This window comes from Leucobacter faecis, assembly GCF_054456635.2.
This window is the reverse complement of record NZ_JBTJEP020000014.1, coordinates 1-57,671: the sequence shown is the minus strand read 5'-3', so window position 1 is coordinate 57,671 and position 57,671 is coordinate 1. Positions and strand designations below refer to the sequence as shown.

Sequence of the window (57,671 nt, the reverse complement as noted above, 5' to 3'; positions counted from 1 at the left end):
CCCCGCAAGACGCACGCCTGCGCGGGCAGGCCGGGAACGAGCGACTCCATCGGCAATGGGTGAAGTTTGTTGCTCGGAAGAAGAAGAGCACCATCGCGAATGTCGCGATCGCGAGAGAACTCGCGGGCTGGTGCAGGTCACTCGCTATCAGAGGCCGTACACCTCCTGGGACCGTTTCATCTTGCCTATTGACAAACAAACGTACATATCAGTCGTGGGCGGCCCGCGCGGAGCCGGTGCCGCCCTCGTCAATATGTAGCGGATCTTTGGCGAGCAGCGCGTTTCCTAGCGGGGTGGCCTCGTACACCCGAGATGACCCGACTCGCTGAGGAACCCTCGGCGCACCCGGTTCAACGCTCTTTTGCGCATCAATATACCCAGCGCGGCGCAGCGTCGCGAGCGCCCAGCGCACGCGAATAGCCAGCCTGTTGTCGCCCGTGCGCGTACGCTGGGCGACGGCCCCGTCGCCCAGCGCGAGGTCGCGCGCGATCGCGGCAATAATATCCCCGCTCGTGCGCGGCCGCTCGGCAATCAGCTGCAGTGCCAGCACCCGGCACACGCTCATGGTGGGAATACCGCCGCTTGTTACGTCTCGGTGCGGACCACCCCAGCGTTTTTCGTCGTACGATACCGGTTCGCTGTAATCAGGCGGGTGCTCTCCCGCCTCGTCTAAGTAGAGCCCGCCCCCGGTCGCCTCGTGTTCTTTGTGCGGCCGGTGTTTCGTGTGGGTTCGGTGCTTCTTGTGTGACCTGTGCTCTTTGTGCCCCAGGTCACCCTCGTGGCCTTCTTCGTCCTCACGCATGTCAAGCCGCCCTTCTGGCCGTCCCACTGCATGGCGGCCTCATTTTGAGCATACGCCCGGCCCAGCAGAAGCGACAGGGCTCGACCGCCAGATCGAACAAGGATTCGATCTGGTGGCCGGTGGGGCTCTACTCTGCTGAGCGTTGCGCGATGAACTCCTCGATCTCAGCACGGTTCGCGTACGAAGACTGTGCGCCCACGCGCTGCACCGACACGGCAGAGACCGCTGTCGCAAACCGCACCGCGTCTTCGAGTGCCGCGCCGGCTGCCAGCTCACCGGCCACCGCTCCCACGAACGCGTCACCTGCGCCGGTCGTATCAACCGCCTGCACGCGGTACGCAGGTACCTGTGTCAGCCTGGCACGCTCCCCCTCGCCGCCGTGCTCGGCCACGATCGCGCCGTCGGCCCCCAGCGTCACCACGACAGACCTCGCACCCGCTGCAAGTAGGCGTTCGGCCAGCCGCGAGTAGTTCTGGGCGTCAGGGTCGCTGAGCGAAGCGCCCAATACTTCTAGCGCCTCGTGCTCGTTCACGATCAACGGGTCGCATGCTTCAAGCACCGACCCTGCAAGCTGCACCGACGGCGCAGCGTTCAACACGACGCGCGCGCCCGCCGCCCGCGCTTGGGCCGCGACGTGCAGCGCGGTTTCGAGGGGAATCTCGAGGCTCAACACTACGACCTGGGCGCCCTGCCACGAGCTTTCGGCCCGCTTGAGCGCGTCGAGGTCGAGAGCCTGATTCGCGCCGGGAGACACGACGATCGAGTTCTCACCGTCGGGCGTCAAGAAGATGATCGCTGTGCCGGTGGGGCGCGGGGCCCGCATCACACCGGTAACGTCGACGCCAGCATCCTCCAGCTTTTCAAGCAGAAATGAGCCGTTCGCGTCGACCCCCACGCAGGCGACAAACGACACGGGGGCGCCGCAGCGCGCCGCCGCCGCCGCCTGGTTTGCTCCCTTGCCTCCCGGCAGCAGCGCGAGGTCGCCGCCCAGCAGCGTCTCACCCCCGCCCGGCCGCCTGGGCACTTCGACCACTAGGTCTGCGTTCGCGCTGCCCACCACCGCGACACGCGCTTGCTTCGCCACGGCTACGCGCCCTGAAAGTCGGTGATCAGGTCAACCACGGTGTCTGCGATCTCATCAGAGATCTCAAGCAGCACCGTCGTGTGTGCGCCCTCTTGCTGCGGGTATCCACGATACTTACCCCGCAGGTCGACGAGGGTCTGCCCGTGACCGGGCCCTCCCGTCGTATCCACCTCGACGTTCACGACCGGCGCGAGCGACACATCGAGGTGCCCAGCCGCCGCCGCAACTGCGATCGAGTCGTGCATTGCACAGCTCCAGTCACCAAACACCACATCGCGGTAGAACTCGCCGTAGAAGTCAATAATGCGCCCCATGTACTGGCCCGCGGGCCCGCCCGCGAGCATCTGGTCGCGGTGTTCAGCTGTGATGAGCACCTTCATGGTGACGTCAAGCCCTGCCATGATGATCGGCCAGGGGGCCGCGAACACTGCCTGTGCGGCCTCAGCGTCATGCCAAATATTGGCCTCGGCCACAAACGACACGTTGCCAGGCGCCGCTGCTGATCCGCCCATCAAGGACACGCCCGCGACGAGCTTCGGCAGCTCGGGGTCAAGTACCAGCGCCGCCGCGATGTTGGTCAGCGGGCCCACCGGTACGAGCCACACCTCGCCGGGGTGCTGGCGAACGATGTCAATGATCTGTTGCGCGGCGGTCGTAGCTGCTGCGGCGCGCACGGGCTCGTCGTCGCCCGCATTGCCCTGACCGTCGTTACCGTGCACGTGGTACGCGTACTCGGTGGGGCCTCCCAGCAGCGGGCCCGCCGCTCCCTGCGCCACCGGCACATCACTGCGTCCCACGATGTCGAGCACGCGCAGCGTATTGCGCGTGCCGCGCTCGACCTCGACGTTGCCCCACACTGTGCCCACCGCGAGCAGGTCAATGTCGGGGTGCAGCGCCGCGTACATAATCGCCATGGTGTCATCGACGCCGGTGTCACAGTCGAGAATCATTTTTGTCGCCATGTCAGGCCTCCTTGAGCCGCTGATCGAGGGCGGCAAATCGTATGTTTAAGCGTATCGGGCGGTGCCGAGCTGGTGCACCGCTTCGACGACGATATCGGCGAAGCGGCTCCAGTCGAGTTCGGTCGCGACGAGGGTGCGCGTGTCGGTCATGCGGTCTGCGACTCCCGTGGCGTGGTGCATGCCCGGCTTGGTCGCGAAGTTGACCACGGTTTGCCCCTTCGTCCATTCCCCGTGGAGTTCGACGCTGACGTGGGCGAGCTCGGTTCGCAAGAGATCCGGAGCGATGAGAGCGGCGACGCAGCACGCGTCGTGCACCGGGGGCGCGTCGAAGTCGAAGACTTCGCGGTAGGTCGTGCCGAAGAACTCCCAGATGTCGAGCATGAACTGGGCGACCTCGCGCCCGCGGCCGCCCGTCGCTTCGCCGGCCTGGCGTACGCGCGCTTGCAGCTCGTCGGTGGCGAGCGCCTGGTGGGTGAGGTCGAGCCCCACCATCGTCACCTCCCACTCCCCTCGAAACACGGCCTCCGCGGCTTCGGGGTCGACGTAAATGTTGTACTCGGCGGCGGGCGTCACATTGCCGCGTGTGTACGAACCGCCCATGAGTATCACTCGGCGCACGCGGCCGACGATCTCGGGTGCTTTGCGCATGGCGAGCGCGATGTTCGTGAGCGGGCCGGTGGGCACCAGGGTGACGGTGCCCGGATCGTGGGTGAGTACGGTGTCAATAATCAGGTCGCCGGCGTGCCTCGGGTCGAGCGTGCCGGTGACCTCTGGCAGCACCGGGCCGTCCATGCCGGTGTCGCCGTGAATGTCTTCTGACACGATCTGCGGTGTGACGAGCGGGCGGTCTGCGCCCCGCGCGATGGGCACATCGATGCCAGCGATCTGGCACACGGCCTGCGCATTGCGCGTGACGTTGTCGAGCGAGTGGTTACCCGCGACGGTGGTGATGCCGAGCAGCTCGATCGCGGGGCTCGCCGCCGCGAGCAGAATCGCGATCGCATCGTCGTGGCCGGGGTCGCAATCGAGAATGATCTTCTCGCAGGTCTGCTGGGCCCCTCGTGCGTGCTGGGTACTCACGCCGTTACCTCTTGTTTCGTTCCGGATCCGGGCTGGCCCGTGTTTTTGTCTCTTGCGGCGAGCGCCTTGCGCGTGCGGGCTTTGAGGGCCGCGCGTACGCGTACGGAGGCGAAGACGAGCGCGATGATGGTGATGACGTAGGGCACGGTGAGCGAGAGTGATGAGTTGGCGCCCAGGAGTCCGAGTCTGTCGGCGAGGGCGTCTGCGGCGCCGAAGATGAGGCAGGCGACCATGGTGCGGTAGGGCCTGGCGAGGCCGAAGGTGAGGGCGGCGACGGCGATGAATCCGCGTGAGGCGGTCATGCCCGAGGTGAAGGATCCGACGGTGGCCATGGCGAGCTGTGCACCGGCGATGCCTGAGAGTGCGCCTGAGATGAGGATGGAGATGAATTTGACGCGAAACACGTTGATGCCTGCGGCGACGGCGGCGGGTTCGTCTTCACCGACGGCGCGCAGGTGCACGCCGTACCTGGTGCGGTAGAGCACGTATGCGTAGATGGGTACCGCGATGATGGCGACCCACACGAGCAGGGTTTGGTTGTTGAGTGCGTTGCCGATGACGGGGATGTCGCCGATGGGGCCGAGGTCGATGCGCGGCAGGATTGCTTTGACGTCGCCCGGGGTGGCGCCGGCGTTACCGTAGAGCACGGTGAGCATGAGCACGGTGAGGCCGACGGCCAGTAGGTTGATGCCAATACCTACGACGATGAAGTCGGCTTTGAACACGAGGGCGGCGACCGCGAAGATCACGGCCATGAGGAGCCCGGCTCCGAGGGCGGCGATGATGCCGATGTAGGGGTTCGTGACGGCGCCGACTGCGATGGCGGCGAATGCTCCCGTGAGCATCATGCCCTCGAGCCCGATGTTCAAGATATTGCCGGTCTGTGTGAACGCTCCGCCGATGGCGGCGAGCAAGATGGGGGTGACCTTGAGTAGGATCACGCCGAGCATGCCGAGCGTGAAGATGTTGCCGATGAGTTCCATCAGGCTGCGCTCCCCTCGAGTTTTTCAAACTTGGTGGTGTCGGTGAGGCCAGCGCCGCCCGCGCCGCGTTTGAGGTTTCTCCAGTTCCACGCGATCGTGGCGGTGATCGCGATGATGATGAGGCCCTGCAGCACGTTGACGATGGGAAATGGGACGCCGATGGCTTGGATGCCGGTGGATCCGGCCATCATGGTCGCGTAGAACAGGGCCGCGACGAGCGAGGCCCAGGGGTTGAGGCGCGCGAGCAGCGCGACCGTGATCGCGAGAAACCCGAAGCCGGGTGAGAACTGCTGCAGAAACCTGCCGCCGTTGGGTCCGATGACGTAGAGGGCGCCTGCGAAGCCTGCGACGGCGCCCGAGAGCACCATCACCTGGATCGACATGCGCTTCACTGATACGCCGGTGTACTGGGCGAAGCGGTTCATCTCACCGAGCTGTTTCACTTTGAGCCCCCACGCTGAGCGGTTCAGTACTAGGGCGATGATGATCGCCACGATGAGGGCGATGATGAGGTCTGGCCCGAAGCCGTGGGCAGCGTCGAACATGGTGAGTCTCGCTTCGGGGGCGATCTTCGCTGACCCGGCGATGCCTGCGGTCTTGTCTTGGAAGGGGCCGGTGACGAAGAAGTTGGTGATGAGCATCGCCACTTCGCTGAGCAGCAGGGTGGTGACGATGATGTCGACGCGCCAGAAGCCGTAGAGCCAGCCGGGCAGCAGTCCCCAGAGGGCGCCCGCGAGGGTGCCGAAGCCGAGTACGAGCACGGTGAGGGTGAGGGGTGGCAGGTCGGTGAAGGTAAACCCGGCGTAGGCGCCAAAGAACGCCCCGAAGTACATTTGCCCCTCGGCTCCGATGTTGAAGAAGCCTGCTCTGAACGAGACGATGGTCGCGGCAGACACGATGGCGAGCGGTACGAACATGGCGATCGTGTTCGCGATGCCAAACGGGGTGCGCCAGCCCGAGGTGAAGAGCTCGATGTACGCTTCGATGGGGTTCTTGCCGATCGCGAGGATCACGAATGCGCCAATAACCAGGGCGACGAGCACCGCCAGTACCGGCTGCGCGGCCCCCGTGAACGCGCGCGAGGCGAGCGTCGCGAAAAACCTTGGTGGTGCGTCTGGCGGGATCGTCACGGCGGTCGTGTCAAACTCTGGCGCCGCGACCTGCACACTGTCGGTGACGACCTGGCTGGTGGCGCTCTTCGCGCCACTGGTGGTGTCGATGCCTGCGTCGAGCCCTGCCCGAGCCGCGGCGTGGGCCGCTTCAGCTGCGGCGAGCGCCTCGGGTGTCGGCTTGGTGCCGGCCATTGCGAGCCCCACGGCCACTTCGCTCATGTTTTCTTGGGTGAACTCGGCCACGAACTCGCCCCGAAACATGACGAGCAGCCGGTCTGACAGGCTCATCACCTCGTTCAGGTCTGCCGACACGAGCAGCACGCCTGCGCCGCGGTCTCGTGCCGCCACGATCGAGTTGTGTACAAACTCCATGGCGCCGACGTCGACGCCGCGGGTGGGTTGTGAGATGACGAGCAGCTCGGGGTCGGCACTGAACTCGCGCGCGATGATCACCTTCTGCATGTTGCCGCCCGACAGGTCACCGATCACCGTCGCGGGAGCTGCGCCACGCACGTCGAACTTCGCGATCAGTTTTTTGGCGTAGTCGCGGGCGTGTGACAGCGACAGCCAGCCTGCGCGCGTGATCGGCGGGGTGACGCTCTTGGGCGCGAGGTTGATAGCCGCGATGTTCTCGGTGATGCTGAGCGCGGGCCCTGCTCCCTCGTCGTGCCGGTCTTCTGGCACGTAGGCGAGGCCTGCTTCGCGGCGTGCCCGCACGCTCGCCCGGGTCATGTTCTTTCCCGCGATCCGGATCGTGCCCCGCGGCACCTCGTGCATGCCTGAGACCATGCCGGCCAGTTCAGATTGGCCGTTGCCTTCGACTCCCGCGATGCCCACGATCTCGCCGCGGCGCACCGAGAGGGAGACGTTGTTGACCGCGATGATGCCGCGGGAGTCGACGGCCGACACGTTTTCGAGCGAGAGCACCTCGTCTGAGGGGTGGGCGTCGGTGTGTTTGATGCGCAGCAGCACTTCGCGCCCGACCATCATGGTGGCGATGTCTGACTGACTGAGGCCCGCAGCCTGTTGGGTGGCGATGTGTTTGCCGTCGCGAATCACGGTGATGTCGTCGGCGACGGCGAGCACCTCACCGAGCTTGTGTGAGATGAACACGACGGCGCACCCCTTGGCGGCGAGGTCGTGTACGACCACGAAGAGCTCATCGGCTTCTGCCGGGGTGAGCACGGCGGTGGGCTCGTCGAGAATCAGCAGCCTGGTGTCGTGTGACAGCGCCTTCAAGATTTCGACGCGCTGCCGTTCGCCCACCGAGAGGTCTTGCACGATCTCGGTGGGGTCAATGGCGAGCCCAAACTTCTCTGATAGTTCGGTGACCCGTGCGGCCATCGCCTGCTGGTCGAGTTTGCCGAGCGGCGTCGTGAGTTCTTTGCCGAGAAAAATGTTCGAGGCGACCGACAGTGAGGGCACCAGTTTGAAGTGCTGGTGCACCATGCCTATGCCGAGCGCGTCGGCCCGGTTGGGGTCTTCGACGGTGACCTGCGCCCCGTCGAACAGGATCTGCCCGGCGTTCGGTTGCAGGTTGCCCGAGATCATGTTCATGAGGGTCGTCTTGCCTGCCCCGTTTTCGCCGACGATCGCGTGTACGCGCCCCGGCCAAAACGAGACCGAGACGTTCTCGTTTGCGACCTTGTCGCCAAACGTTTTCGTGATGCCGCGCAGCTCTAGAATCGGCGCTGTGGCTTCCACCGCGGTGTTCATGTGAGGTCCATTCCCGTGTGGTCCCGTTGGTGTGACGTGGTGGCCCCCGGGGTTGGGAGCCACCACGGGTGAGGAGCGTGCGCGGCTATTCGCTCGCGGTGGGCACCTCGATCTCGCCCGAGATCACCTTCTGCTTGTACTCGTCGATCTGCGCGATCATGTCGTCGGGTACGAGCCCGCCGTTGTCGTCGAATGTGAGGCCGACGCCGTCGTTTGCGAGGCCGTACGCGGTGGTCTCACCGAACTTGAGCTTGCCGTCTTTCGCATCGTTCACGGCGAGCACGATCGAATTGCCGATGTTCTTGAGCATCGAGGCGAGAATGTGCCCCTCCTGCAGCGTGTTTTGGTTGCTGTCGACGCCGATGCCGTACTTGTTCGCGTCCTTTGCGGCCTGGAGTGCGCCCACGCCCGCGCCGCCCGCGACCTGAAACACGACGCCTGCACCGTCATCAAACATGCCCTTGCCGAGGTCGTACCCCTTCGCAGAGTCTGCGAAGTCACCCACGTAGCTCACGAGCACATCTATCTTGGGGTCGACGGACTCGACGCCCTTCTTGAAGCCGACCACAAAGTCGTTAATCACGGGAATGTCCATGCCACCCACGACACCCACCTTGGTTGACCCCTCAGCAAGCGGAAACTGGTCGGTGTTGGTGATGGCGAGCGCGGCGAGCACCCCTGCAAGGTATGAGCCCTCGTTCTGCTTGTACACGATCGATGCCACATTGGGCGCGTCAACGACCGAGTCGTAGTAGACGTACTGCTGGTCGGGGAACTTGGGGGCGGCCTCAGCCAAGATGTCGGTCATTTGGGTGGTGCCCGTCACCACCACGTCCCAGTCGCCCGTCGAGACAGACTCGAGGTTCGCCTTCCACTGTGCCGGGTTATTGACGTCGGCCTGCAGCGTCTTCGTCTCGTTGCCCTGGCTCTTCAGCTCTTCGATGCCGCGCTCGGCGTCATCGAAGAACCCTTGGTCGCCGAGGTTACCGTTGACGACGTTTGCGATCTTGTACGGGGCGTCGCCTGCTGACCCTGCGTCGCCGTCGCTACCGCCGCCGGCATCGCCGCCCGAGCCGCCGCTACAGCCCGAGAGAGCGAGCGCGGCGGTCGCCGCGAGCGCGAGTGTGCTGAGCACGAATTTCTTCTTCATGAGAACTCCCTTGTTCGTGTGGTGAAGTATTTGGATAGAAACGCGAGGGCGGCCCGCTCTAGGGCGGCCCGCAGCCGCAGGTGTCCCGGCGTGTCAGCTCGGTGGGCAGCGTCAGGTGCGCTGCGGTGTCAGCGTGCGTTGCGTCTGAGTCCGAGTCTGAATCTGCGTGTGAACCCGAGCGTCCCATGAGCGCAGACAGCATTCCCACGGCTTCCTCGGCGAGGCGCGCATAAGGCTGAGTCACGGTGGTGAGCCGGGGCGTCGTGTACTCACTCAGCTTGGTGCCGTCAAACCCCACTACGGCGATATCGGCTCCTGGCACCCTCTCGGCGTCTGCCAGTGCGCGCAGCACCCCCATCGCCTGTAGGTCGGAGGCGACGAAGATCGCGTCAACCCCCGGTGAAGCCGCAAGCAGCTGCGCCGCCATGACGTAGCCCGCATCTACGGTGAAGTCACCGTAGCGCAGCAGCGAGTGCCCCATTTCGTCTTGTGCGGGGAGCCCCGCGGCGGCGAGCGCCTCACGCCAGCCGGTGGCTCGATCCTGCGCCGATGAGAGCTCTGCGCCACCCGTGATGCAGGCGATGCGGGTGCGCCCGTGTGTAATGAGGTGCTCCGTGGCAGTGCGCGCCCCGCCGACGTTGTCGACGACGACGGATGGTACGTCGAGGCCGGGTGGTAGACGGTCGAGGGAGATCGCGGGCATGTGCCGCTTATTGATTTCGTGCCAGCCCGCTTCGACGCCCGCCCCAAACACGGCGATCACACCATCGACCTGGCGGTCTTGGAATGCACGCAGGTACCCGAGTTCGCGCGCCGCGTCGTCTGCACCGTTGCCCAGCAGCACCACAAAGCCTGCACGCAGCGCCGCGTCTTCGACGGCCGAGGCGAGCTCCGCGAAGTACGGGTTCGACGAGTCGGGCAACAGCAGCCCGATGGTGTGCGAGCGCGAGGTCGCGAGGCTGCGGGCGAGCGCGTTGGGGCGGTAGTCGAGTTCTTCGATCGCGGCTTCGACGCGCAGCCTGGTCTCGTCCGACACCGGGTGCGAGCCGTTGAGCACGTAAGACACGACGGCGGGGCTTACGCCCGCCAGGCGCGCTACGTCGACGCGTCCCACCATGTGCATCACATCCTCGTGCTGACTGGAACCTGCTGATCAAACCTGCTTACCAAACCCGACCGAAACCCGGGTTTCATGTGCCGTCAAGTATCGCCACGACACGCCCGAGAGTAAACCCCGCCGGTGCGCTTTGTGACCGACTTGTGACGTTAGCCAGTGGTGCTTCGCGCATGCTTGCCCGACCGGGGTTTTGCGGCGTAGGGTGGCCGCACGCGAGTTCGCAACGGGGCGAACGCGAAGAAGGGCACACTAATGTCTCAAGACTTGATCCAAGTTTCAGCCGAGGTGCGTGAAGCTGTCGCCGCGGGTGCACCCGTGCTGGCGCTCGAATCAACGATCTTTACCCACGGTCTCCCCCGCCCCCACAACGAAGAGCTGGCCCTCGCGACCGAGCAGCAGGTGCGAGAAGCGGGCGTCGTGCCCGCAACAATCGGGGTGGTCAACGGCAGGCCCACCGTGGGTCTTTCACCCGATGAGATCGTGCAGCTCTCACGCGATGACAGCGCGGTGAAGGCGAGCCTGCGCGACCTGCCCGTCGCTGTCGGCAAACAACTGAGCGCCGGCACGACCGTGGCCGCCACCGGGTATCTGGCCTCGCGCGCGGGCGTGCGCGTATTCTCAACGGGCGGCCTCGGCGGCGTGCACCGCGGCGCTGCGACGAGCTTCGACGAATCCGCCGATCTGGGCACGCTCGCGACACTGCCGCTCGTCGTGGTGAGCGCGGGCGTCAAGTCGATCCTCGACATCGGTCTCACCCTCGAGCGGCTCGAGACACTCAACCTCGCGGTGATCGGCTACCGTACAACCCAGTACCCCGGATTCTACGTGTCTGACTCGGGCTTTACGCTCGAGTACTCGGCCGACTCCCCCGACGAGATCGCACGCATGGCCGACGCCCGCGATGCGCTCGGCATTGACTCCACGATTCTGGTGGCCAACCCGGTGCCGGTGAGCGAGCAACTTGACCCCGCGCTGCACGACGCGATGCTGGCGCAGGCGTGGGCCGAGGCCGAAGAACTGGGCATCGCAGGCCACGACACCACCCCGTTCTTGCTCGACTACATCGCCAAGAACACGCAGGGTGAGAGCATGCGCGCCAACCTCGCCGCGTACCGCGGCAATGTCGCGCTCGGGGCGCAGATCGCAGCGGCGATGGGTCACGTCGGTTGAGAGCCACACCGCTCGTCGGGGTGGCCGGCGACCTTGTTGAAGACATCATCGTCTGGCTGAGCGGCGAGATCGCCTACGGCACCGATACACCGTCGCAGATCTTTCGTGTGCGCGGCGGGAGCGCCGCGAACGTGGCGCACGCCCTCGCGGTGCACGGCTGCGCTTCTCGCCTCATCACGCGCGTCGGGCGCGACGCCGCCGGTGACGGGCTCGTGCGAGATCTCACTGCCTCGGGGGTCGATGTGCGTGCGCAGCGCGGCGAACGCAGCGACACGATCGTCATATTGATCGATGCGAGCGGCGAGCGCACGATGATGCCGGATCGTTCCACGGCGCGCGCCGTCGAACCGTTCACCCCTGCGTGGCTCGACGGCCTCGACTGGTTGCACGTGCCCCTCTACGGCTTTGACTCACCCCGCGAGTCGGCCGTGTTCGAGCGGCTGTGCGCTGGCGCGAAGGCGCGCGGCATTCCACTCAGCGTTGACGCGTCGTCGGTGGGACTCATCGAGCAGATGGGGCTTAGCCGGGTGCAAGACCTGCTCGGGCGCATCGCCCCCCGGGTGCTGTTTGCGAACGAAGAAGAGGCCGCCCTGCTCGGGCTCCCTCACACCGCCCCACCGCGCGGCGCGCTCTGGGTGATCAAGCGCGGCGGCGGCCCGGTGCTGCTGCGCAGCGCCAGCGCGCACAGCACCAGCGCGCACAGCATCGAGGTGCCGGTGCCGCCCGTGCCCAAGATCGTCGACACGACGGGCGCGGGTGACCATTTTGCCGCGGGCTTTCTGGCCTCGTTCGCCCGTGATCCGGATCCTGTCGCTGCGGCACGAGCCGGGGCTCGTGCCGCAGCGCAAATTCTCGCGCAGCCGGGGGCGCACGCGGCTACTTATAGGTGACGCCGCGCACGATCTGGCTTACGACCTGCTGGCTTGTGCCGAACTCTGCGGCGAGTGCGGTCTGCGTCTCACCCGCGGTGTGTCGCTGCCTGATCTGTTCGGCCTGTGCGGCAGACAGGCTGCGCGCCTGTGAATCCTGCGCGCCGCGGGTGCGGCCGCGCCGTACGGAGTCAATCGTGTACACCGAAACCCCATAGGCGGCGGCGAGCGCGGCGCGGCCTTCGCCCGCGCGTGAGCGTGCAAGGATCTCTTCAACCTGGGCTGCATTCAGCGCCGGTGCTGCCATAGCGGTGCCTGGTCCGTTCTACTCGGTCCGGTGCAGCTAGCGCCAGTAGTTGTTCGCTGCCGCGACGGTCTGAAAGTTGATCGCGACGACCTGCGAGGCGGCGGTCAGGCTGTCGGCGTTCTCGGCGTACTCGGGGCGCAGCTTGTGCAACACCTCGACGTCGGGCTGGGTGGTCTTGACGCCCATGCGCGACATCTTGACGGCGAGCGCAAAGCCCTCTTCAGGGGTAGACGTGATGAGCGTGGAAAGCCAGCTGTCGGCCATGAGAACCTCCGTGGTTGTGTGGCGAACGGCGGCTCCGTCGCCCTCCTTCACCATACTCCCGTACGTGCGCAAGTGGCGCCCTGCTCACTCCTGGGACGGTCGTTCGGTGGCGAGGAGGCGGGTGAGCGCTGCTTCGTCGTGCAGTCGTGGCTCGGTGCGCAGCTGCGGCCGCGCACCCGACTTGTCGAGGTAAAAGGCTCTCACCTCGTTCATGTCGGCGACGACGTCACCCGTGAGTGACAGCGTCGGGCCGAGGCCAGCGGTCTTCGTGGTGCCGTCGACATACCCGAGGGTGACCGGTAGATTGGCCGCGAACGCGATGCGGTAGAAGCCGCTGCGCCAACCGGCCCCGCTGCGCGTGCCCTCGGGGGTGATGACGAGCAAAAACCCGGGGTCGCGCCCGGCGCGCGCGGTGATCTGCTCCACCAGGTGCTCGGGGTTCGCCCTGTCGACGGGAATTCCGCCGAGCGCCCGCATCACGGGGCCAGCCGGCCCGCGAAACAGTTCTTTCTTGCCGAGCCAGTGGATGCGCATGCGCGCCTCCCAGGCGATGCCGAGCATGAGCACGAAGTCGAAGTTTGAGGTGTGTGGGGCACCGAGCAAGATGCGCGGGCCCGCCGGGGGCTGCTTCTCGGGCTGCAGCTGCCAGCGCGACAGCCGCCAGAAGGCGCGCGCCAGGGCCCGCCGAATGGGGGCTTGCTTGGGCTCGTGCCGTTCGTTACGCATGTGCTCAGCCTATGGTGATCGCCGCTACTCGGGCGCATGCCACCTCATTATTGGCGTTGATTCCGGCCTGTTGCATTACGGTGCCAGAGCGCTAGGCTCATGAGCAACGTAATCTTTCGGCCCAGCTTCGGTCGAAGCGACGCAAGGGGGCATCATGGGCTTCATACAGGCATTTACCGGCTCACTCGGCGGCATGTTCGCTGACCAGTGGCTTGACTTTCTTCTTCCGCCCGAGAACCTCGCGCCGACGGCGGCGCTGTTTCCGGCGGTAGCGAAGGGTCAGAACGCAGGTCGCGGGTCGAACACGCGAGGTTCTGAGAACATCATCACGAACGGGTCGAAAATGATCGTGCCCGAGGGGTACGCCCTGTTGACGTTTCAAGATGGTCAGCTCACCGGGTTTATCGCCGACCCGGGCGGGTATGAGTACCGCCCCGATGACCCGCAGTCGAAGTCGATGTTTGCGGGCGACGGTTTTGTCGCGCCCGTGGTGAAGCAGTCGTGGGAACGGTTTAAGTTTGGCGGGCAGCCCGCCGCGCAGCAGCTGGGCTTCTACGTCAGCATGAAGGAGCTGCCGAACAACCGGTTCGGTACACAGTCTGAGATTTACTGGGATGACGCATTCCTGGGTACTCAGGTGGGCGCACTGACCCGCGGTAGTTACACCGCGCGCATCGTCGACCCGGTCCTGTTTGTGAAGCAGTTTGTGCCCTACACCTATTACAGCGGCGATGCGCGCATCTTTGACTTCACCGATCTCGATAACGATGCCGCCGCGCAGCTGTTCAACGAGGTCGTGTCTTCGCTCGCTCCCGCGTTCTCGACGTACACGAACGACCCTGCCAAGGGCAATCGTATGGCCCGCATTCAGAGCGACTCGCTCGGTTTCGCGCAGTCGCTGTCTGCTGCGGTAGAGGCGGGGTACCAGTGGCGCAGCGCACGCGGGCTCGAGATCGTCAGCGTCGCAATTCAAGCGGTCGAGTACGACGAAGATACCCGCAAGCTGCTGAGCGATGTAAAGAAGGCCGACGCTCTCTCTGGCAACCGCGGTGGCGCGTTTCTGCAGCAGTCGGTGGCGCGCGGCTTCGAGGCCGCGGGCGACGGCGGTGGCGGCAACATGGCGATGATGGGCATGGGACTGGGCATGACCGGCCAGGCGTTGAACTTTCAACAGCAGCAGGTGCCACAGCAGCAGATGCCCCCGCAGGCGCCGCCCGCAGCGGCGGCAGCACCTGCCGCCGCACCCGCGGCAGAAGATCCGGTCGCCAAGCTCGCCCAGTACAAGCAGATGCTTGACCAGGGCCTCATCACCGCCGAAGATTTTGAGGCGGCCAAGAAGAAGACGCTCGGCTTGTAGCGCGAGCGACTCTGCGCGACTACCTTCAGTACCGCGAGCAACGAGGTGAAGAGATGAACGACACCGCAGGTTGGCCAGGCCCGGCGCCCGAGGCGCCGGTGCCGACACCGCAAGCCGATGCGGCGCAGCCGCCCCAAGCCGCCGGGGCGCAGCCGCCCCAAGCCGCCGCGCCGCAGCAGCCGCCAGCCCCGTCTGCGGCCCCGCAACAGCCAGCCCAGCCACCCGCGGCGGCACCACCGGCTGGTCCCGCTGAGCCACCGGCAGGGCCCGCCTATGTCGACACCTCGACCGGCAAGCGCGACGGGCTCGACAAGTGCCCGCGCTGCGGCGCCACCGAGATCTCGCTGCGCGCCCAAACGGGCATGCTCACGTGCCACTTCTGCCGGCACCAGTGGCACGAAGCAAACATCGAGGAAGCGTTTGGGCTTGACTCCCCCATTGGCGAGCTGCGCGGTCGCGTCATCGGCACGGGCGCCCGCGCCATCACCGAAGACGCCGAAGACGTGCTCACGCTCAAGTGCGGTGCGTGCGGCGCCGAGGTGATCGTCAACACGGGTGAAGCGATGCAGTCCCGCTGCCACTGGTGCCGCAACACCCTCTCCGCCACCGAACAGCTCCCTAATGGTGCGGTGCCAGATGGCGTGCTGCCGTTTAGCGTCACCCGCGAGCAGGCGATCGAGAACATCTCAAAGTTCGTGAAGAGCCGCAAGTTCTTCGCTCACCCCGCGTTCGTACGCCAGTTCGAGCCATCGGAGGTCGTGGGCGTCTACCTGCCCTATCTGATCGTTGACGCGAACGCACACGCTGAGCTGAGCGGCCAGGCAGAAATCGAGACCGGTCGCCGCACCGTGTCACGCGGCAGCGACGACGATAGCGTCACAGTCTACGACGCCGACGTCTACAACATGAGCCGCAGCTTCGAGCTCCACGTCGACGACCTCGTGCTCGAGTCATCGGCCGAGCGTGCAGACATGACCATGTTTCGCAACACCAACAACGTGATCAACGCGATTCAGCCCTTTGATACCGCGGCCACCGTGGCGTACAACGCGAACTATCTGCGCGGCTTCACCTCAGAAAAGCGCAACCTCGATATCGACGCGATTGTGCCGCGCGCCGCAGATGCCGCCATGTCGATCGCCCGCGTGCGGGCCAGCGAAACCACAAAGAAGTATGACCGCGGCGTGCGCTGGGACAGCGAAACACTCACGGTGCACGGCACCCGCTGGGTGTCTGTGTACCTGCCGGTGTGGCTCTACAGCTACTATCAACCGCGCGGCGAGGCCGGGCAGGGTCTTGTGCACTACGTGGCGGTCAACGGTCGCACCGGCGAAACCATGGGTAGCGTGCCCATTCGCCAGGGTCGACTGATTGGCATTTCGGTCGCGATCGGCGTGGTCGGCACGATCCTCGGCGCCATCGCGGGCATCTTCGCGTGATCCATTTGAGAACAGGAGCAAAGCCATGATGATCGACTTTGGCGCCGCTGCGATAACCACGTCGCTGCTCTGGTCGTCCGAAAGTGACGGCGAGGGCCTGTGGCTTCTCGGGCCCGCCGCGGGCATCGGTTTCTACGTGTTCTACTATCTGTGCTACCGCAACACCAACAAGCGGCACGCGTTCGAGCGCGCCACCAAGTCTGAAGTGGTCGGTCTCACCGGCACAGACAAGCTCGTCGGCAATGTCAGAGGTGTCGAAAACTCACGCATAGCCGCCGAAAACCTCTCCGCACCGCGGCTGCGCCTCGGCGCCCACTCCCGCTACATCGAAGAGTGACGCGGCGCGCCCGGGAACCCGCCGCTGCGCGCGCCGATTTGCTCGAAACACCCCGCCCTGGTGTACAGTAAAGGAGTTGTCGCGGGAGCATTCCTTCGACTTCTACGGGTCTGTGGCGCAGTTGGTAGCGCACCTGCATGGCATGCAGGGGGTCAGGGGTTCGAATCCCCTCAGATCCACCATCAACTCCCGGTTGCTCAAGCTTTTGCCCGCAACCGGGAGTTTTTTGTTTCCGTTTCACCAGTGAGGAGCCCTGCGTGCGTGCCCAAGCCGCCTATCAGCGAGCCACCGCCGCATTCAAGAACCCCACCCTCGATCTGTTGCACGGCCGCTTTGCGCCGTTCGTGGTCGCCGCGCTGTCACTCGTGTTCACGGCCGATCGCACGGCCGTCGCCGTCGCCGACGCGCACGTCGAGGTCGGCGAGATCATCGACGAACTGCGCACCGCGGGTGTCGCAGAGCAGGGGCCCGGGCTTCCCACCGGCGGCGGCCGCGAGGTCTGCCGCTACTGGGTGCGCGTCGGCTGGATCGTGCCGCAGATCGAAGAGGGAACCGAGGTGTATCGGCTCTCGGCGCAGGCCGTCGGCGCGCTCGAGATCGCTGGCCGCGCCGGCGGCGGGCGGGTCTCGCGCTCGCGCGTGCGCACCCTGCTCGACTCGGTCGATCAGCTCGCACAGCACGCAGAGACCGATCCGGATCTACGCCTTGCGCACCTCGCCGCCCAGCGCGCTGAAATCGAGGCCGAAATGGAGCGCTTGCGCGCGGGCGAGGTCGAGGACGCCGACGACGAGCTGCTGCTCGAAGAAGCCGAGAACGTGCTGCACCTCGCCCGCGAACTGCCCGCCGATTTCTCGCGCGTCGCCGAGTCGATCGGCGCGATGCAGCGCGACGTCGTCGCCGATCTGCGCCGCGATGTGCGCCCCGCCGGCGAAGTTCTACGCGAGTACCTGCACCGCGGGCAGCACGTGATGCAGGCCACCCCTGAGGGGCGGGCGTTCTCTGGCGCGCTGCGGTTGATCGGTGACCCCGAACACATCGATGAGCTCACCGATCAGGTACACGACCTGCTGGCGAAGCCGTTTGCGCGGCTGCTTGACGCCGCCCAGCGTGAAGAACTCAGTGCCATCGCGAAGCGCGTCGAGCAGGGCGTGCAAGAGGTGCTGACCGCCCAGCGCCGCGCCTCACACGTGATCACCGCCCAGGTGCGCACGCACGACCCCGCCCGCGACCGCGAGGTCGACGACCTGCTGCGCGGTGTCATGTCGGGGCTGCAAACGTGGATGCGCGTGTCGAAACCCGGCGATCGCGTCACCCCCCTCGGCCACTTCCCCACCGCCCACATCGGCCACCTGCGGCAGACGCTCAGCGACCCGCGGCCGCCGCGCGCCCCCGAGCCGCTCATCGTCGCCGAGGAGGTCACCGACCAGGTGAGCGTGCACGCTGACGACGCGCGCGAATGGGGCGGCCCGGCCTACCCCGAGCTCGAAGCGCACGTCTCGGGCCTCGGCGGCTCATTCGACCTTGCGGGCGCCTTCGACTCGGCGGGCACACGCCGCCCGGTCGATCTGCTCGGGCTGCTCGAGATCGTGCACGAGGGCGGCATGGTCGAGCGCGACGAGATCTCGGTCGTCACCGCCGAACGCCCAGACGGCACCACCCGCAAGTTCGCGTTTGTGAGCGTGCAGGCGAGCGCCAGCCCGCAGCACGCCGACCCTCAGGAGGGCACCTTCGATGCTTGAGACCACCACGCCGACCGAAACGCCGACCGAAACGCCGTTTGTCGCGCCCGTGTCGATGGAGCATGATCCGGATCAGGTGTTTGCGGGCGACCGCGGCGCGCTCGAACCCGCGGTGCGGCGCGTGCTTGTGCGCCTCTTGCAGCGCCGGTTTCTGCTCGCAGATCGTCACAGCGAAGACTGGGCCGTGCTACTCGAGCACCAGCAGGTGATCGAGTCACGCATGCACGACCTGTTTGTGCGACTCGTCGTCGACCCTGCCCGCGGCGTGGCATACAAGCAGCAGGTGCGCTCAGAAGGGCTCGACGTGCCCATCTTGCTGCGCGACGAAGCATACACACGCGCAGAAACCCTCGTGCTCGTGTACCTGCGCACCGTATACCAGCGTGAGTCGGTAGCGGGCGAGGCGTCGGTGCGCGTCGACGTCGAAGAGATCGAGCAGACGGTGCTCACCTACTTCACCGCCGCCGACGGTGACATCGCTCGGCGACAGAAAGCCGTGCGCGCGGCGCTCGCGCGGTTGCGGCAGGAGGGCATCATCGCCGAGGAGTCAGAGGGCCGGTACCTGGTGAGCTCACTCGTTGAAATCGTGCTCAGCGCCGACCGCCTGCGCGAACTGAGCGACTGGCTACGCCAGCAAGCTGAGCAGTCCAGCCAAACACCGCCGCCCGCTGCCACTTCCGATGACCGAGGAGACCTCGCACTGTGACCATGCTCGATACGCTCTTCGGTTTGATCCCCGCCGCCTCTCGCGGCCAGCAGTGGGTTGCCCACGAGTTGCAGCTCGTCAACTGGGGCGGTTACGACGGCGTGCACCGCGTACGTTTCTCGCCCGGCGCGACGCTGTTGTGTGGCGGCTCCGGCTCGGGCAAGTCCACGCTGATGGACGCCTACATTGCGCTCATGATGCCACACACGACGCCGTTCAACGGCGCATCGAACGGCGGTGTCACGGGCCGGCCGCGCGGCGAAGACCAGCGCAATATTCTCTCGTACGGTCGCGGCAAGATTGACGAGTCGCGCACCGAACAGGGCACGCTGGTGCGCGTCTTGCGCGGCGACAACAGCGATACGTGGACGGCGATCGCGATGACGTGGAGCGATCACGACGGCTCGCAGTTCACCGCCGTGCGCGCCTGGTACATTCCCGCGGGCGCACGCGTCGTCGAAGACACCGTGCGCGTCCGCGCGAGCATCGACGGCGCGTTTAGCCTGCAAGACCTTGCGCCGGCCGCAGCCCAGCGGCTGACCGATGCCCGCGTGCGTGCGACCGGGCTTGAAACGTATGCGACCGATCGTGAGTTCACGGCGAAGTTGCACGCGGTGCTGGGCATCGGTGCGGCGGGCGCAGGAGCGAAAGCGATGAGCCTGCTCGCCCGCATTCAGGCCGGGCAGCAAATCACCACGGTCGACGAACTGTACAAACGCATGGTGCTCGAGGAGCCCGAGACGCTCGCGGCCGCCGACGCCGTAGTCGCCCACTTCGACGAACTCGAGGGCACTCGCGCGCGCATGGTGACCGCTCAGCGCCAGGTGAACGCGCTACGGCCGATCCGGGGTATGCGAGCCCGCATTGACGAGGCGATTGACCGGCTCAGGATCCTCGATGAGGTCGGCCAGCTGAGCGACCCTGAGTCGCTCGCGAGCCTGTGGCGCGCCGATCATCGCCTCGGGCTGCTGCGCAGCGCCGAGGCCGAGCTGCAGCAAGAGAAAGCCGCAGCCGATGCCGCGGTGCGTGAGCAGCAGGCGAGCGCCGCGGCAGCCGAGGCGGAACGCGACGGCCTCGCCGAGGTGCTGCGCGGCGCGGGCGGCGAACGCCTCGAGACCGCCGAGCGTGAGTTGCGCGAGGTTGAACGCAAACTCGCCGCGGTGCAGCAGGCGCGCGTGCGCTTTCAGGCGCTGTGCGACAGCGTGGGCGAGCAAGCGCTCACCCGCGCTTCGTTCGACAAGCTGGTGGGGCGCGCACGCACTGAGCTCGCGCACGGCGAAGAGAAAGCGAGCGCACGCGACTCGTACGCTGAGGCGCGCGCTCGGGCACGAGAGTCCGTGACCCGCGTTGAGCAGCTTGAAGCGGACCTCACCGCGGTGCAGGCCCGCAACGATAACATTCCACCCGCCCTGCACGAGGCTCGCGCCATGCTCGCCGAAGCCGCGGGTATCGCAAGCAGCGAGCTCCCGTTTGTGGGTGAGCTCATTGAGGTGCGCGCCGAGTACGAGCCGTGGCGCGACGCCTTCGGTCTCGCTCTGGGCGGATTCGCCACCACGATTCTGGTCGACGAGCAGCACGTGGCGGGTTTTCGCGCCGCCATCAACGACGTACGCACACGCGTGCGCGTGCGCTACGAGGGTGTTCCCGCAGGTGGGCCCCGCGTGTCACGGTTCGACCCCGTCACGCTGCCCGGCAGGCTCGATTACCGCGACTCACCGTTCACCGGTTGGCTGCAGGGCCGGCTCACCGAGCAGTTTGGGTTCGTGTGCGTCACTGACGCGAGCGAGCTCGGGCGGCACACGCAGGCCCTCACGCTCACGGGTCAGGCGACGCGCGGGCGCCGCGGGTCGCACGGTGGCCCAGGTCAGGGTAGCGTGCTTGGCTTCTCAAACCAGCGCCGGATCGAAGCGCTCACCCACGAGATTTTGTCGGCGCGCGAACAGCAGGCCGAAGCAGTCACCCAGGAACGTGAGGCAGCGCAGGCACTTGACTCGCTCGACGCCCGCCACGCGGCGCTCACGAAAATCGTCGAGGTCGTGTGGGACGACATCGACGAGCCTGCCGTGGAGGCCGAGCGCACGCGCTGGGCTGCCATCATCGCCGATGCCGCCGCCGGTAACGACGAGATCACCGGGCTGCAGCAGCAGATCGCGAGCGCAAAGCGTAAAGTCTCGAAGCTACAGCAGGCCATCGGCCGCGCCCAGGGCGAGCAAGAACGCGTGGGGGCTCAGTGGGCCGAGATCACCGACGAGGTCGACCTCGCTCAGAGCCTCGTTGACGCTGCCGCAGACGCGGATCGCGCGCTCACGAGCGCGCAGGCCGAGTACCTCAGCGATCGCTTCGGCGCTGCTCCCTCGAGCTCAGGCCGGGCCACCGCTGGCCGGGCACTGCTCACCCGCTTCGATGCGACGCTCGACACCGCTGCCAGGCAGCTGCGCGACGATCGCAGCACCGCCCAGCAGGCCCTCGAAGAGCAGCGGCACCAGCTGCGGCGCACGCTCGAGCGGTTCCTCGAACAGTGGCCCAACCCCAACCTGCGGGCTGACCCCGACACGTCGCTCCCCGATTTCGAACGCATCCTCGTAGAGCTCGAAGCGAGCGGGCTCCACGAGCTCGAGGGTGAATGGAAGGACAGCCTGCTGAGCCTGTCGGGCAACGACCTCACGAGCCTCGACTCGGCGCTGGGGCGGGCCCTGCGCGAGATTCGTGACCGGATCGAACCGATCAACCAGATCATGCGAGATCTGCCGTTCTATGACGACGAACACCGGCTGCAGATCACGCCGCGCGAGCACCAGAGCGACGCCCGCAGGCGGTTTCGCCGCGAACTGCGCGACGTACGTGCGCTCATCACCGACGCCGAGAACGAGGGCGAGCGCGAGCGCGCCTACGGCCGTATGGAGCGACTCATCGGGCGGATCCGGCGCAGCTCACCAGACTTCGGCGAGCTCATCGATGTGCGTAATCACGTGCGTGTCAGCGCAGAGAAGGTGCACGCTGTGACGGGCGCTCACGCGGCGCTGTACGATCACATCGGCGAGAAGTCGGGCGGCGAGTCGCAAGAGCTCATCGCGTTTATCGTGGGCGCTGCCCTGCGCTACCAGCTCGGTGACGCGGGCGCCGAGCGACCCCGGTACGCGCCCGTGTTTCTCGATGAGGCACTGATTAAGGCCGATGCGCACTTTACCAAGCGCGCGATTGGCGCGTGGCGTGGGCTCGGGTTTCAGCTGGTCGTGGGCGCCCCCAACGACAAGTACAGCGCCATCGAGCCGCACGTCGATGTTGAGTACGACATTCTGAAAGACGCCGAGGGACGCTCATGGGCGAAGCCGAAGGTGGGCTTACCCGCCTAGCGCCACGAAAAACGCGCGATGCCCTTGACCGGGCACCGCGCGTTTTTCTTTACTTCGGCGTTACTTCTCGCCGAGCAGGCTTTCGGTCTCAATGACCGGGCAGTCTTGCCAGAGGCGCTCGAGCTGGTAGAAATCACGCTCTTCGCGGTGGAAGACGTGCACGATGATGTCGCCGAAATCGAGCAGCACCCAGCGGCCCGTGCCGCGGCCCTCGCGACGCACCGTGCGAATGCCGGCTGCGTTCATCTCGTCTTCGATCTCGTCTGAGATCGCCTGGACGTTGCGTTCGACGCTGCCCGAGAGCACAAGAAATACGTCGGCGAGACCAAAGTGCTCGGCCACGTCGAGGGCGACCGCCTCTGTCGCGCCCTTTGAGTCGGCTGCGCGCAGAGCGACGCCTAGCGCGTCGCGCACCTGCTGGCTGTGGTTTGGTTCGAGGTTCAGGGTGTTCTCCAATATTGTGCTTAAGAGTGGCGTTTAGCCAAAGAAACCGTTCATGGCGCCCCAGACGCCCACACCGACCACCACAACGAGCAGGCCGCCGCCGGTGACGCCGAGCACAAGCGGAAGTTTACTCTTCTCGCGTGTGGGTTTGGCGACCGCGGGCACACCTGAGACGACGCGTGCGCTCACCGCGTGCCGCGCCGACACGGGAGCCGGGCCGGCCATCGTGCCGTGCTCGTCCTCTGCCACGGCGCCCGTGATGGGATCAATCTCGGCCGACTCGTGGAGCGGCACGTGGCCGCCGGTCTCGCCGAGCGATTTCGGAAGCCGCATGGACCCTGTGACATACAGCTCGCCCGTCGCACCGAGCGGCCCGGTCAGCCCCCCCGTGTCCTCAGGCATGGAGGGCAGGATCAGCGCCGAAGTGCCGTTCGTGGACCCCTCTTGTGCCACGGCACGCGAGATCAGGTCATCAAAGTCGCCCTGCGATTCCTCAGACTGCGCGGGCATGTTGCGGGTTGCCGGATCGTCAAACACCGAGCGCCATTCTTCGGGCGGGGTGATGTCGGGAAAGGAGTATGACTCTTTCGTCTGCTTGGGCGCCTCAGGCTCCGCTGCGTCTGCTTCGGGAGTCGAGGGACCCTCGGGCTGAGCCGCAGCCGGTTCCGGCTCGACCGCCACAGGCTCAGGCAGGGCCGGCTCGGGCGCGGCGGGAGCGACCGCCTCGGGCTCGGTGGGAGCAACCGCCTCGGGCTCGGCCGCGAGCTTGGGCTCGACCGCAGGCAGGGCCGACTCAGGTTCAGCAGGAGTTTCTGTGGCCACGGGTACCACAGGGGTCACGGGCTCCGCGGGCGTTTCTGACGCGGCGGGCTCCTTGCCCTTTTTCCAGAACTTTCGCTTCGCTTTGGGCTCAGGAGCAGGCACCGGTGCAGCCTCGCTGCTCGTGTCTGGCTCGGGCTCCGACGCGCCTGCGGTTTCTGCCGCGCGCAGCTCTTCGACGGTGAAGGGCTCGGTGGGCGGCGAAATCAGGGAGTCAAAATCTTGCGCGGGCGTCGCCGCGACTGGCACATCCACATCAGAGGCCTCGGGCTCAGCGGCCTCAGCCACTTCAGGCTCAGCAGCCTCGGGCTCAACAACTTCAGGCTCAGCAGCCTCGGGCTCAGCAACTTCAGGCTCAGCAGCCTCGGGCTCAGCAGCCTCGGGCTCAGCAGGTGCTGCCGCCGCCTGCGTGGCTTCACGTGCCGCGAGTGCCTGCTCACGCAGCATACGGATCTCGCGCCTGCTGCGCGGCGTACCGTCGGCATTTACGGGCGAAATCTCGATGTCGTCGGGACCCGATGTAGCCAGCGGAGCGGCGGGGGCCGCGGGCGACTCAGAAACTGCGCCCGCTTCGGCGGCCGCTTTCTCTGCCGACAATTCTGAGAGGTTGAGCGCACCAGTTTCGGCTTGCTCACGCAGCCGTCGTTCTCGACGCGTCAGCGGCGCCTGCTCTTCATTCTCACTCATATTCCGTCGCTCCCTCGGTGTACAGGCCGTACTTGGCGATGTATTGCACGACGCCATCAGGCACCAAGTACCACACCGGGTCACCCCGGCCTACTCGCGCCCGACAATCGGTCGATGATATCGCCAGTGCGGGGACTTCCAACAAGCTTACGTGCTTCCCCGACAGCCCCGACAGTGACAGCTCGTGGCCGGGGCGAGATACCGCAATAAAATGAGCGAGATCCCACAGCCGTTCGACGTCTTTCCAGCTTACGATCTGCTCAACGGCGTCGGCGCCCGAGATGAAGAACATCTCGGCGTCGGGCCACTTTGCGCGCAGGTCGCGCAGGGTGTCTACGGTGTAGGTCGCACCATCGCGGTCGATATCAACGCGACTCACTGTGAACCTGGGGTTCGACGCGGTCGCGATCACCGTCATGAGGTACCGGTGCTCACTCGGTGAAACTTTGTTCTTCTGCCACGGGCGACCGGTGGGCACAAAGACGACCTCGTCGAGGTCGAAGCTCTGTGCCACCTCACTGGCGGCGACGAGGTGTCCGTTATGGATCGGATCAAATGTTCCGCCCATCACCCCTATTCGTCGCCGCGTACTCACCGGTTGCCGTACCTGATTAGTGCTTTACGTGATCGGTGCCGTGGTCACGCGCGTACGCCTCAGCCTTAGCTGAGTGACGGTTAGCAACATCACGGAACGAGAACGTCACGGCGGCAATCACCAGGAACAGCGAAAAGACGATCACGCCGTACATGATTGCGGGCATCGGCAGTTCGTTAAGAACGTGCCCTCCCTCTTCAGCTGCAAGAGCTAGCGTGGCGAGAACAGACATTGAGACCTCTGCATTCATGGCGAATTGGATAATCGAAAATAAGTCTACCGGGTTTGGTTAGCGAATCTGGCCCGCACCGCGCACGAGCCACTTAGTGCTCGTGAGTTCTTGCAGCCCCATGGGGCCGCGCGCGTGGAGTTTCTGCGTGGAGATTCCTACCTCAGCGCCGAACCCGAACTCCCCACCGTCAGTGAAACGCGTCGAGGCATTCACCATCACGACGGCCGAGTCCACCTCGGCGAGGAACCGCTCAGCGTTGCGGTAATCGCCCGTGACGATCGCGTCGGTGTGCCGCGTCGAGTAGCGATCAATGTGCGCGATCGCTTCGTCGATTGAATCGACAATCTTGACGCCCATTTCGAGCGCGTGATGCTCGGTCACCCAGGTGGCTTCCGTCGCAGCTTGGATAGATCCGGATCGAGGCGCAGAAGCTGCCTCGCCGGGCGCGCCGCCCGCGAGCGCGAGAGACCTGGCATCGGCTTCGATGCTCACGCCCGCGTCACGCAGCGACGCGATGATCTGCGGGAGCACGCGACCCGCGGCGCCCCTGTGCACGAGCAGGGTTTCTGCAGCGTTACACACGCTGGGCCGGTGTGTCTTTGCGTTCTTCACGATCGAGACAGCCATCTCAGCGTCTGCGGACTCGTCGACGTAGACGTGCACGAGTCCCGATCCGGTCTCGATGACGGGCACCGTCGACTCCTGCACGACAGTAGAGATGAGGCCTGCGCTACCGCGCGGGATCAATACATCGACGTAGCCGCGTGCGCGCATGAGCCTGGCGGCGCCCTCGCGCCCAAACTCATCGATCGTCTGAATCGCATCGCCCTCGAGGCCGGTGCGTGAAATAGCGGCCTGGATCACGCGCACGAGCACGCGGTTCGTGTGTTCGGCCGCGCTCCCTCCGCGCAGCACCGCGCCATTGCCGCTCTTGAGCGCGATCGCTGCGATGTCGACCGTGACGTTGGGGCGCGCTTCGTAGATCGCCCCCACAACTCCAAACGGCACACGCACCTGACTAATGGCGACGCCATTTTCGAGCGTGCCGCCGCGCACCACCTGGCCAACCGGATCGGGCAAACCGATGATCTCGCGGACCGCATCACTGAGGGCCGTGATGCGACCGGCATCGAGCCGCAGCCGGTCGAGAAGCCCCTCGCCGATCTGCTGCTCTTCACCCCGAGCGAGGTCGATGAGGTTCGCGGCAACAATTTCATCGATGTGCTCGATCAACGCATCGGCGATCGAAGCGAGCGCGCGATTCTTCGCAGCCGTCGAGACCGTCGCCAGCGACTTCGCGGCGGTACGCGCTCGTTCGAGGGTGGTCACAAACCGATCATCACTTGACATGAGGTCAGCCTATCTCGCGCCCCGTCAACTCTTAAGCGGGCGCGCGTTGGTGTTGAAAATTACGCCCCGGGCGCGTATGCCCCAGGGGCCGCGTCAAACACGGTTCCGTGATCGCCGCCGTCGAGCACTGCGCCGAGCAAACTCGTCTCTGTCAACAGCACTGCGGCGCCAGCCTCGGTGGCGAGCTGGGCGGCCTGCACCTTGGTAGACGCACCGCCCGTACCCCACCCCGACTGGCTCTCACCGATCGTGATGCCGGCGAGGGGATCGCCGTAGGGTACGTGGGCAACACGCTTCGCCCCCACGATGTTCGGGGGTGCCGTGTAGAGTGCGTCGACGTCAGACAGGAGCACCAGCTGATCGGCGCACAAGAGGCGCGCGACCAGGGCCGCGAGCCTATCGTTGTCGCCAAACCGGATCTCGTGGGTTGCGACCGTATCGTTCTCGTTGATTATCGGCAGGATGCCCAGCTGCAACAACCGTTCGAGCGAACGCCGAGCGTTGCCCCTGTGAGTGGGGTTTTCAAAGTCCTGCGCGGTGAGCAGCACCTGACCTGCGACGATCTCGTGGGTGGTGAGCGCGCGCTGGTAGCGGTTCACCAGGATATTCTGGCCGACGGCGGCAGCCGCTTGTTGCGTCGCGAGGTCGTCGGGCCGCTCATCGAGGTTCAGAAATGGCACACCCGTCGCGATCGCGCCGCTCGACACCAGCATCACTTCGGCGCCGGCCGCGTGCAGCTTCGCGAGCGAAGCCACCAACCGAGGAATGTTGCCGGCGTTGTCACCGCTTACCGACGATGAGCCGACCTTTACGACGACTCTGCGGGCCGCGAGCAGCTTCTCCCCCGTGCTCACTCGTCAGTACCCCACATTCCGGATTCGCGCTCACGCTCCAGCTGTGCACGCGCCTCAGTCTTTGCATCCATGAGGGTTTGGTAGTCGGCGCGGCGCTCCTTGTTGGTGCGTCTCGTTGCCCCACCGTCGATGCGTTCGTCGGTGCCGCGCACACCAACCTGCACCTCGGCGGCACTCGTGAGCGTCGGCTCCCAATCGAAAATAACGCCCTTACCAGGGCCGATGACGACGGTTGAGCCAGCCACTGCACCGGCCTTGACCAGCCCGTCTTCAATGCCGATCTTCTGGAGCCGGTCAGCGAGATAGCCGATGGCCTCATCGTTCGTGAAGTCGGTCTGCTCGACCCAGCGCTCGGGCTTTTCGCCGAGAATACGGTAGATGGTGCCGTAGCTGCCGCCCTCTGTCTTTACGCGGAAGTCGGCACGGTCGACGGGCTTTGGCGTAAGCACGATGCGGGGCTGTGGCGCGACGGTTTCCTCGCGAGACTTCAGCTCGGTCTCGACGAGTGCACCGAGCGCGTACCCAAGTTCACGCAAGCCCTCGTGCGAGGCCGTTGAGATTTCGAATACGCGGTAGCCGCGCGCCTCGAGATCGGGGCGCACCATCTCGGCGAGATCACGCGCTTCGGGCACATCGATCTTATTGAGCGCGATGAGCTGGGGGCGCTCCAGGAGAGGGATCTGCCCCTCGGGCACTTCGTAGGCGCCGAGTTCTGCCAGAATCACGTCGAGGTCTGAGAGCGGGTCGCGCCCGGGCTCGAGGGTTGCGCAGTCGAGCACGTGCAGCAGCGCGCTGCAGCGTTCGACGTGGCGCAAGAAGTCGAGGCCGAGGCCACGCCCCTCGCTCGCGCCCTCGATGAGACCGGGCACATCGGCGACGGTGTAACGGTACTCGCCCGCCTGAACGACCCCAAGGTTGGGGTGCAGCGTCGTGAACGGGTAGTCGGCAATCTTGGGCTTCGCGGCGCTCATGGCAGCGATCAGGCTCGACTTACCCGCTGAGGGGTAGCCAACGAAGGCGACATCAGCGATTGTCTTGAGCTCGAGGGTAACTTCACCCGCCCAGCCCGCGGTACCGAGCAGTGCGAAGCCGGGGGCCTTGCGCTTTGGGCTCGCGAGGTCCATGTTGCCGAGACCACCGATGCCGCCCCTGGCCGCGACGTACCGCATACCCGGCTCGGTGAAGTCGATCAGAGTCTCCCCCGCCGCATCTTTCACCACGGTGCCGACGGGCACCGGGAGCACGAGTTCGCCGCCGTTTTCGCCCGACCGCCAGTCGCCGGCGCCGTAGCCACCGTTCTTCGCGGCGATGTGGGGGCGGCGGTGGTACTCCAACAGGGTCGTGACCTGCGGGTCTGCGAGCAGCACGATATCGCCGCCGTGCCCGCCCGCTCCGCCGTCAGGCCCGGCCATTGGCTTAAACTTCTCGCGGTGAATCGAGACGCAGCCATTGCCACCGCGCCCCGCTTGCAAAAAGAGCTGGACCCGGTCCACGAACGTTACCATGCTGAAATTCCCTCGCTATATACGGCAAAAGGCGAGCCGAAGCCCGCCTCGCCGTGAGTTGCCTAATGTGGTTAGGCGGCCGTCACGATGTTGACGACCTTGCGGCCGCCCTTCGCACCAAACTCAACCGCGCCCGCAGCGAGTGCGAACAGCGTGTCGTCCTTGCCACGGCCGACGTTCGCGCCGGGGTGGAAGCGCGTGCCACGCTGACGAACGATAATCTCGCCCGCGTTGACTTCCTGTCCGCCGAAGCGCTTCACGCCGAGGCGCTGTGCGTTTGAGTCGCGGCCGTTCTTGCTTGAGCCGACGCCCTTCTTGGATGCCATGAGTCTCTACTCCTTTAGTAGTAGCGCGAAAGCGCTTACTTGATGCCGGTAACCTTGAGGCGCGTCAGGTCCTGACGGTGGCCCTGGCGGCGCTTGTAACCGGTCTTGTTCTTGTAACGCTGGATGATGATCTTCGGACCACGAAGGTCGTTGAGCACCTCAGCGGTGACCGTCACCTTGGCGAGCTCAGCCGCATCGGTCGTCACCTTGTCGCCATCAACGAGCAGAACAGCGGGAAGCTCGAGCTTGCCGTTGTCATCACCCTGAACACGATTCACCGTGATGATCGAGCCAACCTCGACCTTCTCCTGCCGGCCGCTTGCGCGCACTACTGCGTAAACCACTTCACACCCTCTTCTTAAGGTTTGTCATACATACCGAGTCACGACCGTGTCGCGCTCGAAGTCTGTCTACCGCCCAGAAAAGGGTGGCACCAACGGTCAATATTATCCCAGGCCGAAGCCTCAGGTCAAATGCGACGCGCGATTTATTCGCGATCCGCGTCACGTCGCTTGGCGGTCGCATCGAGCGCTTCAGCGAGAGCGAGCTTCGCCGCCTGCGCCGGATCAGTGGCCGCCTCAGGCGCAGCAGACTGCGAAGGTGCTGCTACAGTACCGCCCTGGGTCTGGCCGGTCGAAACCCGTCGACGCGCACGCCCCTGACCCGCGGCTGGCGCGTCGGGTAGCGCCGAGAGCACCGAGTCCAGCAAATTCGCAGCCACAGGTTCGGACTTCACTGGCTCCGATTTAACCGGCTCTGGCCTTGTCGACACTGGCTTCGCCTCGTCCTGCTGCGGCGTGGACTCCTGGGTCGCCTGGCGCGAACGCACACGCCCGGTCACACCGGAGCTGGCCTTGGGCGAATCCGGTGCAGATTTTGCGCCGCTTGCCGCGCCACCATTTTTGCGCGCCGCTGCCGCATCGACGGCGGCGGCGAGCTGCGCTGCAACTGACTCTGCCGTGTCCTCATGCTTGACCGGTAGCGTCGATGCTGCCACCTGCGCGAGCATATTCTTGGCACCGTCGGTAATCGCGTGAGTCTGCGCCTTGGCCTCGGGGTGCTGCTGAGCCTGGTGTGACTGGTGTGACTGGTGCTGCTGATTGCCCCGCCCACGCTTCGCGTTGCGCGGGTTCCCCTCGCTGCGATGCCTGCTCACGGGATCGTGCTGCACGATCACACCGCGCCCCGCGCAGGTCTCACACGCCTCGCTGAACGATTCGAGTAGCCCGAGACCCAGCTTCTTACGCGTCATCTGCACGAGGCCAAGCGAGGTCACCTCGGCCACCTGATGCTTGGTGCGGTCGCGGCTCAGGCACTCCACGAGACGACGCAACACCAGGTCTCGGTTCGACTCAAGCACCATGTCAATGAAGTCGATCACGATGATGCCGCCAATATCGCGCAGGCGCAGCTGGCGCACGATTTCTTCGGCAGACTCAAGGTTGTTCTTCGTGACGGTCTCTTCGAGGTTGCCCCCCGAGCCCACAAACTTGCCCGTGTTGACATCGATGACCGTCATCGCCTCGGTACGGTCGATCACGAGAGATCCACCCGACGGCAGCCAGACCTTGCGGTCGAGTGCCTTAGCGATCTGCTCGGTCACGCGATACTCATCAAAGATGTCGCGTTCACTCTCGAACTTCTCAACCCGCAGCAGCAGGTCTGGCGCCACCTGACCGAGATAGTTCTCAATCACGGTGTAGGTGTCGTCGCCCGAGATACGCATGCGGTGGAAATCCTCGTTGAAGACGTCACGCACGATCTTGATGAGCACATCGGGTTCAGCGTGCAGCAAGACGGGGCCGCCACCCTTCGCGACGCGCTGCTGGATCGACTCCCACTGGCGCGTCAAACGCTCAACGTCGTGCGTCAGCTGCTCTTCGGTGGCTCCCTCAGCGGCGGTGCGCACAATGACTCCTGCGCCGCCGGGCAGCACCTCCTTGAGGATCTTCTTCAAACGCGCACGCTCGGTGTCGGGCAGCTTGCGTGAAATGCCGTTCATCGCGCCGCCCGGCACGTAGACCAAGAAGCGGCCGGGGAGTGAGATCTGGCTGGTGAGGCGGGCTCCCTTGTGCCCTACCGGATCCTTCGTCACCTGAACGAGCACCTGATCGCCGGGCTTGAGAGCGTTCTCGATCTTGCGAGCTGTGTTGCCACCCTCGAACTCTGACCAGTCAACCTCGCCTGAGTAGAGCACGGCGTTGCGGCCGCGACCGATATCAACGAATGCGGCTTCCATGCTGGGCAGCACGTTCTGCACGCGCCCCAGGTACACGTTACCGATCAACGAGCTCTCACTCGAGCGTGCGACGTAGTGTTCGACGAGCACCTTATCTTCGAGCACGCCAATCTGCACGCGATCGGCCGTCGTGCGCACGATCATCTCACGGTCAACTGCTTCGCGGCGAGCCAGAAATTCTGATTCGGTGATCACGCTGCGGCGGCGACCCGCGTCGCGGCCATCCCGGCGACGCTGCTTCTTCGCCTCGAGACGGGTTGACCCGCGCACCTTTTGCGGTTCGGTCACGACCGGGGCCTGGCGACGCTCGCGGCGCGGCGCGTCATCATCGATATCGCGGCGGCGCGTGCGGCGCGATCCGGATCGCTCGCCATCAGTGTCGTATGAGCCGTGGCCATCACGATCGTGAGGGGCGTGGTCGTCGAGCAGCTCGTCCAGCTGACGGAAGTCGCTCGCGTGGCTGTCACCGCGTGTATCGCGGCGGTAGGTTTCGCTGCGGAACGAGTCACCGCGGAAGGTGTCCCCCCGGTACCCGTCACCCCTGCGGCTGTCGCCGCGACGTGACTCGTGCGAATCTGCACGGTGCGACTCTGCACGGTGCGACTCTGCACGGTGCGCATCGCTGCGGAAGATCTCGCTTCGGCGAGGCCGCGGCGGGATCGGGGGCACATCGGGCGCCAAGAAGATGAGCTTCGTCGTCGCGCGGAAGCGTTCCTCTGGTGTCATCACGGCCAGTGGCTGCGCCTCTGACTTTGCTTCTGACTTTGCTTCTGACGAGGACTCTGCGCGAGTCTCGGCCGTAGCCACTGCCCCTTCTTCGGGTGTTGCACCTTGCGCCGCTTCCAGGGTCGAGCCTGACGTTACGGCGAGCTCGGTACCCTCGGGTACTACGGATTCTTCTGTTGTGTTTTTCACCATTGCTGGTGTCTCCTCTTTCCGGAAGAGATGTGCTCTTCCGGCAACCTTTTCGTGCGGTGGGTGCCGCGAATGTGTTCCCCGCGAGGCGCTGGCGCTCGCGCTCGGTCGCTCTTGGACCGGTGACGGTCGGGAGACCGCCAAAAGACTGTATGTGTTCAACGTATTTTTCACGCCTCACACCGCTTTCATTATGCCACGTGTCGCCTGCGTAGCGCATGATTGTCGCACAGATTAATCTCTCGTGCTTCAAGGCCAGCTTTGCACCAGGTGTGCATCAGCCGCGCGCAGTATGCTCAGGTCATGCACGTTGAATCAAGCCAGGGCACACTGCAGGCCCCTCGTCAGATTGCTCGCCCCTACGCGTTCGCTATCTTCTCGTTGATCGCTGGCGCGATCGGATGGTTTGCTTCGTTCGAGCTGCTGACCGAGTACATCAAGACGCTGCAGCTCACTGATTACGTACCCAACTGCAACGTCAGCATTCTGGTGACGTGCGGCCCCAACATGGATTCGTGGCAGGGTTCGATCTTGGGTTTCAGCAACACCATCATTGGTGTCGCAGCGTTCATGGCCCCCATGTTTGTGGGGGCGGCCCTGCTCGCGGGCGCACGCTTTTCACGCTGGTTCTGGGTGTCCTACCAGGTGGGCTTGCTGCTCGGCATTGTCTTCGTGTTCTGGCTCTTCACGCAGAGCGTGTTTGTGCTCGGCACACTGTGCCCGTGGTGCATGGTCGTCTGGACTGTAACGATTCCCCTGTTTTGGTTTAGCGTGGCGCAACCGTACGCTTCGGGTGAGGTGCCCGTGCCTGCCGCCGCACGATCGTTCTTCACGCAGCTGCGCTCGTGGGCGTGGGTCGCAGTGCTGCTGTGCTTCATCGTCATCGCATTTATCGCTCAGTTGCGTCTCGACTGGCTCGCCGAATTCGCTCGCGCATAACCTTCACATAAGTTACCCCGCCTGTGTTTCTTTCAACACTGCCCAGAGGCGCAGCACCTGGTCGCGCGTCTGCTCGGGGGTCACACCCGTGTCTATCACCTCGTCTGCGATAGCTCGCCGCGAGGCCTCATCTGCTTGCTGAGCGATCCGCGCACGGGCGGCCGCTTCGCTCATGCCGCGCAGTTCTTGCATACGCGCGACCCGGGTTTCGACGGGGGCCTCAGCGGTTACAACGAGGTCCCAGGCCCTCTGCCCTGCTGCTGTCTCAGCGAGTAACGGAATCTCGTATACGACGATCGCGGGCTCACCGCCCAAACGCTCGGCGCGTTCGATCTCCTTCAAACGCGCGTTCAAGAGCCGTTGCACCTCGGGGTGCACGATGCCATTTAGGTCGCCTAACGCTTGCTGGTCAGAGAACACAATATTGCCGAGCGCCGCGCGATCCAGCTCGCCCTCAGCTGTGACGACTGCCCTCCCAAAGCGCCCAGCAATCTCGCGGAGGCCCGCCGATCCGGGAGCCACCGCGTCGCGCGCTAGCTGATCCGCGTCGATTCGCAGCGCACCAAGCTTCTCGAGCTGATCGCCGATGGTCGATTTTCCGGCCGCAATTCCGCCAGTAAGCGCGACAAGTAGCATGCGCACACTCTATCGTGTGGTTGAGTGGTGCCCTAAAAGCCAAAGGCCCGGCCCCCGTGATGGGGACCGGGCCTTTAGCGGTTAGCAGCTAGTGCCGAGGATTAGTTGCCCTCGAGCTGTGCCTTGAGTGCTGCAAGCGCGGCGTCGTCGGCGAGTGCGCCGGTCGACGACTGGTCGCTCGAGAACGTCGAGGAGGGAGCGGGCGCAGCGGGAGCAGCAGCGGCCTCTGCAGCCATCTGTGCAACCTGCTTCTTGTGGGCTTCCCAACGCTCCTGGGCAGCAGCGTACTCCTGCTCCCACTTCTCGCGCTGGCTCTCGAAGCCTTCCTTCCACTCCTGCGTCTCGGGGTCGAAGCCCTCGGGGTACTTGTACTCACCGTTCTCGTCGTACTCGGTGGTCATACCGTAGAGAGCCGGATCGAACTCGGTGCCCTCGGGGTCGACGCCCTCGTTCGCCTGCTTGAGGCTGAGCGAGATGCGGCGGCGCTCGAGATCGATGTCGATGATCTTGACGAACACGCTCTGGCCCGCGGCCACAACCTGCTCGGCGAGCTCAACGTGCTGGTCCGAGAGCTCAGAGATGTGCACGAGGCCCTCGATGCCGTCTGCAACGCGAACGAACGCGCCGAAGGGAACGAGCTTGGTGACCTGACCCGGTGCGATCTGGCCGATCGCGTGGGTGCGGGCGAATACCTGCCAGGGGTCTTCCTGCGTAGCCTTGAGCGAGAGCGAAACGCGCTCGCGGTCCAGCTCCACCGAAAGCACCTCGACGGTAACTTCCTGGCCAACCTCGACAACGTCAGAGGCGTGCTCGATGTGCTTCCACGAGAGCTCGGAGACGTGCACGAGGCCGTCCACGCCGCCCAGGTCGACGAATGCACCGAAGTTGACGATCGACGAGATGACGCCCTTGCGCACCTGGCCGGGCTTGAGCTCGGCGAGGAACGACGAGCGAGTCGCCGACTGCGTCTCCTCGAGCAGCGCGCGGCGCGAAAGCACCACGTTGTTGCGGTTCTTGTCGAGCTCGAGGATCTTTGCCTCGATCTCCTGACCCAGGTACGGGGTCAGGTCGCGTACGCGACGCAGCTCGATGAGCGATGCGGGGAGGAAGCCACGCAGGCCGATGTCAACGATGAGGCCGCCCTTGACAACCTCGATGACGGTGCCGGTAACGACGCCCTCGGTCTCCTTGATCTTCTCCACGTCGCCCCAAGCACGCTCGTACTGAGCACGCTTCTTGGACAGGATCAGGCGGCCTTCCTTGTCCTCCTTCTGGAGCACGAGCGCCTCAACGGCGTCGCCGACCTGAACAACCTCGTCGGGGTTCACGTCATGCTTGATGGACAGCTCGCGCGAGGGAATGACGCCCTCGGTCTTGAATCCGACGTCGAGGAGTACCTCGTCGCGGTCAATCTTCACAACGGTGCCCTCGATGAGGTCTCCGTCGTTGAAGGACTTAATAGTCAGTTCGACTGCTGCAAGGAAATCTTCGGCCGAGCCGATGTCGTTTACTGCAACCTGCTTGCTAGCAGTCGTTACGTTCGTCATGAAATTGGTCTCCAGATGGACAGGATATTCAGGCGGGTGCGCACCCAGTTTGGGCCGAATCTCGACGCATCGAGACCCGCGAGGCACTCCCACATTGGACTTGGTTGGTCGCCACAAATGTGACACCCCATCATATCTGCATGTTTGCGCCGGAATCAACCCGTGACACGCCCGGCATGACTAGTGCGCGGCCGCGTTCCAGTTGACACCGTGTCCCACCTGCACTTCGAGGGGAACAGCAAGCTCCGCGGCACCCGCCATCTCCTCGCGGACGATCAACTCGAGCGTGTCCCATTCGCCGGCGGCTACCTCGAACATCAACTCATCGTGAATCTGCAGCAGCATGCGCGAACGCATGCCTGCCTCGCGCATACGGCGCTCTACTGAGATCATCGCGCGTTTGATGATGTCGGCCGCCGACCCCTGAATGGGCGCATTGAGCGCGGCCCGCTCGGCGTTCTCACGCAAAATCCTGTTGGGGCTCGTGAGCTCAGGGAAGGGGCGCCTACGACCAAAGATCGTCTCGGTGAAGGTATCGCGCTTGGCCTGTTCCACGACCGAGCGCAGGTAATCACGCACCCCACCAAACCGCTCGAAGTAATCACTCATGAGCTGCTTCGCTTCGGCCGCCGAGATACCCAACTGTTTCGATAGCCCGAAGGCCGAGAGACCGTATGCGAGGCCGTAGCTCATCGCCTTAACCTTCGAGCGCATCTCGTTTGTCACCTCAGCGGGCTCAACACCAAAGATGCGCGAGCCCACGAAGCGGTGCAGGTCTTCGCCCGCGTTAAACGCTTCAATGAGCCCCGCGTCCTGCGACAGATCGGCCATGATGCGCATTTCGATCTGCGAGTAGTCGGCGGTCATGAGCGTATCGAACTCGGGGTCGTGAATGAACGCTTCTCGAATGCGCCTCCCCTCCTCTGAGCGCACCGGAATGTTTTGCAGGTTCGGGTCGGTCGACGACAGGCGGCCAGTACTCGATCCGGTCTGCACGAGAGTCGTGTGAATGCGCCCGTCATCACCCACCGCTTTGATGAGCGTCTCAACCATCTGACGCATCTTGTTCGCTTCACGGTGCGATAGCAGCGCATCAAGGAACGGGTGCGGGTTCTTGAGCTGCAGGTCTGCGAGCGCTGCCGCGTCAGTCGTGTATCCGCTCTTTGTTTTACGCGTCTTCGGCATGTCGAGCTGCTCAAAAAGCACCTCTTGCAACTGCTTGGGCGAAGACAGGTTCACCTCACGACCGATCGCGTCAAAGGCGCGCTGCTGCAGCTCGGCCACCCGATCCTTGAGCTCAGCCTGGTGAGCTTCAAGCAGCGGCAGGTCGATCTCGACGCCGCGGGTTTCAAGCGCCGCGAGAACTGACACCAGCGGGAGCTCGATATCCGTGTAAATCTCGCCGGTGCGCGACTCGAACCGAGACACCGCCACCGCGTGAGCGCGCACCAGGTACCACGCCAGCGCTGCAGCGTCTGCGGTGTTCTCTTCGTCTGGAACAAGCTGGTTGGGGTCACCGGCCGGTACTTCTTCGCCCAAGAACCGCATCACCGCGTCACCGAGGTTCTTCTCTGCTGTCGCAGGGCGCAACAGCCAGGCCGCGAGCAGCAGGTCACCGGCAATGCCCCCCACCTCTGCGCCGGCACGCTGCACTAGCTCAAGCTGCGACTTCGCGTCATAGAACACCTTCGGGGCGTCTGAAGCAAGCCAAGCTTCGAACTGACCGTAATCGCGGCCACCCACGAGCCACTCAAATTTGACCGTCGCATCCTCGGTTGCAAGGCCCACTTCGAGGCCCGCGAGCCCCTCACGAATCAGCACGGCCGGGCTCGGGTGCTTTGCAAGCCAGTCCCCCAGCTCCTCATCAATGAGGTGCTTGGCCTCGGGGCGTTCGGGCGCGAGTGGCGCAGCTGGCTGCGCCGGATCATGGCTAATCTCGGCCCCGGCGAGCTTCGCCACGCGCTGCAACAGCGTGCGAAACTCGAGCTTCGCAAACACCTCCGACACGGCGTCCATGTCGATGACTCCGCGCATCAGGTCGTCAAGTTGCACCTCGAGCTCGACATCGCGCACGAGACGGTTGAGCCTGCGGTTGCGCACCGCAAGGTGCGCGTGCTCGCGCAGGCTCTCCCCCACCTTGCCGCCGATTTCGTCTTGACGGCGCAGAATCTCGTCGAGCGAGCCAAACTGGTTGATCCACTTCACGGCGGTCTTCTCGCCCACCCGCGGCACCCCCGGCAGGTTATCGCTTGTCTCGCCCACGAGAGCCGCGATCTCGGGGTACTGCTCGGGGCGCACGCCGTAGCGTTCAAACACCTTCTCGCCGTCATACCGGGTGAGCTCGCTGACACCCTGCTTCGACGGGTACAACAGAGTGATGCGCTCATCGACGAGCTGAATGGTGTCTCGGTCGCCGCTCACGACCAGCACACGGTAGCCTCCGGCTGCGCCGCGCGTGGCGAGCGTCGCGAGAATATCGTCGGCCTCGTAGTTTTCCTTTTCAAGCGTGGTGACGCCCATTGCACGGAGCGCCTCTTGGAGAAGCGGGATCTGACCTTTGAACTCAGACGGAGTCTCACCACGCGTGCCCTTGTACTCGGGGTATTCCTCAGTGCGAAACGAGTGACGCGAGATGTCAAAGGCTACCGCGATGGCATCGGGCTTCTCATCGGCGAGAAGCTTGATGAACATCGAGATGAACCCGTGCACCGCGTTCGTGTGCTGCCCGGACTGGGTCTGAAAGTTTTCGGGGCGAAGCGCGTAAAAGGCGCGGAAGGCCAGCGAGTGGCCGTCGATGATCATGAGGGTAGGCTGAGGCGTATTCGACACCTCCCCAGCCTACAAGCCGTCGCCTGCGAGCGCTCGGCCCTGGCGCATTCGAAAGGCTCTTTTTTCGATGTCTGACACTACTTTCACCTCACCTGCGCCGAGTGCCGGGAGCCCGACGCCCGAGGCGGCTCTGGCTTACGTGCGCGAGCGCGGCCTTGGCGCGCTCGCCGAGAAGATGGGCATCGAGATGCGGGAGTTTTCGCCCGAGCGCGCCGTCGCCACAATGCCCGTCGAGGGCAACACTCAGCCAATCATGCTGCTGCACGGCGGCGCCTACGTGGTGCTAGGTGAGACGCTCGGCTCGATGCATGCGAACCTCATGGCACCCGAGGGGCACGTAGGTGTCGGGCTCGACATTAATGCCACGCACACTGGCTCCGCTCGATCCGGCACTGTCACGGGCGTATGCACCCCGATCAAGATCGGGCGATCGGTCGCGGTGCACGAGATCATCGTCAGCGACGAAGCCGGAAATCGGTGCTCGACCATACGCATCACGAATTTCTATAAGCGCGTCAAGTAGTGGCCTTGTGGTCGTACACGTAGAAGCGGCCCCGGGAGAATCTCCCGGGGCCGCTTCTACAGTTCAGTCGATGCTATCGAAAGCCGCTTAGGCGTCTTTCTTCGGGCCGAGCTGATCGATGATCGTCTTCGCGACGTCCTGCATCGTCAGGCGGCGGTCCATCGACGCCTTCTGGATCCAGCGGAACGCCTCGGGCTCCGACAGTCCCATCTTGTCGTTGAGGATCCCTTTGGCGCGGTCAACGAGCTTACGCGTCTCAAAGCGCTCGGCGAGGTCAGAGACCTCGCTCTCGAGCGTTGCGATCTGCTCGAAGCGCGACAGCGCAATCTCGATCGCGGGGATCAGATCGGCCGGCGTAAAGGGCTTTACGACATAGGCGAGCGCGCCAGCCTCGCTTGCACGCTTCACAAGCTCGGCCTGGCTGAACGCGGTCAACAGTACGACGGGCGCGATGTTGTCTTTGTTGATCTGCTCGGCAGCCGAGATGCCGTCAAGCTTGGGCATCTTGACGTCCATTACGACGACGTCGGGGCGCAGCTCTTCAACGAGGCGAACGGCCTCTTCACCGTCACCGGCCTCACCAACTACGTCAAAGCCGTTGTCACGCAGCGTCTCAACGATGTCGAGGCGGATCAGGGATTCATCTTCGGCGACGACAACGCGTCGCGAAGCGCTCGGGGCAGTGCTCTGGTCATTCACTCCACCAGTTTACGACATTGTTACTTTTAATGTTGCTGAATACTCAGACGATTCACCGGGTCGCGACTCTCATGCTTTGCGTAGCCAAGCCTTTCGTGCGGGTGAGGCGCTGTCTCAGCAGGCGTTGAATAGGCGCATCGATGATCCGGTTGATGAAGATACTGACAAAGGTTACCGCGATCATGGTTGCGATGAGCAGCATCACACGCATCGAAGTCGCCGCTCCCCGGATCACGTCGCCCAGCAGCACCTGCGAGATAAACACCGTCACAATCGGATGAAACAGATACATGGCATAACTGGCATCGCCGATTTCGAGCAACACGCGCGTCACGAGTCCGTCACGAATGAGCGGTTCGAGCACCAGTGCACACACGAGCAGCAGCACGGCAGGTATCCCGTAGTAGAGCGCGCGCACATCGCTCACCAGGCTGATGATTCCGAGGTCCTGCGCAATGAGCACGCCGAGCGCGAATACCGCACCCAGACCAGCAATACCAAGCCACGCCCAAGCTGTTGCGCCGTGCGAGGCCCCCAAGGTCTTCACGGGGAGCGCTGACGTAGCGCGCGCGAGCACTCGCCGGTAGACCAGCGCGACACCGAGGCCGGCCAGAAACTCGAGCAGAATCGGGTCTTGGTAGAACCGAAGCGCAGGGCTCGATCCTGGCCATATCACGCCGCTGAACACGAGCAGCACGAGTGCGACACCCACGAGAATCAAGGCCGTGCGGGTGGAGCGCACGCACAAGAGGAGCGTCCCCACGAGCAGATAGAAGAACATCTCGTAGTTGAGCGTCCACCCGATCTGCAAAATGGGCCCCATGCGCTCTGGCATCGCATATGGAATGAAGAGGAGAGACTTAATGAGACCTCCCGCATCAACCACGGTCGAGTTTGCACGCCAGGGCATGAGCAGCACCGCCGCCGCCCACGTGAGCGTCGCGATCCAATACAGCGGCACCACGCGAATCACTCGACGGCGCAGAAACTGCTTGCGGCTGCCGAACACGACCGTGCCGATAATGAATCCACTGATCACAAAGAAGACGTCGACGCCCCAGGGACCGGTGCCTGGGAGCGCGAAGATGCCCCCCTCAGCCACGGCGTGAAAGTAAACAACAGCGAGGGCCGCGAGAGCACGCAGAAACTGCACACTTCGCACGGTCGACCGCGTTTTAGCCACCGCTCACAACTCCAGTTCGTGTATCTTCCGAGAAACGCTGGCGCGACTCGCCGTACACCCCGCCCAGACAACCGTTTTATATTAGCCCACTCATGTGCGCTAAGGTATTTCTTGGCACCGCACCAGTGCGGTCCGATTACAATTAAAGAACGCACGCCGGATTGGTGGAATTGGCAGACACGGCGCACTCAAAATGCGCTGCCGAAAGGTGTACGGGTTCGAGTCCCGTATCCGGTACCACAAGACCCGGCCCCGCTTTTGCGGGGCCGGGTCTTTTCGTTTGCACCTGGCGCGATGCGCCCACATTTTGCCCACATCACGCGTCAAACTACGCAGGGCCCGGATCAAATGATCCGGGCCCTGCGTGTTGCGCCGCGCGCTAGTTCGTGCGCTAGTTACTGCGCTGCGCGCTCCAGCACCAGCTCGCGCACGCGCGCTGCGTCGGCCTGGCCGCGCATCGCCTTCATGACAGCTCCGATGACCGCGCCAGCGGCTTGCACCTTGCCGTCGCGGATCTTCTCGAGCACATCGGGCTGCTGCGCGAGCGCCGCATCGATGGCCTCGATCAGGGGGCCGTCGTCTGAGACGATTGCGAGCCCGCGTGCCTCGACGATCTCGCTCGCGGTGCCCTCGCCGTCGATGATGCCGGCGATTACCTGGCGTGCCAGCTTGTCGTTGAGCGTGCCAGCGTCGACGAGCTCGACGACCGAGCCGATCTGCTCGGGCGTAATCAGCTCAGTCGGCTGCGACTGGCGCTCCTTTGCGATACGCGCGATCTCACCCGTCCACCACTTGCGGGCGGTCTGAGCGGGAACACCCGCGGCCACCGTCGACTCGATCGCCTGGACAAGACCGGCGTTCACGACGTCTTGGAACTCGAGCTGCGAGAACTGCCACTCGGCCTTCAGGCGCCGTGTGCGCAGCGTCGGGTGCTCGGGCAGCGTGCCCCGCAGCTCCTCGACCAGCTCACGCGACGGGGTGAGGGGAGCCAGGTCGGGCTCGGGGAAGTAGCGGTAGTCGTCGGCGTCGCTCTTCGGGCGTCCCGGCGAGGTCTCCCCCGTGTCCTCGTGCCAGTGACGGGTCTCTTGGGTAATCGAGCCGCCATCTTCGAGAATGCGCGCCTGGCGCTGAATCTCGAAGCGCACCGCACGCTCGATCGAGCGCAGCGAGTTCACGTTCTTGGTCTCGGTACGTGTGCCGAGTACGCTCATACCGGCACCCTCGTTACCACGGGGACGCAGTGACACATTTGCGTCGCAGCGAATGTTGCCGCGCTCCATGCGTGCATCAGAAATGCCGAGCGCAACCACCATCTCGCGAATCGTCGCAACGTACGCCGACGCGATTTCTGGGGTATCTGCCTCGCCTCCGAAAATGGGGCGGGTCACGATCTCGACGAGCGGCACACCAGCGCGGTTGTAGTCGACGAGCGAGTACTCGGCGCCCTGAATGCGGCCGGTCGACCCACCCACGTGGTTGAGCTTGCCCGCGTCTTCTTCCATGTGAGCGCGCTCGATGGGCACGTGCACCACACGCCCCGAAGCGAGTTCGATCTCGACCGAACCGTCGTGTGCGATCGGATCGTCGAACTGCGAGATCTGATAGTTCTTCGCCATGTCGGGGTAGAAGTAGTTCTTGCGCGCGAAGCCCGAGACCTCTGCGATCTCGCAGCCGAGTGCGAGGCCCAGACGGATCGAGTACTTGACAGCCTCGTCGTTCACCACGGGCAGTGCACCGGGAAGCCCCAGGCACACGGGGGTCAGGTTCGTGTTCGGCTCGGCCCCAAACGTGTTGGGGGCCGACGAGAACATCTTGGTCTTCGTGTTGAGCTCAACGTGCACCTCGAGCCCGATGACGGGCTCGAACTTCTCAAGGGCCTCTTCGAAGCTCATCAGCTTGGTCTTGGCCATTAGTGCGCTGCCTTTCGTGCCGTGCTACCTGCAAGGGTGGGCGCCTGCGCCCAGAACGGAGTGCCGTCGCGGTCGGCGGTGAGCTGCTCGATTGCGGCGCCCGCCCGGTAGAGCCGCGCGTCTTCAAACGCGGGCGCCATCAGCTGCAGCCCCACGGGCATGCCATCTTCTGCGGCGGTGCCAATTGGCAGGCTGAGGCCGGGGAGCCCCGCGAGGTTCGCTGGAATGGTGGTCGCGTCGTTCAGGTAGTCCTGCATTGGGTCGCCGCCGTGAGTACCGAGCTTCCACGCCGTGGTGGGCGCGGTGGGCGATGCGATCACGTCAACCTGTTCGAACGCAGCAGCAAAGTCGCGCTGAATCAGTGTGCGCACCTTCTGCGCGCTGCCGTAGTAGGCGTCGTAGTAACCGGCAGAAAGGGCGTATGTACCGAGAATGATGCGGCGCTTCACTTCGGCGCCAAAGCCCGCGGCGCGAGTCTGGCTCATGACGTCTTCGACGGTGCCGCCGCCCTGGGGGTTGACGCGCATGCCAAACCGCACGGAGTCGTACTTCGCGAGGTTACTCGAGGCTTCGGCGGGCAAAATCAGGTAGTAGGCTGCCACCGCGTACTCGAAGTGCGGGGCGTCGATCTCGACGATCTCGGCGCCCGCGGCGGTCAGCTGCGCGAGCGTTTCCTCGAAACGCGCCTTCACGCCCGGCTGCACGCCATCAAGCATCAGCTGCTTGACGACGCCCACGCGCAGGCCCTTCAGCGTCGCCGGATCGGCGCCGCCCCGGGCGGCCGCAGCCATTGACGGCCACGCAAAGTCCAGCGACGTCGAGTCGTGACGGTCGTGCCCGGCGATCACATCGTGCAGCAGCGCGGTGTCGAGCACGGTACGCGCGCAGGGGCCGATCTGGTCGAGCGATGAGGCAAGCGCGATCGCACCGTAACGGCTTACACCGCCGTAGGTGGGCTTTGCGCCCACTGTGCCGGTGAGCGCGGCGGGCTGCCGGATCGAGCCACCGGTGTCGCTGCCGAGCGCGAGCGGCGACTGGAATGCCGCCACAGCAGCGGCCGAGCCGCCACCCGAACCACCGGGCACGAGCTCGGTGTTCCAGGGGTTGCGCGTGGGGCCGTAGGCCGAGTTTTCGGTGGCAGAGCCCATGGCGAACTCGTCCATGTTGGTCTTGCCGATCGACACGAGACCGGCCGCGCGAGCCTTAGCGACCGCGGTCGCGTCAAACGGCGAGCGGTAACCTTCAAGAATCTTCGACCCCGAGGTCGAGGGCATATCGGTCGTGACGAGCACATCCTTCACCGCGAGTGGCACGCCCGCGAGCTCGCCCAGGGACTCCCCTGCTGCACGACGCTCATCGATGGAACGTGCCGCGGCGAGCGAAGCCTCTTCATTCGTCGCGAGAAACGCGTTCAACTCGCCGTCCACGGCGGTGATCTGCGCGAGGTGAGCGCGCGTCGCCTCTTCAGACGAAACCTCACCCGAGGCAATCTTGCCCGCCAGCTCTGCTGCGGTCAAGGTAATCAATTCACTCATGGCTCTCCCTACTGCTCTTCGCCCAGAATCGAGGAGACCCGGAACATGCCGTCGGTCTGCTCGGGCGCGTTGGCGAGCGCCTCTTCACGGGTCAGCTGGTCGGTGATCTCGTCTGCGCGAGTCACGTTGTTCAGCGGAATGGGGTGGCTGGTGGCGGGAACGTCTGCTCCGGCCACCTCGCTCACCTTTGCGATATTCGTGAGGATCGAACCGAGGTCACTCGAAAGTGAGGCGACCTCGGAGTCAGAAAGGGCGATCCGGGCGAGGCCTGCGAGATGCTGTACGGCCTCGGCCGTGATCTCGCTGCTCGCGCCCGCTGGCGTTTCAGGCATGCTGCTCCATCGTTACGTCGGAACTGAAAGGGTTCTGTGAACCCCACTATCCTACCGACCGTCAGCTTTGTGGGGGCCGAACCGCCAGAGTTCTTGAACCGTCACGCTCCCACAACCCCGAACAGCCTCGACGGTGGCTCGAGATGAGATGGGCGTCGACGATGCCGAGGGCAGCCATCAACGCGTACGCGGTGGTCGGGCCGACGAATTTGAATCCCTGCTGTTTCAGTCTTTGGGCGAGCGCCGCGGACTCGGGCGAGTGCGATGGCACCTGCGATTCGGTGATCGGCGCGGGCGATCGCTCGGGCATCGCCGACCACACGAGCTCCGCGAGTGTCGTACCGCGCTCGTGGAGCCTCAGCACCGCCTGTGCGTTCGAGACGGTGGCATCGATTTTGCGCCGGTTTCGTACGATTCCGGGGTTCTCCATCAACTCGGCCACTTCTGCCTCGCCAAATTGACTCACGATCTCGGGCTCAAACCCTTGAAACGCCGCGCGAAACGCGTCGCGTTTGCGCAGAATGATGAGCCACGACAGGCCCGACTGAAACGCTTCGAGACTGAGCCGCTCGAACACACCAGCTTCGCTTGACACGGGCACGCCCCACTCGGTGTCGTAGTACTCAGTGAGCAGCGGGTCGGTCGTCGCCCACCCCGCCCGATTCGGTGTCTGCGTCGCCTCGGTCATGTCAGTGCTCCCCTTCACACCTCACCGCTGTTCCAGTCTCCCTAGGGTAACCAGAAAGAACGACATGTGGTGTCTGAAGTGTCAATCTGTGGATAAGTTACTCACCCGCGAGCGTGAGTGCGCCGGGCCCCTGGGTGACGAGCACGGCAAACTGGGCGGCGTCGAGCACGGGGATTCCCAGCTCCTCGGCCTTCGCAAGTTTTGATCCGGCCCCTGGCCCCGCCGCGACATAGTCAGTTTTCTTCGAAACCCCCGAGGCGGCTTTGCCGCCCGCTTGGATGATCGCTTCTTTAGCGCCGTCGCGCGTAAAGCCCTCGAGCGAGCCCGTTGCGACGATCGTGAGCCCCTCGAGTACACCACCCTCGGGTACTTGTGCCCCCGGCCCGGGGTGCCCCGGCGTCGCCCACTGCACTCCCGCGGCCGCCCAGCGATCAACGATTTCGACGTGCCAATCGACCTCAAACCAGGCCTGCATCGACTCGGCAATGATGTCACCGACGCCTTCGACCTCGGCGAGCTCTTCGACCGACGCCGCCCGAATAGCTGCAAGCGAGCCAAACCAGTCAGCAAGGGCTCGCGCCGCGACCGGGCCTACGTGGCGAATATTGAGCGACACGAGCAGCCGCCAGAGCGGTTTCGTCTTCGCTTTCTCGAGCTCGGCGAGCAGCGTGAACGCGTCCTTGGCTGGTTGTAGCTCACGGTGGTTCTTCTTGATGCCGGCTGCGCGGCGGTCTGCCGCGGTCGCGTCTTCCCAACCGGGCGGGTAGGTCGCGGGCCCAAGTTTCTGAAACGGAGTACGCCGCGCAAAGTCGCCCGTCGCCTCGTCGATGCGGGGTTCACCCGTCTCTGTGTCGCGCACAATCACCACGATGGGCACGAGCTCATCGATGGTCAGATCGAACAGGCCAGCTTCGGTTTGCAGCGGCGCTTTCTCGGGCACCTCTGGCCCGGTGAGCGCGGCGGCCGTAATCTCGCCGAGCACCTCAACGTCGAGCGCACCGCGCGAACCAATGTGTTCGACCCTGCCGCGCACTTGCGCTGGGCAGGCTCGCGCGTTCGGGCAGCGCAGATCGATATCGCCCTCTTTCATGGCGCGCAGCGTATGCCCGCACTCGGGGCACCCTTCAGGCATGCGCCACTCAGTTTCAGAGCCGTCCCGCAACTCGATCACGGCCCCGAGCACCTCGGGAATCACGTCACCCGCTTTGCGCAGCACGACCGTGTCTCCAATGAGCACGCCCTTCGCTTTCACCACCTGCTGGTTGTGCAGCGTGGCCTGGCTCACGGTAGAGCCCGCGACCTTCACTGGTGCCATCACCGCGTATGGCGTGGCCCTACCTGTGCGCCCCACCCCCACCCGAATCTCGAGCAGCTTCGTGTGCACTTCTTCGGGCGGATACTTGTACGCGATCGCCCAGCGCGGTGCGCGGCTCGTCTCACCGAGCTCAGCGTGCAGAGCCAGTTCATCTACCTTCACCACGATGCCGTCGATCTCGTGCTCAACATCGTGGCGGTGCTCTCCACGATCGGCGATAAACGCCTCCACCTCGGCCATGTCTTCGAACACGCGCGAGTGCGGCGACACGGGCAGGCCCCATTCGCCCAGCAGCCGGTAGGCGTCAGATTGATTGGCAAACTGCGGGTGCGACCACGCACCAATCCCGTGCACGTAGAGCGCGAGGCGCCCGAGACGCTCGCGCATAAGGGTAAGCTCGGCTTCGCTTTTGTTGTCTGAGCGCTGACGCAGGCTGCCCGCTGCCGTGTTGCGCGCGTTAGCAAATTCGGGGTACTTCACCGGGATCTGCTCGGCTGTGCGCCCCCGGGCCCGCAAGCCTTCGGCGTACTCTGCCTGCAGCTCGTGCTGCCGTGTGTTGAGCCACGCGAAGTCTTGACCGCGCAAAAACACCTCCCCGCGCGCTTCAAAGAACGAGGGGATCCCCTCCCCCGTAAGCACGCGCGGGATCGCCGGAATCATGTCGATGTTCTCGGTGATGTCTTCGCCCACCCGACCATCACCGCGCGTAGTCGCGGTCTCGAGCACCCCGTCGCGGTAGGCCAGGTTTATCGCCAGGCCGTCAATCTTCAGTTCGCTGAGCCAGCGCACCTGGCGGCCTGCGGCGGCGCGAGTCTTTTCGGCCCACTCGTGAAACTCACCCAGCGAGAACACGTTGTCGAGGCTGAGCATGCGCTCGGCATGCTCGTGCTCAGGAAACCCGGCAGACACGATCTGCGCTCCGACATCGCGCGTCGGGCTGTCTTGGCCCGCGAGCTCGGGGAACGCGTGCTCGATCGCTTCGAGTCGGTGAAACAGAACGTCGTACTCGGCATCTGACACGAGGCCGTACCCCTGCGAGTAGTAGGCGACGCGCAGCCGCTCTATCTCGACCGAAAGCTGTTCGGCTTCGACGCGCGCGGCGGCAAAGTCGAGGGTGTCAACGGCGGGCAATTGCGGGGAGTTGTTCGTCACCCCTCAATTCTAGAAGTGCACAGGCTGTGCGTCACCCACCGAACGCTCAGTGGGCTGCGCGTCACGCACCACTCCTGTTTCGATATTTGACGCCGCTTCGTCGGCTGGCACCGCGCGGTCGATCGTGAACTGCCCGAGCACGCGTGTGCCAATGTAGACAACCGCGGTCTGCCCCGGGGCGACCCCGATGAGCGGCTCGGCATGTTCGAGGTCGATGTCGACAACAATCTCGTGAGAAGCGCCCGCGCGATGCTGTTCGGTGCGCTCAGATTCAATGATGGGGGCGAGACGCGCGAACGCGGGCACGGGGTCGGCGTGGGCGCGAATCTGCACCTCGCACTTAAACGTCTCGGTCACATCAAAGCCGGGCTCCCCGGCCCAGCTATAGCGCCCGCCCGCGATGCGCGAAATGGCGAGGCTCTCTTTGGGACCGACCACTACCTGGTTTGAGACGGGCCGAATCGAGAGCACAAAACGCGGTTTACCGTCGGGGGCGGGGCGCCCAATCGCAAGCCCCCGCCGCTGGCCCACCGTGTACCCGTGAGCACCATCATGCTGCCCGACGATCTCGCCCGCGGCGTCGACGATGTCACCTGGAGTGCGCTCGACGTGGTCTGAAAGCCAACCGCGAGTGTCACCGTCGGGAATGAAACAGATGTCGTGGCTGTCGGGCTTCTGGGCCACCTGCAGCCCGCGCTCGGCTGCCTCAGCGCGAATCAACTGCTTTGATGGCGTATCCCCGAGCGGAAAGTAGCAGTGCGCGAGCTGTTTCTCGGTGAGCACGCCCAGGACGTACGACTGATCCTTTGCCCATGCGCTCGCGCGATGCAGCTGCGGGCCGCTGGGCCCGGCTTCGAGTGTGGCATAGTGGCCCGTCGCCACCGCGTCAAAGCCGAGCGCGATGGCCTTGTCAAGCAGCGCTTCGAACTTAATCTTCTCGTTGCATCGCATGCACGGGTTGGGTGTACGCCCCGCGGCGTACTCGGCAATAAAGTCGTCAACAACGTCTTCCTTAAACCGCTCGCTCAGGTCCCACACGTAGAAGGGAATCTCGAGCAGGTTCGCGGCGCGCCGTGCATCCATCGCGTCCTCGACCGTGCAACAGCCGCGGGATCCGGTGCGAATCGTGCCCGGCATGCGACTGAGCGCAAGGTGCACTCCGACCACTTCGTGCCCCGCTTCGACGGCACGTGCCGCCGCCACTGCGGAGTCAACGCCGCCGCTCATCGCCGCCAAGATTTTCATCAGAACAGTCTACTCGCCCGGCTGCTGTGTAAGTACCCGACGCGTGTGCGCTAACTGCGCAGGCACGACTCTGCGATGGCCGCGCTCACGAAAGCCGCGCTCACGAAAGCACCGCCTACGAAAGCCCCGCGACACGCGCCCGGTCGATCGCGGCCGGCAGCGCGGCAAGGAGCGCGTCAACCTCGGCGTCGCTCGTGCCGGGGCCCAGCGTAAACCGCAGGGCACCTGCGGCTTCAGCCTCTGGCACACCCATCGCGAGCAGCACGTGTGAGATCTCGTGCACTCCCGCCTGGCACGCTGAGCCCACCGAAACAGACACGCCTGCCGCGTCGAGCAAGAACACGAGCGAGTCCCCCTGACAGCCCGCAAAGGTGAAGTGGGCGTTGCCCGCGACCCGCCCCTCTCCCTCGGGCCCACGCATCACGGCGTCGGGAGCGACCGCTCTCACGCCCGCCACGAGCCTGTCGCGCAGCAAACGGGTGCGCGCGACGCGGCCCACGCGCGGCGTGCCGTCGTCCTCGACCGCAAGGTCGAGCGCGGCCGCGAACGCGACGGCGCCGGCCACATCCTGTGATCCGGATCGCGCCCGCTGCTGCGTGCCTCCGTGTAACAGCGGGTCGGCCGCGGTGCGGCGCCCCAGCACGAGGGCGCCAACGCCCACCGGGCCCCCGATCTTGTGAGCTGAAACACTGAGCGCCGCCGCGCCCGTCTCAGCAAAGTCGATGCGTTCTTGCCCGAGGGCCGCGACTGCGTCAACGTGCACCGGCACGCTGTAGCGCGCGGCCACCCGGCACAGCTCAGCTACCGGCTGCACCGTGCCCACCTCGTTATTGACCCACATGAGGGTGGCGAGCGCGATCTGGTCTGGCCCGACGCGTTCAATCACGGACGCGAGAGTTTCGGGCGCTATACGCCCGGCCCCATCGATCGGCACTTCCACCAGACTCGCGCCCTGAGTCGCTTCGAGCCACTGGGCTGCTTCGAACGTCGCATGGTGCTCGCCCGCGGCGACGAGCACCGCAGGGCCTGATCCGGATCGACGACGCGCCCAGTACATGCCTTTGATCGCGAGGTTAATGGCCTCGGTGCCGCCGCCAGTGAGGATGGTCTCGGCGCGGTCGCAGCCCAGTGCCGCCGCGATACGATCGCGCGCGGTCTCGAGCATTTCGCTCGCGTGCTGGCCGTGCTGGTGCGTGGAGGCGGGGTTACCCACCACGGTGAGTGCGTCGAGATACGCTTCACGCACCTCGGCCGGCATGGGCGAGGTGGCAGCGTGATCGAGATAGGCGCGCGCGTTCATCTAGTAGAGCAGGTTTGCGAGCTGCCCGCGCGCCGCAATGACGCGCTGGTCTGCGACTCCAACCACTTCAAAGAGTTCGAGGAGACGCTCACGAATCTGAGCCTGGCCGTCTGCATCTTGACCGGCAAACATGTCTAGTAGCCGCAGAAAGCCATCCTCGATGTGCCCGCCCGACACGTCGAGATCTGCGACGCGCAGCTGCGCTTCGACGTCGTTCGGGTTCTGACCCGCCGCCGTGCGAATCTCGTCAATGGTGTAGCCCTGGAGCCGATGCAGAAGCTTCACTTGCACGAGTGCGGCGCGCGCTTCGGCGTCTGCGGGCGCCTTTTTCAGCACGGTCTCCCACTCGGCGATAGCCGTCGCGAAGTCACCGTTCTCGCCCGCTTCGACCGCAGCACGGTGCGCCTCAGGAATCTGCGGTTCTGCGGGCGGCGCCGGTTCTGCTCCCGGCACCGACTGCTGCGTGTCGGGCGCGCTCACGCGACCGGTAACGCCCTGCTGCGCCGATAGCTGCAGCAGCTGCCCAAACACCTCGCGCACCTGTGCCTCGGGCATAGCCCCCTGGAACAGCGGCACGGGGCGCCCGCCCACGAGAGCCACGACGGTAGGAATGCTCTGGGCTTGAAACGCCTGCGCGATGCCGGGGTTGGCGTCTACGTCGACCTTGGCGAGCAGCAACTGCCCACCAAATTCGAGTGCCAGCTTCTCGAGGATGGGTCCCAGCGTCTTGCACGGCTGGCACCACTCGGCCCACAGATCGATCACCACGGGCACGACGGCAGAGAGCTGCGCCACCTGCTCAAACGTGGCATCGGTGACATCGAGCACCAGTGACGGCACATCGACCGTCTGGCCCTGCGATGAGGCCCCGCCCTGCTGTGGCGCAGACCCGTCACCGTTCGCCGGCGCCTGAGACTGGGCCTGCGCCTGGGCTTGGGCCTGGGCTTGGGCTTGGTGCCGTGCTGCGAGATGGCTGAGGTCGACGCCACCGCCGGGAATGCGCTCGGGCATCGGGTTACTCATCGTGTGATCCTCCAGTTTGTGTAGTTAGTTCGTGGCGCCGACGAGCTCGCTCGTCACGCCCAGCAGCTGAATCTTGGTGTTCGACGTGTCGGTTTTACTCGGCACAAAGAAGAGCAGCTGGTGCGCCACCTGCTGCACCAGTCGGTCTTGTTCACCTGAGAGGCCCGACAGCGCGGTCACCGCGTCCTTCGCCTGCGGCTTGTAGCGACCGCCGGCAGAATCAACGATCTGCTGCTCAAGCACCGTAGTGGCGACGAGCGCCCCGCCTGCTCCGGTCGACAGTGCGGTGATGCGCTCGTCGCCCTGCGATGCGGTCGCGCTGAACTGCATCGTCTGTCCCTTTGTGTCTGACTCGGCCTGCGCTTTCGCGGCGCGTGTCTTGCCGTAGTTCTCGAGCAGGGTGTCATTGGTGAGGTCGAACAGCTCTGCCTCGCTCGTCTCGGTGCCGTCTTGCAGCATCGCGGCGTAGGCGTCACCGACCTTGCCCGGCGCGAGCACGAGCGTTTCAATGTCATCAGCGAGCACGGCAGTGCCGTCCTCAGCCGGTGCCGCCTGCGGCATCGAGATGCCACCGCGCAGGGCAATGTCGCGTGACACCAAGAAATTGCTGTGCGGGCTCTCCTGGCGCAAAATCAACGCGAGCGAGGGCGAAGCATCTTCGGAACCATCGCCCGCCTTAGATTCAACCGTCACAAACACTGTGCGCGGCCACCCCTCAGTGCTCTGCACGAGACGGTACTCGAGCTCCTGGTCAGTGATGATCGGGGGAATCACTTCGTACCCCGGCATGGCCGCCCGAATCGTGTAGTTTGCCGCGCGCTGCGCGAGAGCATCACCGGTAAATCGGCTTTCGAGAAGCTCAGCGTCAAGCGCTTCATCTGCCGCCGTCGCATCGGCCGACACACTCTTCACGATCCGCTGCATCTGAGCATCAGTCACGGGCACGGGCGCAACCCCCGAATCTGGCTGCTCGGCTGGCTGCTCGGCCGCAGGCTGCTCATCAAACTGCGGCCAGTAACTCGCTGAACACCCCGATAGGCCGAGCGCCAGTGTGACACCCACCGCGGGCAGCAGAGCCCTTCGCCGCGCAATGGCGGTGCGCGCGCTCGTGCCGGATCCGGCGCTGCGCTCTGTTTGCTCGCCCGCAGGCGGAGCGACCGCTTGCACGTCGGGCGTGGTGTCCTTGCCTCGGCGGGTGAAGGAGTTGCGCAGGCCCTGGAGCGGGCCTCTGCGGCCGCGGCGCGGCCCGAGCCCGCGGCGATCGTGATCGATCGCGAGCAAATACAGTACGCCGCCCACGAGCGCGAAGAGCGCGCCCGCCGCAAGCAGCGGGCCTGCCCACGGCGTATTGCGGTCTTGTGCCCACACGAGCGCAACATCTGCGGGCACCGGATCGACGCCGTTGGACGCGATGATGACCGACTCGTCTGCGTCTAGAGCGACCGGAACCCGTAGTACGTCCGTCTCGTTCGACGCGCCAGCCGCTTCGAGCGAACGCTCCTCAAGCCACAGGTCAGAGCCGTGCGGGTCGAGCGCTTCGACAGCCTCTTCGCCCGCCGCTTCGTCAACGATTGCCGGGGCCATGAGCGCAGTCTGAAGGGTCTTCGAGGCTTCTGCGACGGTGAGTTCAGCGTGAGAGAAGGGCTCCACCCATCCCTGCACGTCACGCGTCGCGCCGGTGGCCACAAACGCCGTCTCGCCACTCACCACCACGTTCGCTTGACCGGGCACCTTTGCAAGCTCGGCGCCGTCAATCACGGCGTAGCCCGTGTCTGACTGCGTGTCGATCGGAAAACGGATTTCGGCGGGGCCCGCCAAGAAAGTGCGCTGGCCGATTCCGAGCAGCAGCAGCAGCCCAGAGGCCACCAGGGCCACAATTGCAAGCACGTGTCGCACGAGATGCTCCTCGCCTCAGAAAATTCGGTACCGTCCAACGCTACCCGAGCTTTCCGAGATTCCCATGCGGCGCGGCCGGATTAGCGCAGACCGGGCACAATCCCGCCGCGACGCACAGCGTCTCATTCTCGGACATTGGGAGTGTCATTCCAGTATCATGATGCGGGTACATGCCCGCTCGACGGCCACCCACACGGGGTGCAACCGTTTTTAGGTATTCGGAGGCCCCGTGTCCGACTCTTCCCAACAGTTCACTCCTGCGTTTCGCGGTTACAATCGCGACGAGGTCGATGAGCGGATCGGGTCGCTAACTGGCCACATCTCTACCCTGCAGTCACACCTTGACTCACTGCAGCACGCGCACCAGCAGGCGGCCGCTGTAGGGCAAGAGCAGCGCGAGCTTATCGCCGACCTGCAAGATCAGGTGGCCGAGCTGGGTGCCACCGGATACTCAGGGTTGGGCCTGCGCGTCGAGAAGAGCCTGCAGGTTGCAGAGGATCACGCGCAGCGACTCATGGCGCAGGCTGATCTCGACGCGGAGAAGCTGCGCCGCTCTTCGGAGGACGAGGCTTCTCGCGTACTCGCATCGGCGCAGGAGCGCGCAGACGAACTCTTGCTCGCAGCCGCAGAACAGGCGGAGACCCTCATTGCGGGCGCGCGCACTGACCTGGCCGAGCAGACCGCACACGCCAACTCAGAGCGCGAGCAGCTTCGCGTAGAAGCGGACCGCCACGCTGAACTTACCCGGAGCTCTGCCACCCGAGAGGCTACCGCCGAGCGCGAAACAGCGCACCGTGAGGCGGAAGCAGAACTTGCGGCCGCTCGCGCAGCGGCCGCCGAGCTGCTCGGCACCGCACAGTCGGCAGCCAATGAGTTGCGTGAAGAAACTGAACGCCGTGCCGACTCGTTTACGCGTGAACGCGCCGAGAGCGAGCGCGAGGCTGAGCTTGAGCGCGCACGTCTCACACAGGAGGCGGAGCGTGCCCGCGCCGAGTTTGCGGCGAAGCGTCAGCGGGAAGAGGCCGAGCTCGAGGAGCGTTACACCGAGCGCTCGCGCGAGCTTGAGGCGCGCGCAGACAGCGAACGTCGCGAGCTCACCAGCGAAATGGAAGCGCTGCGCGCGCTCATTGCGCAGGAGCGCACCGATCACGAAGCAGAGATCGCACTTGAGCGGTCGGCGCAGCGCGACCGCCTTAAGACCGAGCTCGCAGCGCACGATGCCCGGATCGCGCAGGAGCTCACTGCACAGTCGGCAGCCCTGATCCGGGAGGCAGACGCGGCGCACGCCGAGGCTGCGACACTTGCACAGCAGGCCGAACGCGAGCGTGAGCGCGCGAATGCACATGCCGCCGAAGAAATTGAACGCCTCGCGTCCGAGCACAGCGCGCGCCTCACGGCCGAGCGTGACCGCCAGCACACCGAGCTCACGGCCGAGCGTAAAACACACGATGAGACCCTGAGCCTCGAGCGCGAAGAGCACGAAGCTACCATCGTGGCTGAACGTACGGCACACGAAGCGGCGATCACCCGCGAGCGCGAGGCACACGAGACTGCTATCGATGAAGAGCTTACGGCCCACCGCAATACGGTGCAGCGCGAGCGTTCTGACCACGATGCACAGCTCGCGACCGAGCTTGCGCAGCACGTCGAAACGATTGCGGCCGAACGCGAGTCGCATGACGCGCTCATGGCAACCGAGCGCGAAGCACACGAGGCGTCGATCGCGCAGGAGCGCACCGATCACGAGGATCGGATTCGCAGCCAGATCGTCGCGCATGAGGCGCGCCTCGGCAATGAGCTCGAATCTCACCATGCCAAGATCGCTTCGGAGCGCGGTGCACACGACGCGCGCATCAGCGCTGAGCGTGAGGCGCACGACTCGACGCTTTCTGCAGAGCGCGAGGCGCACGACTCGACCCTTGTCTCTGAGCGCGAGGCGCACGACAAGATTTTGAGCGCCGAGCGCGCCGAGCAAGAGGCCACTCTCGAGGCGACGGCGAAAGACCAGCAGGCGAAGCTCGCCACCGAGCTCGCTGACCACGTCGCGCAGCTGCTGCGGGAACGCACCGAACACGACTCAGCGATCTCGACTGAGGCTGCAGAGCACACGGCTCACCTTGAAAGCGAGCGCGAGACACAGCAGGTCGAGTTGACGGTGGCGCGCGAAGCTCACGACGCGGCAATCGCGTCAGAGTCAGCGCAGCTTCGTACGACACTCGCCGACGAGCGTTCAACCCATGATGCTCAGCTCGCGCAGGAGCGAGACGCCCAACGTGAGCTGCTGGGCACCGAGCGGGAGACGCACGACTCGAAGCTTGGCGAAGAACTCGCCGCGCACCAGGATCGCCTGATTCGCGAGTCTGAGGCGTTGCGCTCGAACCTCGCCGCAGAAAAGACAGCACAAGAGGACGAACTTGCGGCACTGCGCGCCCAGCAGGAGCGCGCCCTCGCTACCGAACTTGCGGCGCACACAGCTCGCATTGCTGACGAGACTGTCGTGCACGACGAGCGAATCGCCGCACAACTCGACGCGCATACTCGTCGAATTGATGATGAGCGTGAGGCTGCTGCCGCGCATAACCTGGCCGAGCGAGAGGCCGCTGCGGCATCCATCGCCGTAGAGCAAGAATCATCGCAGCTGCAGCTTGACCTCGAGCGCACTAAGCTGGCCGCCGATCTGGCTCGGGAGCGCGAGGATCACGAGCGCGAGATCGCCACATCGCGCGCGCAGCACGACGAGACGCTGCGCATCGAGCGTGAGCAGCAGTCAGACGCACTTGCACGCGAGGTGGCGGCGAAGCGCGCGGCCGTGACAGAAGAGACCGACCTGTTGCGTACCGATACGGTGGCTGAACTCGCGGCGTACCGCGAGGGCGAAGAGCGTGACCTGGCTGCACTGCGTGCGAGCGCAGAGGACGATTCGCGTGCGTTGCGCGAGCAGATTGACGCCGATACCCTCGCATTCTCGACCTCGTCTGCGCAGCAGCGCGATGAGCTCGAGCAAGACCTCGCTGCAAGGCAGCGTGCGGCCCAGGAGGCGTCGAGCCGCGAGATCGCGGCCGCAACCGCTGAGCTGGCTGAGCTGCAAGACCAGCTTGACACCGCTCGCGCTGAGTACGATCGCGTCACCACCGAAGCAGCGCATGACGCTCGCGCTACACGCGCTCAGGCCGAGACTGATGCTGCGGCCATCGTGCTCGAGGCCGAGCGCCGTGCTCAGGTCACGTTCCACGCAGCCGAGGAGCGCGCCACCAAGGTGCTCGCGGCAGCCGAGGATCGCATGACGCAGCTGAAGGTGGAGCGTGGTGCTGTCGCGCGATACTTCGAGAGCCTGGGCGAGGTCATCACTAACGCGCAGAAGATGAGCACGGTTGCGGGCCGTCTGGTTGAGGCGCCCGTCGCTGAAGCTATCGAAGATCAGGAGTCTTGATCCATGAGCATTATTGCTGCGGCCGACGGCTCGGCGCTCGGTAACCCCGGCCCCGCGGGCTGGGCCTGGGTGATCGACGCGAATCAGTGGCGCGCGGGCGGCTGGCCCCGCGCCACCAATAACCAGGGCGAGCTCATGGCGGTGCTAGACCTTCTGCATGCTACGGCTAGTCGAGCGAGCGAACCTCTCATCGTGCTCTGTGACAGCCAATACGTCATCAACTCGGTGACCCAGTGGATGCCCGGGTGGAAGCGTCGCGGCTGGCGCAAGGCCGACGGTAAGCCCGTGCTCAACCGTGAGCTGCTCGAGCAGATCGATGCCGCCATGGTGGGCCGCTCGGTGCTGTTTCAATGGGTCAAGGGGCACGCCGGTCACCCCCTGAATGAGGCCGCCGACGATCGCGCGCGGGCCGCGGCGACAGCGTTTCAGGCCGGTCTCGCTCCGGATCACGGGCCGGGTCTTGCGGGCGCGGCTCCTTCGCTTACGGTGAGCGTTGATGCAGCGGAGGCCCCGCCTACGCTGTTCTAACGGCAGTTCTCTCGACTGTACTAGCGCTTATGCTGCCGACTTCACGTCTGGGGCGGAGCTCTGAATCCTCCTGAGTTGACCGGCTGAAGCGAATTTCACGGCATACGGTATCAAAAGTGTTGAATTCATACGGTCTTTAGCTGCAAACGTGGTCACTAACGCACAGCGTTCTGCACCCACGTGGCCTTGTCGACTGACGTGTATGAGTTCGAGTGAGATGTATGCTTTCGTGGCCGTGAGCCGCCACGATGACATACATCTCACTCGATCTCATACATTGGAGTCGCTCTGGCGTCTGGAATGCCGCCCGCCGGCGCTGCAGGGCGAAATCATAGGGGCGAGCGAGCAGCGATGACTTGGCATACAGCTGCACAGGCGCAGGCGCAGATGCCGAGCTCAGTGGCTTCGTGTGACCGCGCGCATAGTCATACCGAGTGGGTCTAGGTCTGCGCGCTAATGATTGGCCGAGGACGATTGGCCGAGGTGACAACATTTAGGTGGTCACTAATTCGGTCAACTCAGGTACTAGCGCTTGTGCTGCCGACTTCGCGTCTGGGGCGGAGCTCTGAATCCTCCTGTGGACACACTCGTCCCAGGAGGATTCTTTTACCCCGTTCGCGGCCTGCGCTGCTGCCCCGGCACCGACCGCCCCGCCACATGCTCCATCGCCACCGCCCACACCGACCTGGCCGGCCGCCACACCATACCGGGATCCCACCACC

General features: G+C 64.9%; 47 protein-coding genes and 2 tRNA genes. 14 read left to right on the top strand and 35 right to left on the bottom strand.

Annotation, left to right across the window (positions count from 1 at the left end; genetic code table 11):
• Positions 1-208 precede the first annotated feature (208 nt).
• From ACXR2T_RS11375 to ACXR2T_RS11340, 8 genes are all read right to left on the bottom strand, one after another.
• A complete protein-coding gene (locus ACXR2T_RS11375; protein WP_458837652.1) occupies positions 209-802 on the bottom strand; it encodes a hypothetical protein in 594 nt (197 codons plus the stop codon).
• Between the two features lie 127 nt (positions 803-929).
• Entirely contained in the window at positions 930-1,886 is a 957-nt protein-coding gene (locus ACXR2T_RS11370) for a ribokinase (protein WP_458837651.1), read from the bottom strand.
• A gap of 2 nt (positions 1,887-1,888) precedes the next feature.
• Positions 1,889-2,848: a nucleoside hydrolase gene (locus tag ACXR2T_RS11365; RefSeq protein ID WP_458837650.1), complete on the bottom strand. Its 960-nt coding sequence runs from the start codon at positions 2,846-2,848 to the stop codon at positions 1,889-1,891.
• 45 nt (positions 2,849-2,893) lie between these two features.
• Complete coding sequence (locus ACXR2T_RS11360) at positions 2,894-3,928, bottom strand: nucleoside hydrolase (RefSeq protein WP_458837649.1); 1,035 nt, start codon at positions 3,926-3,928, stop codon at positions 2,894-2,896.
• Complete coding sequence (locus tag ACXR2T_RS11355) at positions 3,925-4,911, bottom strand: ABC transporter permease (protein WP_458815339.1); 987 nt, start codon at positions 4,909-4,911, stop codon at positions 3,925-3,927. The genes ACXR2T_RS11360 and ACXR2T_RS11355 overlap by 4 nt, the downstream gene beginning before the upstream one ends.
• Complete coding sequence (locus tag ACXR2T_RS11350; protein WP_458837648.1) at positions 4,911-7,739, bottom strand: ATP-binding cassette domain-containing protein; 2,829 nt, start codon at positions 7,737-7,739, stop codon at positions 4,911-4,913. Before ACXR2T_RS11350 ends, ACXR2T_RS11355 begins: the two co-directional genes overlap by 1 nt.
• 85 nt (positions 7,740-7,824) lie before the next feature.
• Positions 7,825-8,889, bottom strand: a complete 1,065-nt coding sequence (locus tag ACXR2T_RS11345; RefSeq protein ID WP_458815335.1) for a BMP family lipoprotein — start codon at positions 8,887-8,889, stop codon at positions 7,825-7,827.
• A 58-nt stretch (positions 8,890-8,947) separates the two neighbouring features.
• A complete protein-coding gene (locus tag ACXR2T_RS11340; RefSeq protein ID WP_458837646.1) occupies positions 8,948-10,006 on the bottom strand; it encodes a LacI family DNA-binding transcriptional regulator in 1,059 nt (352 codons plus the stop codon).
• 252 nt (positions 10,007-10,258) lie between these two features.
• On the opposite strand from ACXR2T_RS11340, the gene ACXR2T_RS11335 reads away from it, so the two are divergent.
• Together ACXR2T_RS11335 and ACXR2T_RS11330 are read left to right on the top strand one after the other, a co-directional pair.
• Positions 10,259-11,176 carry a pseudouridine-5'-phosphate glycosidase gene (locus ACXR2T_RS11335; protein ID WP_458837645.1) on the top strand — a complete coding sequence of 306 codons (918 nt, stop codon included), beginning with the start codon at positions 10,259-10,261 and terminating at the stop codon, positions 11,174-11,176.
• A complete protein-coding gene (locus ACXR2T_RS11330; RefSeq protein WP_458837643.1) occupies positions 11,173-12,066 on the top strand; it encodes a carbohydrate kinase family protein in 894 nt (297 codons plus the stop codon). Before ACXR2T_RS11335 ends, ACXR2T_RS11330 begins: the two co-directional genes overlap by 4 nt.
• Here ACXR2T_RS11330 and ACXR2T_RS11325 read toward each other — a convergent pair.
• The 3 genes from ACXR2T_RS11325 to ACXR2T_RS11315 form a co-directional block, all read right to left on the bottom strand.
• Positions 12,053-12,352 carry a hypothetical protein gene (locus tag ACXR2T_RS11325; protein ID WP_458815327.1) on the bottom strand — a complete coding sequence of 100 codons (300 nt, stop codon included), beginning with the start codon at positions 12,350-12,352 and terminating at the stop codon, positions 12,053-12,055. The genes ACXR2T_RS11330 and ACXR2T_RS11325 overlap by 14 nt on opposite strands.
• Positions 12,353-12,388: 36 nt before the next feature.
• Positions 12,389-12,616, bottom strand: a complete 228-nt coding sequence (locus ACXR2T_RS11320; RefSeq protein ID WP_458815325.1) for a hexameric tyrosine-coordinated heme protein — start codon at positions 12,614-12,616, stop codon at positions 12,389-12,391.
• Positions 12,617-12,700: 84 nt separating this feature from the next.
• Positions 12,701-13,342, bottom strand: coding sequence for a 1-acyl-sn-glycerol-3-phosphate acyltransferase (locus ACXR2T_RS11315; protein ID WP_458837642.1), 642 nt, complete (start codon positions 13,340-13,342; stop codon positions 12,701-12,703).
• 154 nt (positions 13,343-13,496) lie between these two features.
• Here ACXR2T_RS11315 and ACXR2T_RS11310 point away from each other — a divergent pair, with 154 nt between their 5' ends.
• The 7 genes from ACXR2T_RS11310 to ACXR2T_RS11280 all read left to right on the top strand — a co-directional run bounded on the left by ACXR2T_RS11310 (position 13,497) and on the right by ACXR2T_RS11280 (position 22,273).
• Positions 13,497-14,699: an SHOCT domain-containing protein gene (locus ACXR2T_RS11310; RefSeq protein WP_458837641.1), complete on the top strand. Its 1,203-nt coding sequence runs from the start codon at positions 13,497-13,499 to the stop codon at positions 14,697-14,699.
• Between the two features lie 53 nt (positions 14,700-14,752).
• Positions 14,753-16,138, top strand: a complete 1,386-nt coding sequence (locus tag ACXR2T_RS11305; RefSeq protein ID WP_458837640.1) for a TFIIB-type zinc ribbon-containing protein — start codon at positions 14,753-14,755, stop codon at positions 16,136-16,138.
• A 25-nt stretch (positions 16,139-16,163) separates the two neighbouring features.
• Positions 16,164-16,475, top strand: a complete 312-nt coding sequence (locus ACXR2T_RS11300) for a hypothetical protein (protein ID WP_458837638.1) — start codon at positions 16,164-16,166, stop codon at positions 16,473-16,475.
• 106 nt (positions 16,476-16,581) lie between these two features.
• Positions 16,582-16,657, top strand: a tRNA-Ala gene (locus tag ACXR2T_RS11295).
• Positions 16,658-16,732: 75 nt separating this feature from the next.
• A complete protein-coding gene (locus tag ACXR2T_RS11290) occupies positions 16,733-18,214 on the top strand; it encodes a DUF3375 domain-containing protein (protein ID WP_458837637.1) in 1,482 nt (493 codons plus the stop codon).
• A complete protein-coding gene (locus ACXR2T_RS11285; protein ID WP_458837636.1) occupies positions 18,207-18,920 on the top strand; it encodes a DUF4194 domain-containing protein in 714 nt (237 codons plus the stop codon). Before ACXR2T_RS11290 ends, ACXR2T_RS11285 begins: the two co-directional genes overlap by 8 nt.
• Positions 18,921-18,922: 2 nt before the next feature.
• Positions 18,923-22,273 (top strand): ATP-binding protein, encoded by a 3,351-nt coding sequence (locus ACXR2T_RS11280; RefSeq protein WP_489945530.1) that lies wholly within the window; start codon positions 18,923-18,925, stop codon positions 22,271-22,273.
• Positions 22,274-22,333: 60 nt separating this feature from the next.
• Here the strand turns inward: ACXR2T_RS11280 and rsfS are convergent, their stop codons facing one another.
• From rsfS to ACXR2T_RS11230, 10 genes are all read right to left on the bottom strand, one after another.
• Positions 22,334-22,729: a ribosome silencing factor gene (gene rsfS, locus ACXR2T_RS11275; RefSeq protein WP_458815279.1), complete on the bottom strand. Its 396-nt coding sequence runs from the start codon at positions 22,727-22,729 to the stop codon at positions 22,334-22,336.
• 21 nt (positions 22,730-22,750) lie between these two features.
• Positions 22,751-24,223 carry a hypothetical protein gene (locus tag ACXR2T_RS11270; RefSeq protein WP_458837634.1) on the bottom strand — a complete coding sequence of 491 codons (1,473 nt, stop codon included), beginning with the start codon at positions 24,221-24,223 and terminating at the stop codon, positions 22,751-22,753.
• Positions 24,216-24,818, bottom strand: coding sequence for a nicotinate-nucleotide adenylyltransferase (gene nadD, locus ACXR2T_RS11265; RefSeq protein ID WP_458815275.1), 603 nt, complete (start codon positions 24,816-24,818; stop codon positions 24,216-24,218). The genes ACXR2T_RS11270 and nadD overlap by 8 nt, the downstream gene beginning before the upstream one ends.
• Before the next feature lie 16 nt (positions 24,819-24,834).
• Complete coding sequence (locus ACXR2T_RS11260) at positions 24,835-25,068, bottom strand: hypothetical protein (RefSeq protein WP_489945528.1); 234 nt, start codon at positions 25,066-25,068, stop codon at positions 24,835-24,837.
• A gap of 39 nt (positions 25,069-25,107) precedes the next feature.
• A complete protein-coding gene (locus ACXR2T_RS11255) occupies positions 25,108-26,400 on the bottom strand; it encodes a glutamate-5-semialdehyde dehydrogenase (protein WP_458815271.1) in 1,293 nt (430 codons plus the stop codon).
• A 59-nt stretch (positions 26,401-26,459) separates the two neighbouring features.
• Complete coding sequence (gene proB, locus ACXR2T_RS11250; protein WP_458815269.1) at positions 26,460-27,254, bottom strand: glutamate 5-kinase; 795 nt, start codon at positions 27,252-27,254, stop codon at positions 26,460-26,462.
• Positions 27,251-28,759, bottom strand: coding sequence for a GTPase ObgE (gene obgE, locus ACXR2T_RS11245; RefSeq protein WP_458815267.1), 1,509 nt, complete (start codon positions 28,757-28,759; stop codon positions 27,251-27,253). The genes proB and obgE overlap by 4 nt, the downstream gene beginning before the upstream one ends.
• A 71-nt stretch (positions 28,760-28,830) precedes the next feature.
• A complete protein-coding gene (gene rpmA / locus ACXR2T_RS11240; protein ID WP_017794367.1) occupies positions 28,831-29,085 on the bottom strand; it encodes a 50S ribosomal protein L27 in 255 nt (84 codons plus the stop codon).
• A 35-nt stretch (positions 29,086-29,120) separates the two neighbouring features.
• On the bottom strand, positions 29,121-29,429 hold the full coding sequence (gene rplU, locus ACXR2T_RS11235; RefSeq protein WP_458815265.1) for a 50S ribosomal protein L21: 309 nt from the start codon (positions 29,427-29,429) through the stop codon (positions 29,121-29,123).
• Between the two features lie 143 nt (positions 29,430-29,572).
• Complete coding sequence (locus ACXR2T_RS11230) at positions 29,573-32,242, bottom strand: Rne/Rng family ribonuclease (protein ID WP_458837632.1); 2,670 nt, start codon at positions 32,240-32,242, stop codon at positions 29,573-29,575.
• Positions 32,243-32,542: 300 nt separating this feature from the next.
• Here ACXR2T_RS11230 and ACXR2T_RS11225 point away from each other — a divergent pair, with 300 nt between their 5' ends.
• Positions 32,543-33,178 (top strand): vitamin K epoxide reductase family protein, encoded by a 636-nt coding sequence (locus ACXR2T_RS11225; protein WP_458815261.1) that lies wholly within the window; start codon positions 32,543-32,545, stop codon positions 33,176-33,178.
• Positions 33,179-33,190: 12 nt separating this feature from the next.
• Here the strand turns inward: ACXR2T_RS11225 and coaE are convergent, their stop codons facing one another.
• From coaE to polA, 3 genes are all read right to left on the bottom strand, one after another.
• Positions 33,191-33,814, bottom strand: a complete 624-nt coding sequence (gene coaE / locus ACXR2T_RS11220) for a dephospho-CoA kinase (RefSeq protein WP_458837631.1) — start codon at positions 33,812-33,814, stop codon at positions 33,191-33,193.
• A 101-nt stretch (positions 33,815-33,915) separates the two neighbouring features.
• Entirely contained in the window at positions 33,916-35,361 is a 1,446-nt protein-coding gene (gene rpsA, locus ACXR2T_RS11215; protein WP_458815257.1) for a 30S ribosomal protein S1, read from the bottom strand.
• Positions 35,362-35,541: 180 nt separating this feature from the next.
• Complete coding sequence (gene polA / locus ACXR2T_RS11210) at positions 35,542-38,163, bottom strand: DNA polymerase I (RefSeq protein WP_458837802.1); 2,622 nt, start codon at positions 38,161-38,163, stop codon at positions 35,542-35,544.
• 94 nt (positions 38,164-38,257) lie between these two features.
• Here polA and ACXR2T_RS11205 point away from each other — a divergent pair, with 94 nt between their 5' ends.
• Positions 38,258-38,713 carry a hotdog fold thioesterase gene (locus ACXR2T_RS11205; RefSeq protein WP_458815255.1) on the top strand — a complete coding sequence of 152 codons (456 nt, stop codon included), beginning with the start codon at positions 38,258-38,260 and terminating at the stop codon, positions 38,711-38,713.
• Positions 38,714-38,800: 87 nt separating this feature from the next.
• On the opposite strand, the gene ACXR2T_RS11200 is transcribed toward ACXR2T_RS11205, so the two are convergent.
• Together ACXR2T_RS11200 and ACXR2T_RS11195 are read right to left on the bottom strand one after the other, a co-directional pair.
• Positions 38,801-39,412, bottom strand: coding sequence for an ANTAR domain-containing response regulator (locus ACXR2T_RS11200; protein WP_458816581.1), 612 nt, complete (start codon positions 39,410-39,412; stop codon positions 38,801-38,803).
• Between the two features lie 52 nt (positions 39,413-39,464).
• Positions 39,465-40,565 carry an acyltransferase family protein gene (locus ACXR2T_RS11195; RefSeq protein WP_489945527.1) on the bottom strand — a complete coding sequence of 367 codons (1,101 nt, stop codon included), beginning with the start codon at positions 40,563-40,565 and terminating at the stop codon, positions 39,465-39,467.
• 185 nt (positions 40,566-40,750) lie between these two features.
• Here ACXR2T_RS11195 and ACXR2T_RS11190 point away from each other — a divergent pair.
• Positions 40,751-40,835 (top strand) — tRNA-Leu (locus ACXR2T_RS11190).
• A gap of 155 nt (positions 40,836-40,990) precedes the next feature.
• Here the strand turns inward: ACXR2T_RS11190 and gatB are convergent.
• From gatB to ACXR2T_RS11145, 9 genes are all read right to left on the bottom strand, one after another.
• Positions 40,991-42,505 (bottom strand): Asp-tRNA(Asn)/Glu-tRNA(Gln) amidotransferase subunit GatB, encoded by a 1,515-nt coding sequence (gatB, locus tag ACXR2T_RS11185; protein ID WP_458837628.1) that lies wholly within the window; start codon positions 42,503-42,505, stop codon positions 40,991-40,993.
• On the bottom strand, positions 42,505-44,040 hold the full coding sequence (gene gatA / locus ACXR2T_RS11180; RefSeq protein ID WP_458837627.1) for an Asp-tRNA(Asn)/Glu-tRNA(Gln) amidotransferase subunit GatA: 1,536 nt from the start codon (positions 44,038-44,040) through the stop codon (positions 42,505-42,507). Before gatA ends, gatB begins: the two co-directional genes overlap by 1 nt.
• Before the next feature lie 8 nt (positions 44,041-44,048).
• Positions 44,049-44,372: an Asp-tRNA(Asn)/Glu-tRNA(Gln) amidotransferase subunit GatC gene (gatC, locus tag ACXR2T_RS11175; protein WP_458816572.1), complete on the bottom strand. Its 324-nt coding sequence runs from the start codon at positions 44,370-44,372 to the stop codon at positions 44,049-44,051.
• A gap of 61 nt (positions 44,373-44,433) precedes the next feature.
• On the bottom strand, positions 44,434-45,060 hold the full coding sequence (locus tag ACXR2T_RS11170; protein WP_458816570.1) for a DNA-3-methyladenine glycosylase I: 627 nt from the start codon (positions 45,058-45,060) through the stop codon (positions 44,434-44,436).
• 97 nt (positions 45,061-45,157) lie between these two features.
• Positions 45,158-47,527 (bottom strand): NAD-dependent DNA ligase LigA, encoded by a 2,370-nt coding sequence (gene ligA / locus ACXR2T_RS11165; RefSeq protein WP_458837625.1) that lies wholly within the window; start codon positions 47,525-47,527, stop codon positions 45,158-45,160.
• 9 nt (positions 47,528-47,536) lie between these two features.
• Positions 47,537-48,772, bottom strand: coding sequence for a tRNA 2-thiouridine(34) synthase MnmA (gene mnmA / locus ACXR2T_RS11160; RefSeq protein ID WP_458816566.1), 1,236 nt, complete (start codon positions 48,770-48,772; stop codon positions 47,537-47,539).
• A gap of 115 nt (positions 48,773-48,887) precedes the next feature.
• A complete protein-coding gene (locus ACXR2T_RS11155) occupies positions 48,888-50,072 on the bottom strand; it encodes a cysteine desulfurase family protein (RefSeq protein WP_458837623.1) in 1,185 nt (394 codons plus the stop codon).
• On the bottom strand, positions 50,073-51,095 hold the full coding sequence (locus tag ACXR2T_RS11150; RefSeq protein ID WP_458837622.1) for a tetratricopeptide repeat protein: 1,023 nt from the start codon (positions 51,093-51,095) through the stop codon (positions 50,073-50,075).
• Positions 51,096-51,119: 24 nt separating this feature from the next.
• Positions 51,120-52,991, bottom strand: a complete 1,872-nt coding sequence (locus ACXR2T_RS11145; RefSeq protein ID WP_458837621.1) for a DUF8094 domain-containing protein — start codon at positions 52,989-52,991, stop codon at positions 51,120-51,122.
• A gap of 229 nt (positions 52,992-53,220) precedes the next feature.
• Here ACXR2T_RS11145 and ACXR2T_RS11140 point away from each other — a divergent pair, with 229 nt between their 5' ends.
• Positions 53,221-56,421 (top strand): hypothetical protein, encoded by a 3,201-nt coding sequence (locus ACXR2T_RS11140; RefSeq protein WP_458837620.1) that lies wholly within the window; start codon positions 53,221-53,223, stop codon positions 56,419-56,421.
• 3 nt (positions 56,422-56,424) lie between these two features.
• A complete protein-coding gene (locus ACXR2T_RS11135; protein ID WP_458816556.1) occupies positions 56,425-56,949 on the top strand; it encodes a ribonuclease H family protein in 525 nt (174 codons plus the stop codon).
• Positions 56,950-57,671: the final 722 nt, after the last annotated feature.

Coding starts and splice junctions, on each gene's coding strand:
- ACXR2T_RS11335 (WP_458837645.1), top strand. CDS start 10,259: ATGTCTCAAGACTTGATCCAAGTTTCAGCCGAGGTGCGTGAAGCTGTC.
- gatA (WP_458837627.1), bottom strand. CDS start 44,040: ATGAGTGAATTGATTACCTTGACCGCAGCAGAGCTGGCGGGCAAGATT.
- coaE (WP_458837631.1), bottom strand. CDS start 33,814: ATGCTACTTGTCGCGCTTACTGGCGGAATTGCGGCCGGAAAATCGACC.
- rpsA (WP_458815257.1), bottom strand. CDS start 35,361: ATGACGAACGTAACGACTGCTAGCAAGCAGGTTGCAGTAAACGACATC.
- ACXR2T_RS11340 (WP_458837646.1), bottom strand. CDS start 10,006: ATGGTGGGACGCGTCGACGTAGCGCGCCTGGCGGGCGTAAGCCCCGCC.
- rpmA (WP_017794367.1), bottom strand. CDS start 29,085: ATGGCATCCAAGAAGGGCGTCGGCTCAAGCAAGAACGGCCGCGACTCA.
- ACXR2T_RS11305 (WP_458837640.1), top strand. CDS start 14,753: ATGAACGACACCGCAGGTTGGCCAGGCCCGGCGCCCGAGGCGCCGGTG.
- ACXR2T_RS11300 (WP_458837638.1), top strand. CDS start 16,164: ATGATGATCGACTTTGGCGCCGCTGCGATAACCACGTCGCTGCTCTGG.
- ACXR2T_RS11350 (WP_458837648.1), bottom strand. CDS start 7,739: ATGAACACCGCGGTGGAAGCCACAGCGCCGATTCTAGAGCTGCGCGGC.
- ACXR2T_RS11320 (WP_458815325.1), bottom strand. CDS start 12,616: ATGGCCGACAGCTGGCTTTCCACGCTCATCACGTCTACCCCTGAAGAG.
- ACXR2T_RS11225 (WP_458815261.1), top strand. CDS start 32,543: ATGCACGTTGAATCAAGCCAGGGCACACTGCAGGCCCCTCGTCAGATT.
- ACXR2T_RS11135 (WP_458816556.1), top strand. CDS start 56,425: ATGAGCATTATTGCTGCGGCCGACGGCTCGGCGCTCGGTAACCCCGGC.
- ACXR2T_RS11255 (WP_458815271.1), bottom strand. CDS start 26,400: ATGTCAAGTGATGATCGGTTTGTGACCACCCTCGAACGAGCGCGTACC.
- ACXR2T_RS11375 (WP_458837652.1), bottom strand. CDS start 802: ATGCGTGAGGACGAAGAAGGCCACGAGGGTGACCTGGGGCACAAAGAG.
- ACXR2T_RS11325 (WP_458815327.1), bottom strand. CDS start 12,352: ATGGCAGCACCGGCGCTGAATGCAGCCCAGGTTGAAGAGATCCTTGCA.
- polA (WP_458837802.1), bottom strand. CDS start 38,163: ATGATCATCGACGGCCACTCGCTGGCCTTCCGCGCCTTTTACGCGCTT.
- ACXR2T_RS11170 (WP_458816570.1), bottom strand. CDS start 45,060: ATGACCGAGGCGACGCAGACACCGAATCGGGCGGGGTGGGCGACGACC.
- ACXR2T_RS11270 (WP_458837634.1), bottom strand. CDS start 24,223: ATGAGTGAGAATGAAGAGCAGGCGCCGCTGACGCGTCGAGAACGACGG.
- ACXR2T_RS11260 (WP_489945528.1), bottom strand. CDS start 25,068: ATGAATGCAGAGGTCTCAATGTCTGTTCTCGCCACGCTAGCTCTTGCA.
- ACXR2T_RS11365 (WP_458837650.1), bottom strand. CDS start 2,848: ATGGCGACAAAAATGATTCTCGACTGTGACACCGGCGTCGATGACACC.
- gatC (WP_458816572.1), bottom strand. CDS start 44,372: ATGCCTGAAACGCCAGCGGGCGCGAGCAGCGAGATCACGGCCGAGGCC.
- ACXR2T_RS11230 (WP_458837632.1), bottom strand. CDS start 32,242: ATGGTGAAAAACACAACAGAAGAATCCGTAGTACCCGAGGGTACCGAG.
- ACXR2T_RS11150 (WP_458837622.1), bottom strand. CDS start 51,095: ATGAGTAACCCGATGCCCGAGCGCATTCCCGGCGGTGGCGTCGACCTC.
- obgE (WP_458815267.1), bottom strand. CDS start 28,759: ATGGTAACGTTCGTGGACCGGGTCCAGCTCTTTTTGCAAGCGGGGCGC.
- ACXR2T_RS11310 (WP_458837641.1), top strand. CDS start 13,497: ATGGGCTTCATACAGGCATTTACCGGCTCACTCGGCGGCATGTTCGCT.
- ACXR2T_RS11205 (WP_458815255.1), top strand. CDS start 38,258: ATGTCTGACACTACTTTCACCTCACCTGCGCCGAGTGCCGGGAGCCCG.
- mnmA (WP_458816566.1), bottom strand. CDS start 48,772: ATGAAAATCTTGGCGGCGATGAGCGGCGGCGTTGACTCCGCAGTGGCG.
- ACXR2T_RS11280 (WP_489945530.1), top strand. CDS start 18,923: ATGCTCGATACGCTCTTCGGTTTGATCCCCGCCGCCTCTCGCGGCCAG.
- ACXR2T_RS11285 (WP_458837636.1), top strand. CDS start 18,207: ATGCTTGAGACCACCACGCCGACCGAAACGCCGACCGAAACGCCGTTT.
- ACXR2T_RS11155 (WP_458837623.1), bottom strand. CDS start 50,072: ATGAACGCGCGCGCCTATCTCGATCACGCTGCCACCTCGCCCATGCCG.
- ACXR2T_RS11355 (WP_458815339.1), bottom strand. CDS start 4,911: ATGGAACTCATCGGCAACATCTTCACGCTCGGCATGCTCGGCGTGATC.
- gatB (WP_458837628.1), bottom strand. CDS start 42,505: ATGGCCAAGACCAAGCTGATGAGCTTCGAAGAGGCCCTTGAGAAGTTC.
- ACXR2T_RS11345 (WP_458815335.1), bottom strand. CDS start 8,889: ATGAAGAAGAAATTCGTGCTCAGCACACTCGCGCTCGCGGCGACCGCC.
- ACXR2T_RS11315 (WP_458837642.1), bottom strand. CDS start 13,342: ATGCGTAACGAACGGCACGAGCCCAAGCAAGCCCCCATTCGGCGGGCC.